Origin of the sequence: Photorhabdus sp. RW14-46, from assembly GCF_963887965.1 — a bacterium.
Lineage (GTDB): Bacteria > Pseudomonadota > Gammaproteobacteria > Enterobacterales > Enterobacteriaceae > Photorhabdus > Photorhabdus laumondii.
The window spans coordinates 1-57,671 of sequence record NZ_CAWPHH010000014.1 but is presented as its reverse complement, the minus strand read 5'-3'; the positions used below and the strand labels follow the sequence as shown (position 1 = coordinate 57,671).

The 57,671-nt window shown below is 41.8% G+C and carries 54 protein-coding genes and 2 pseudogenes (1 of these 56 running past the window's edge); 16 read left to right on the top strand and 40 right to left on the bottom strand.

The window, feature by feature from the left end; translation table 11 throughout:
* From nlpI to AACQ38_RS13260, 3 genes are all read left to right on the top strand, one after another.
* A protein-coding gene (gene nlpI / locus AACQ38_RS13265) for a lipoprotein NlpI (protein WP_011148600.1) crosses the window boundary here: on the top strand, positions 1-5 show its 3' portion. The gene continues 880 nt to the left of window position 1, outside the view; only the last 5 of its 885 coding nucleotides appear in the window; the start codon falls outside the window, past its left edge; its stop codon occupies positions 3-5.
* Positions 6-106: 101 nt separating this feature from the next.
* A complete protein-coding gene (gene yrbN, locus AACQ38_RS24105; protein WP_105394837.1) occupies positions 107-187 on the top strand; it encodes a protein YrbN in 81 nt (26 codons plus the stop codon).
* A complete protein-coding gene (locus tag AACQ38_RS13260) occupies positions 177-2,102 on the top strand; it encodes a DEAD/DEAH family ATP-dependent RNA helicase (protein WP_165578326.1) in 1,926 nt (641 codons plus the stop codon). The genes yrbN and AACQ38_RS13260 overlap by 11 nt, the downstream gene beginning before the upstream one ends.
* A gap of 138 nt (positions 2,103-2,240) precedes the next feature.
* On the opposite strand, the gene AACQ38_RS13255 is transcribed toward AACQ38_RS13260, so the two are convergent.
* The 3 genes from AACQ38_RS13255 to AACQ38_RS13245 form a co-directional block, all read right to left on the bottom strand.
* Positions 2,241-4,043, bottom strand: coding sequence for a carbon starvation CstA family protein (locus AACQ38_RS13255; protein ID WP_165578325.1), 1,803 nt, complete (start codon positions 4,041-4,043; stop codon positions 2,241-2,243).
* Positions 4,044-4,213: 170 nt separating this feature from the next.
* Complete coding sequence (gene btsR / locus AACQ38_RS13250) at positions 4,214-4,930, bottom strand: two-component system response regulator BtsR (protein WP_165578324.1); 717 nt, start codon at positions 4,928-4,930, stop codon at positions 4,214-4,216.
* Positions 4,931-4,932: 2 nt separating this feature from the next.
* Positions 4,933-6,630, bottom strand: a complete 1,698-nt coding sequence (locus tag AACQ38_RS13245) for a sensor histidine kinase (protein WP_165578323.1) — start codon at positions 6,628-6,630, stop codon at positions 4,933-4,935.
* Positions 6,631-6,867: 237 nt separating this feature from the next.
* Between AACQ38_RS13245 and AACQ38_RS13240 the strand changes: the two genes are divergently transcribed.
* The 5 genes from AACQ38_RS13240 to AACQ38_RS13220 all read left to right on the top strand — a co-directional run bounded on the left by AACQ38_RS13240 (position 6,868) and on the right by AACQ38_RS13220 (position 11,183).
* On the top strand, positions 6,868-7,839 hold the full coding sequence (locus AACQ38_RS13240; protein ID WP_011148596.1) for an HlyD family secretion protein: 972 nt from the start codon (positions 6,868-6,870) through the stop codon (positions 7,837-7,839).
* Between the two features lie 7 nt (positions 7,840-7,846).
* A complete protein-coding gene (locus AACQ38_RS13235; protein WP_011148595.1) occupies positions 7,847-8,992 on the top strand; it encodes an ABC transporter permease in 1,146 nt (381 codons plus the stop codon).
* Positions 8,992-10,137, top strand: a complete 1,146-nt coding sequence (locus tag AACQ38_RS13230) for an ABC transporter permease (RefSeq protein WP_165578322.1) — start codon at positions 8,992-8,994, stop codon at positions 10,135-10,137. The genes AACQ38_RS13235 and AACQ38_RS13230 overlap by 1 nt, the downstream gene beginning before the upstream one ends.
* Before the next feature lie 448 nt (positions 10,138-10,585).
* On the top strand, positions 10,586-10,903 hold the full coding sequence (locus AACQ38_RS13225) for a type II toxin-antitoxin system RelE/ParE family toxin (RefSeq protein WP_113024729.1): 318 nt from the start codon (positions 10,586-10,588) through the stop codon (positions 10,901-10,903).
* Positions 10,896-11,183, top strand: a complete 288-nt coding sequence (locus AACQ38_RS13220) for a helix-turn-helix domain-containing protein (protein ID WP_011148593.1) — start codon at positions 10,896-10,898, stop codon at positions 11,181-11,183. Before AACQ38_RS13225 ends, AACQ38_RS13220 begins: the two co-directional genes overlap by 8 nt.
* Before the next feature lie 110 nt (positions 11,184-11,293).
* On the opposite strand, the gene AACQ38_RS13215 is transcribed toward AACQ38_RS13220, so the two are convergent.
* The 7 genes from AACQ38_RS13215 to AACQ38_RS13185 all read right to left on the bottom strand — a co-directional run bounded on the left by AACQ38_RS13215 (position 11,294) and on the right by AACQ38_RS13185 (position 21,453).
* Entirely contained in the window at positions 11,294-11,836 is a 543-nt protein-coding gene (locus AACQ38_RS13215; protein WP_165578321.1) for a CDP-archaeol synthase, read from the bottom strand.
* Entirely contained in the window at positions 11,826-12,449 is a 624-nt protein-coding gene (locus tag AACQ38_RS13210; RefSeq protein WP_165578320.1) for a CDP-alcohol phosphatidyltransferase family protein, read from the bottom strand. The genes AACQ38_RS13215 and AACQ38_RS13210 overlap by 11 nt, the downstream gene beginning before the upstream one ends.
* Positions 12,446-14,032, bottom strand: a complete 1,587-nt coding sequence (locus AACQ38_RS13205) for a fatty acid CoA ligase family protein (protein WP_165578319.1) — start codon at positions 14,030-14,032, stop codon at positions 12,446-12,448. Before AACQ38_RS13205 ends, AACQ38_RS13210 begins: the two co-directional genes overlap by 4 nt.
* Positions 14,029-15,084: a hypothetical protein gene (locus AACQ38_RS13200; RefSeq protein ID WP_165578318.1), complete on the bottom strand. Its 1,056-nt coding sequence runs from the start codon at positions 15,082-15,084 to the stop codon at positions 14,029-14,031. Before AACQ38_RS13200 ends, AACQ38_RS13205 begins: the two co-directional genes overlap by 4 nt.
* Positions 15,077-17,821, bottom strand: coding sequence for a phosphoenolpyruvate synthase (locus tag AACQ38_RS13195; protein WP_242685589.1), 2,745 nt, complete (start codon positions 17,819-17,821; stop codon positions 15,077-15,079). The genes AACQ38_RS13200 and AACQ38_RS13195 overlap by 8 nt, the downstream gene beginning before the upstream one ends.
* 165 nt (positions 17,822-17,986) lie before the next feature.
* The gene (locus tag AACQ38_RS13190; protein ID WP_011148587.1) at positions 17,987-20,488 is read right to left on the bottom strand and encodes a phosphotransferase; all 2,502 of its coding nucleotides are present in this window, start codon (positions 20,486-20,488) and stop codon (positions 17,987-17,989) included.
* A 20-nt stretch (positions 20,489-20,508) separates the two neighbouring features.
* Positions 20,509-21,453, bottom strand: a complete 945-nt coding sequence (locus AACQ38_RS13185) for a prenyltransferase (RefSeq protein WP_109791889.1) — start codon at positions 21,451-21,453, stop codon at positions 20,509-20,511.
* A 620-nt stretch (positions 21,454-22,073) separates the two neighbouring features.
* Between AACQ38_RS13185 and AACQ38_RS13180 the strand changes: the two genes are divergently transcribed.
* Together AACQ38_RS13180 and AACQ38_RS13175 are read left to right on the top strand one after the other, a co-directional pair.
* Positions 22,074-22,370: a hypothetical protein gene (locus AACQ38_RS13180; RefSeq protein ID WP_058589573.1), complete on the top strand. Its 297-nt coding sequence runs from the start codon at positions 22,074-22,076 to the stop codon at positions 22,368-22,370.
* On the top strand, positions 22,364-22,867 hold the full coding sequence (locus AACQ38_RS13175; protein ID WP_011148584.1) for a GNAT family N-acetyltransferase: 504 nt from the start codon (positions 22,364-22,366) through the stop codon (positions 22,865-22,867). The genes AACQ38_RS13180 and AACQ38_RS13175 overlap by 7 nt, the downstream gene beginning before the upstream one ends.
* Here the strand turns inward: AACQ38_RS13175 and AACQ38_RS13170 are convergent.
* The gene (locus tag AACQ38_RS13170; protein ID WP_011148583.1) at positions 22,836-23,150 is read right to left on the bottom strand and encodes a GIY-YIG nuclease family protein; all 315 of its coding nucleotides are present in this window, start codon (positions 23,148-23,150) and stop codon (positions 22,836-22,838) included. The two genes, AACQ38_RS13175 and AACQ38_RS13170, sit on opposite strands and share 32 nt — an antisense overlap.
* A gap of 274 nt (positions 23,151-23,424) precedes the next feature.
* On the opposite strand from AACQ38_RS13170, the gene bhsA reads away from it, so the two are divergent.
* Together bhsA and AACQ38_RS13160 are read left to right on the top strand one after the other, a co-directional pair.
* Positions 23,425-23,676: a multiple stress resistance protein BhsA gene (gene bhsA, locus AACQ38_RS13165; RefSeq protein WP_011148582.1), complete on the top strand. Its 252-nt coding sequence runs from the start codon at positions 23,425-23,427 to the stop codon at positions 23,674-23,676.
* A 123-nt stretch (positions 23,677-23,799) separates the two neighbouring features.
* Complete coding sequence (locus tag AACQ38_RS13160; protein WP_165578316.1) at positions 23,800-24,231, top strand: YhbP family protein; 432 nt, start codon at positions 23,800-23,802, stop codon at positions 24,229-24,231.
* A gap of 2 nt (positions 24,232-24,233) precedes the next feature.
* Here the strand turns inward: AACQ38_RS13160 and nrdG are convergent, their stop codons facing one another.
* The 4 genes from nrdG to pyrI form a co-directional block, all read right to left on the bottom strand.
* Positions 24,234-24,698, bottom strand: coding sequence for an anaerobic ribonucleoside-triphosphate reductase-activating protein (nrdG, locus tag AACQ38_RS13155; protein WP_113024720.1), 465 nt, complete (start codon positions 24,696-24,698; stop codon positions 24,234-24,236).
* 19 nt (positions 24,699-24,717) lie between these two features.
* The gene (gene nrdD, locus AACQ38_RS13150; protein ID WP_165578315.1) at positions 24,718-26,856 is read right to left on the bottom strand and encodes an anaerobic ribonucleoside-triphosphate reductase; all 2,139 of its coding nucleotides are present in this window, start codon (positions 26,854-26,856) and stop codon (positions 24,718-24,720) included.
* 250 nt (positions 26,857-27,106) lie between these two features.
* On the bottom strand, positions 27,107-27,493 hold the full coding sequence (gene ridA / locus AACQ38_RS13145) for a 2-iminobutanoate/2-iminopropanoate deaminase (RefSeq protein ID WP_011148578.1): 387 nt from the start codon (positions 27,491-27,493) through the stop codon (positions 27,107-27,109).
* Positions 27,494-27,710: 217 nt separating this feature from the next.
* The gene (gene pyrI, locus AACQ38_RS13140; RefSeq protein ID WP_011148577.1) at positions 27,711-28,175 is read right to left on the bottom strand and encodes an aspartate carbamoyltransferase regulatory subunit; all 465 of its coding nucleotides are present in this window, start codon (positions 28,173-28,175) and stop codon (positions 27,711-27,713) included.
* Between the two features lie 481 nt (positions 28,176-28,656).
* Between pyrI and AACQ38_RS13135 the strand changes: the two genes are divergently transcribed.
* On the top strand, positions 28,657-29,625 hold the full coding sequence (locus tag AACQ38_RS13135) for an IS30 family transposase (RefSeq protein ID WP_165578314.1): 969 nt from the start codon (positions 28,657-28,659) through the stop codon (positions 29,623-29,625).
* Between the two features lie 97 nt (positions 29,626-29,722).
* On the opposite strand, the gene AACQ38_RS13130 is transcribed toward AACQ38_RS13135, so the two are convergent.
* The 13 genes from AACQ38_RS13130 to AACQ38_RS13070 all read right to left on the bottom strand — a co-directional run bounded on the left by AACQ38_RS13130 (position 29,723) and on the right by AACQ38_RS13070 (position 46,554).
* A complete protein-coding gene (locus tag AACQ38_RS13130) occupies positions 29,723-30,175 on the bottom strand; it encodes a GNAT family N-acetyltransferase (protein ID WP_165578313.1) in 453 nt (150 codons plus the stop codon).
* 7 nt (positions 30,176-30,182) lie between these two features.
* Positions 30,183-31,073, bottom strand: a complete 891-nt coding sequence (rarD, locus tag AACQ38_RS13125) for an EamA family transporter RarD (RefSeq protein WP_011148703.1) — start codon at positions 31,071-31,073, stop codon at positions 30,183-30,185.
* A gap of 111 nt (positions 31,074-31,184) precedes the next feature.
* On the bottom strand, positions 31,185-31,655 hold the full coding sequence (locus AACQ38_RS13120; RefSeq protein ID WP_058588500.1) for a thioesterase family protein: 471 nt from the start codon (positions 31,653-31,655) through the stop codon (positions 31,185-31,187).
* 295 nt (positions 31,656-31,950) lie between these two features.
* A complete protein-coding gene (locus AACQ38_RS13115; RefSeq protein WP_165578312.1) occupies positions 31,951-34,368 on the bottom strand; it encodes a GNAT family N-acetyltransferase in 2,418 nt (805 codons plus the stop codon).
* The gene (locus AACQ38_RS13110; RefSeq protein ID WP_058588498.1) at positions 34,368-35,669 is read right to left on the bottom strand and encodes a lysine N(6)-hydroxylase/L-ornithine N(5)-oxygenase family protein; all 1,302 of its coding nucleotides are present in this window, start codon (positions 35,667-35,669) and stop codon (positions 34,368-34,370) included. The genes AACQ38_RS13115 and AACQ38_RS13110 overlap by 1 nt, the downstream gene beginning before the upstream one ends.
* 30 nt (positions 35,670-35,699) lie before the next feature.
* Entirely contained in the window at positions 35,700-37,244 is a 1,545-nt protein-coding gene (locus AACQ38_RS13105; protein ID WP_165578311.1) for a pyridoxal phosphate-dependent decarboxylase family protein, read from the bottom strand.
* A gap of 176 nt (positions 37,245-37,420) precedes the next feature.
* Positions 37,421-38,197, bottom strand: coding sequence for a siderophore-iron reductase FhuF (gene fhuF, locus AACQ38_RS13100; protein ID WP_394341394.1), 777 nt, complete (start codon positions 38,195-38,197; stop codon positions 37,421-37,423).
* Positions 38,198-38,374: 177 nt separating this feature from the next.
* Positions 38,375-39,187 carry an ABC transporter ATP-binding protein gene (locus AACQ38_RS13095; RefSeq protein WP_113024787.1) on the bottom strand — a complete coding sequence of 271 codons (813 nt, stop codon included), beginning with the start codon at positions 39,185-39,187 and terminating at the stop codon, positions 38,375-38,377.
* A complete protein-coding gene (locus tag AACQ38_RS13090; RefSeq protein WP_011148696.1) occupies positions 39,172-40,230 on the bottom strand; it encodes a FecCD family ABC transporter permease in 1,059 nt (352 codons plus the stop codon). Before AACQ38_RS13090 ends, AACQ38_RS13095 begins: the two co-directional genes overlap by 16 nt.
* A complete protein-coding gene (locus tag AACQ38_RS13085; RefSeq protein ID WP_011148695.1) occupies positions 40,217-41,230 on the bottom strand; it encodes a FecCD family ABC transporter permease in 1,014 nt (337 codons plus the stop codon). The genes AACQ38_RS13090 and AACQ38_RS13085 overlap by 14 nt, the downstream gene beginning before the upstream one ends.
* The gene (locus AACQ38_RS13080) at positions 41,227-42,243 is read right to left on the bottom strand and encodes an iron-siderophore ABC transporter substrate-binding protein (RefSeq protein ID WP_165578310.1); all 1,017 of its coding nucleotides are present in this window, start codon (positions 42,241-42,243) and stop codon (positions 41,227-41,229) included. The genes AACQ38_RS13085 and AACQ38_RS13080 overlap by 4 nt, the downstream gene beginning before the upstream one ends.
* A 68-nt stretch (positions 42,244-42,311) precedes the next feature.
* Positions 42,312-44,555 (bottom strand): TonB-dependent siderophore receptor, encoded by a 2,244-nt coding sequence (locus AACQ38_RS13075; RefSeq protein ID WP_445260626.1) that lies wholly within the window; start codon positions 44,553-44,555, stop codon positions 42,312-42,314.
* A 175-nt stretch (positions 44,556-44,730) separates the two neighbouring features.
* On the bottom strand, positions 44,731-46,554 hold the full coding sequence (locus AACQ38_RS13070) for an IucA/IucC family protein (protein WP_165578309.1): 1,824 nt from the start codon (positions 46,552-46,554) through the stop codon (positions 44,731-44,733).
* Between the two features lie 448 nt (positions 46,555-47,002).
* Here AACQ38_RS13070 and recQ point away from each other — a divergent pair, with 448 nt between their 5' ends.
* The 3 genes from recQ to yigL are packed head-to-tail and all read left to right on the top strand — an operon-like array spanning position 47,003 to position 50,665.
* Entirely contained in the window at positions 47,003-48,829 is a 1,827-nt protein-coding gene (gene recQ / locus AACQ38_RS13065; RefSeq protein ID WP_011148691.1) for an ATP-dependent DNA helicase RecQ, read from the top strand.
* Positions 48,830-48,843: 14 nt separating this feature from the next.
* Positions 48,844-49,842, top strand: a complete 999-nt coding sequence (gene pldB / locus AACQ38_RS13060; protein ID WP_165578308.1) for a lysophospholipase L2 — start codon at positions 48,844-48,846, stop codon at positions 49,840-49,842.
* Between the two features lie 22 nt (positions 49,843-49,864).
* Positions 49,865-50,665: a sugar/pyridoxal phosphate phosphatase YigL gene (gene yigL / locus AACQ38_RS13055; protein WP_165578307.1), complete on the top strand. Its 801-nt coding sequence runs from the start codon at positions 49,865-49,867 to the stop codon at positions 50,663-50,665.
* A gap of 66 nt (positions 50,666-50,731) precedes the next feature.
* On the opposite strand, the gene AACQ38_RS13050 is transcribed toward yigL, so the two are convergent.
* The 12 genes and pseudogenes from AACQ38_RS13050 to AACQ38_RS12995 all read right to left on the bottom strand — a co-directional run.
* The gene (locus AACQ38_RS13050) at positions 50,732-51,457 is read right to left on the bottom strand and encodes an immunity 52 family protein (protein WP_165578306.1); all 726 of its coding nucleotides are present in this window, start codon (positions 51,455-51,457) and stop codon (positions 50,732-50,734) included.
* 125 nt (positions 51,458-51,582) lie between these two features.
* Complete coding sequence (locus AACQ38_RS13045) at positions 51,583-52,317, bottom strand: immunity 52 family protein (RefSeq protein WP_165578305.1); 735 nt, start codon at positions 52,315-52,317, stop codon at positions 51,583-51,585.
* 143 nt (positions 52,318-52,460) lie between these two features.
* The gene (locus tag AACQ38_RS13040; protein WP_165578304.1) at positions 52,461-53,189 is read right to left on the bottom strand and encodes an immunity 52 family protein; all 729 of its coding nucleotides are present in this window, start codon (positions 53,187-53,189) and stop codon (positions 52,461-52,463) included.
* 35 nt (positions 53,190-53,224) lie between these two features.
* Complete coding sequence (locus AACQ38_RS13035) at positions 53,225-53,392, bottom strand: hypothetical protein (protein ID WP_241509810.1); 168 nt, start codon at positions 53,390-53,392, stop codon at positions 53,225-53,227.
* A 2-nt stretch (positions 53,393-53,394) separates the two neighbouring features.
* Positions 53,395-53,574, bottom strand: a pseudogene (locus AACQ38_RS13030) (hypothetical protein); the annotation flags it as partial.
* A gap of 56 nt (positions 53,575-53,630) precedes the next feature.
* A complete protein-coding gene (locus tag AACQ38_RS13025) occupies positions 53,631-54,386 on the bottom strand; it encodes an immunity 52 family protein (protein ID WP_165578301.1) in 756 nt (251 codons plus the stop codon).
* Between the two features lie 31 nt (positions 54,387-54,417).
* Positions 54,418-54,957, bottom strand: a complete 540-nt coding sequence (locus AACQ38_RS13020; protein WP_165578300.1) for a restriction endonuclease fold toxin 5 domain-containing protein — start codon at positions 54,955-54,957, stop codon at positions 54,418-54,420.
* A gap of 99 nt (positions 54,958-55,056) precedes the next feature.
* On the bottom strand, positions 55,057-55,791 hold the full coding sequence (locus AACQ38_RS13015; RefSeq protein ID WP_165578299.1) for an immunity 52 family protein: 735 nt from the start codon (positions 55,789-55,791) through the stop codon (positions 55,057-55,059).
* 48 nt (positions 55,792-55,839) lie between these two features.
* Positions 55,840-56,472 carry a restriction endonuclease fold toxin 5 domain-containing protein gene (locus tag AACQ38_RS13010; protein WP_165578297.1) on the bottom strand — a complete coding sequence of 211 codons (633 nt, stop codon included), beginning with the start codon at positions 56,470-56,472 and terminating at the stop codon, positions 55,840-55,842.
* A 166-nt stretch (positions 56,473-56,638) separates the two neighbouring features.
* Entirely contained in the window at positions 56,639-56,902 is a 264-nt protein-coding gene (locus tag AACQ38_RS13005; RefSeq protein WP_011148679.1) for a PAAR domain-containing protein, read from the bottom strand.
* Between the two features lie 2 nt (positions 56,903-56,904).
* Positions 56,905-57,555 (bottom strand): immunity 52 family protein, encoded by a 651-nt coding sequence (locus tag AACQ38_RS13000; protein ID WP_242685586.1) that lies wholly within the window; start codon positions 57,553-57,555, stop codon positions 56,905-56,907.
* A 6-nt stretch (positions 57,556-57,561) separates the two neighbouring features.
* Positions 57,562-57,671: pseudogene (locus AACQ38_RS12995) on the bottom strand (IS630 family transposase); the annotation flags it as partial.

The window sequence follows — 57,671 nt, the reverse complement described above, 5'->3', positions numbered from 1 at the left end:
AATAGCTGACGAACATTTCGAGATCGATTAACAAAGTCCATCATCTTGATCGATGAGGGCTTATTTGTTCGTTTAATTAAATACTTTGAGCCAGTTCACATTTTAAATGAAAATGACCGAAATTTTTTTCGATGCGTTATGTAGACTGGCCGCCATAACTAATGAGGCACCATTACATGACCACTGAGACTGAAATCTCTTTTGCTGATCTGGGTTTATCAGCACCTATCCTTTCTGCGCTGGAAGATCTTGGCTATGAAAAGCCATCTCCAATTCAGCAACAATGTATTCCCCATTTATTAAATGGCCGTGACGTACTGGGTATGGCACAGACGGGGAGTGGTAAAACAGCGGCATTCAGTCTGCCTTTACTGCATAATATCAATGCTGAGTTGAAAGCTCCGCAGATCCTTGTGTTGGCACCGACCCGTGAACTGGCGGTACAGGTAGCCGAAGCATGCGCAGATTTTTCTAAACATATGCGTAACGTGAATGTTGTTGCACTGTATGGTGGGCAACGTTATGACGTTCAGTTACGCGCTTTACGTCAAGGGCCACAAATTGTTGTGGGTACACCAGGGCGTCTTCTGGATCATCTGAAGCGTGGTACGTTGGATCTGTCTAACCTGAGCGGTTTAGTTTTGGATGAAGCAGACGAAATGCTGCGTATGGGCTTTATCGAAGATGTTGAAAACATCATGAGCCAGATTCCTGCTGAACATCAGACTGCACTGTTCTCTGCAACTATGCCAGAAGCTATCCGTCGCATTACTCGTCGTTTTATGAACGATCCGCAAGAAGTGCGTATCCAAGCGAGTGTAACGACTCGTCCTGACATCAGCCAGAGCTACTGGTCTGTTTACGGTATGCGTAAAAATGAAGCTTTGGTGCGTTTCCTTGAAGCTGAGGATTTTGATGCTGCGATTATTTTTGTGCGTACCAAAAATGCAACGTTGGAAGTAGCAGAAGCACTGGAGCGTAATGGCTACAACAGTGCGGCGCTAAACGGTGATATGAACCAGGCACTGCGTGAGCAGACATTGGAACGTCTGAAAGATGGCCGTTTGGATATTTTGATTGCAACTGATGTTGCAGCGCGTGGCTTGGATGTTGAGCGCATCAGTCTGGTTGTTAACTATGACATTCCAATGGATGCGGAATCTTATGTTCACCGTATTGGCCGTACTGGCCGTGCAGGTCGTGCAGGTCGTGCATTGTTGTTTGTAGAAAACCGTGAACGTCGCTTGTTACGTAACGTTGAACGTACAATGAAGCTGACTATCCCGGAAGTTGAACTGCCAAATGCTGAATTATTGAGTCAGCGTCGTTTGGAAAGATTTGCCGCTAATGTACAGCAGCAATTGGAAAGTAGCGATTTGGATCAGTACCGTACTCTGTTGTCTAAACTGCAACCTGCGGAAGATCTGGATATAGAAACGCTGGCGGCTGCATTATTGAAAATGGCACAGGGTGAGCGCCCGTTGATTCTGCCTCCGGACCCGGTTCGTCGTCCTCGCCGCGAATTCAACGAACGTGATGATCGTCGTCGTAATGGTTTTGATGATCGTGGCGAACGTAGTGATCGTCCTCGTCGTGAACGCCGTGATGTTGGTGAAATGGAGTTGTACCGTATTGAAGTGGGCCGCGATGATGGTGTTGAAGTTCGTCATATCGTTGGTGCGATTGCTAATGAAGGTGATATCAGCAGCCGTTATATTGGCAACATCAAATTGTTTGCAACGCATTCCACGATTGAATTGCCAAAAGGCATGCCAGGTGATTTGTTATCCCACTTTACCCGTACCCGCATTCTGAATAAGCCAATGAATATGCAGTTAATGGGTGATGCACAGCCATTTGAGCGCCGTGAACGTCGTGGTGGTGGGCGTAACGGTAACGGTAATGGTAACGGTAATAGTAGTGGTAGTGGCCCTCGCCGTGATCGTGAGAATTTCAATGGTGGTGGCCGTCGCTTCAATGGTGAACGCCGCGGTGGAGAAGGTCGTGGTGAAGGTCAGAGCCGTAGCAATTTCCGTGGTCGTGGTGATGATCATGGTTCATCTGCTCCACGCCGTCGTTATAACAATAGTAACGCACAGTAATCATCTGAACTGATATTTAAATAATAAAGCGGCTCTTTTTACAGGAGCCGTTTTTGTTATCAGTTAATTGATTTAATATTTTTATAATAAAAAAGCTGTTCTTTATACAAAAGGCAGCTTTTGATATGCAGAAAGAGATCAGTTAGTTAGTACTTCAACTGAATTACTTGTACTGCGGGCACGCCACAGTTTCAGCCATTGAATAATGGAAGAGACCATAATCACAATGCCGAGGATAACCATCACAATGGAGATTGTTCCGTTGAAGATATTGAAACCTTTTGTTGCGGAGTTGAAGTAAACATTCTTCACCATCCAGTAAGCTGCGTAGTTCACAGTAACGTACAGGTAAGCGAGTGGTATCAGGCAGGTCAGCATATACCAGCGTTTTTCAGACAGACGTAGGATAATTGTTGCACCAATCATCAGGCCGATGGAGGCCATCAGTTGATTGGATACCCCGAATAGTGCCCAGACTGAATTGATATCGCCGGAATTCAGTAGGTAGCCCCACAGTAAACAGGCAACGATACTGCAACCAATGGAACCCGGTAACCAGTCGATACGTTTCAAAGGTGCCCATATATCGCCCAGGAAATCTTGCAGTAGGTAGCGGGCAACACGCGTACCGGAATCAACTGCTGTCAGGATAAATACGGCTTCAAACATGACGACGAACTGGAAAAAGTAGGATGCTAGCTGGCTGAACCAAGGGATGCGGGTGAAGATATCTGCCATACCAACCGCCAATGTGACTGCACCACCGGTACGGCCATACAGATCCAAACCAATTTCCTGACTCAGTTTTGGTAGATGGATAACATCCATACCCAATGTAGCAAAGACCTCTGGGGAGGAGTTAATAGCGAAATAGTCAGCAGGATATAGGGAAGTGGCAGCGATCAACGCCATGACACCAACGACACATTCTGCCAGCATTGCACCGAAACCCACTGGCAGAATATCACTCCACTTATCGATCTGTTTTGGTGTTGTGCCAGAGCCGATAAATGCATGAAAACCAGAAATAGCACCACACGCAATGGTGATGGAGATAAAAGGCCACACCGGACCAGCCAGTACAGGGCCATTGCCATGAATAAATTCAGTGACTGCCGGGAACTGGATCTCCGGGTTAATAAAGATGACTCCCACAACTAGCGCGCCGAATACGCCGATTTTCATAAAACTAGAAAGATAACCACGGGGAGTCAGTAGCATCCATACTGGCAGAGCGGTTGCAAAAAATGCGTAGATTGGCAGTGCCAAGCTGACAGTTGATGTACGCAGGCTCAGCCATTCACCGAAGGCGGATGCTTGAATGTAAGGGCCGACAATCACACAAGCCATAATGGTAATAATACCTACCCATGTTGCTCCGCGCATATTACCTGTGAAGCGCTCCCATAGACCGACACCGATTGCGACTGGAATGGTCATAAATACTGCAAATGTCCCCCAAGGGTTACGCTCTAGCGCGTGAACAACCACCATGGACAGACCTGCCATAGTAATAGTAATGATGAACAGCATTGCAAGGCCGGTGCACCAACCAGCAATTGGGCCAAGTTCTGTTTTGGCAACTTCTGACAGGGACTTACCGCTATGTTTCATTGAGGCGAATAAAACAACCGTATCATGCACGGCCCCGCCGATAACACAGCCGATTAATAACCATAACATACTTGGCAAATAACCGTATTGGGCTGCTAACACAGGGCCAACCAGCGGTCCTGCGGCTGCGATTGCGGCGAAGTGGCTACCAAAATTGACCCATTTTTTCGTGGGTACATAATCTTTACCGTCTTCCAATAAATGGGAAGGTGTAACCTCGCTGTCATCTGCTTTCAGTACCTTTTTAACAAAGAATACGCCGTACAAGCGGTAGCAGATAACCAGAATACACAACGTTGCAATGACAAATGTGAGAGCGTGTTGCATTTCTCTTCTCCTGAGAGTTATAAATTTTTACTCGTATCTTGTCATAGGTAAAGGAAGCTATAAGGGAGTGTCTGAGTGAGTGGTTGTATGGCGGGTTAAGTGGTCAGATTCAGCAGGTGAGCGGTGAGTAAGAACTGACTAACCTGCTAAAAAGGTGATGAATATCACGGTTACTTCAATCCTAATGCTTCTTTCAATGGTTTCAAATAACGGCGGCTGACAGGAATAGTTTCACCATTACGTAGGATCAGTTCGGCCTGTCCGTGATCACCAAATAGAATTTCGCGCAGATGGGTCATATTGACCAAATATTGACGATGATTTCTCATCAATGGTGTGCGGGTTTCCAGTGTACGGAGTGTCAGTTCAGTAAATCCTTCCTGCCCATTGGTACACATAACATAAACTCCACTTGGACGGGAGGTGACATAAAGTATTTCATCCAGTTGCACAAGCCAGATTCGGCTGTGGCCGGTGCATGGGATATATTTCAGTGGTTCTTCTGCTTTCAGGATAGAAATATCTTGTTTTTGATGCCCTTGCCGTAATCGTTGTAACGTTTTGGTTAGACGATTTTTTTCCAGTGGTTTTAATAAATAGTCAAATGCGTGTTCTTCAAACGCTTGTATTGCATATTCATCAAATGCGGTCAGAAAAACAATGTAGGGACGATGTTCTGGATCGAGCATACCAACCATTTCTAATCCGGTGATACGTGGCATTTGGATATCCAAAAATACAACATCGGGTTTTAGATGATATATGGCACCAATGGCTTCAACGGCATTGGCGCATTCGCCAATAATTTGAATATCATGTTCTTCTTCTAGCAAACAACGTAGGTTTTCTCGTGCGAGCGGTTCGTCATCAACAATTAATATATTCATATTCACACAGTTTTATTAGCCTCTTTAATGAGTGGCAAGTGTAAAATTACGCGGGTAAATTTTTCTGGCTGGCAATCTATTTGCGCACCATAATTTTCACCATAGCGAAGTCGTAGTCGTTTATCTACCAGACTCATTCCTAATCCATCCCCCATAGAGGCCGATTTATAAAGACCGGCATTATCTTCCACTTCCAGTATTAACAATTGATTCTGCTGATGAGCACGAATAGTAACCCTACCGGTTTCTAATAACTGTGATGTGCCGTGTTTGATCGCATTTTCTACTATTGGCTGGAGAGAAAAAGCGGGTAATTTGGTGTGAAGCAGAGATTCCGGTAGTTCAATGTTTATTTGCAGATGCTCACGGAAACGCGCCTTCTCAATTTGTAAGTAAGCATTCACATGCTCTATTTCATCAGACAGCGTGACAATCTCTTCTGACCGTTTCAAGTTTTTACGGAAAAAGGTTGAGAGATATTGTACTAATTGACTTGCTTGATCGCTGTCCTGTCGGATCACTGCTTGCAGGGTATTTAAGGCATTAAATAAAAAGTGAGGATTCACTTGCGCATGAAGCAGCTTAATCTCTGATTGGAGCAGTGATTGTTTGTTACGTTCATATTGTCCTGTGAGGATTTGGGCAGATAACAGGCTGGCAATACCTTCCCCTAGGGGGCGGTTGATTGAGCTGAACAGACGGTTTTTGGCTTCATAAAGTTTGATTGCGCCAATAACTTGCTGATTTTCTCCCTGTAGCGGAATAACTAAGGTGGAACCCAATTTGCAGGTTGGGTTGATTGAACAACGGTAAGGTATTTCATTGCCATCAGCATAAACCACTTCATTATTTTCAATTGCTCGACGGGATTGTTCCGAAGAAATAGGTGTTCCAGGAAGGTGATGATCTGAACCGATACCAATAAATGCCAAGAGTTTTTCTCTGTCTGTAATAGCAACTGCGCCGATTTCCAGTTGTTGATAAATAACTTTTGCTACTCGCATACTGTTATTTTCATTAAATCCTTTTCGCAGAATACCCTCCGTATAGACAGCGATTTTCAGTGCCTGAGCAGAAAATGCACTAGTATATTTTTCAAATATCGCTCGCCGATCAAGTAGGATACGTATAAACATTGCTGAGCCGATACTATTGGTGACGATCATAGGGGCTGCAATATTTTTGACCAATGCTAATGCTTCACTGTATGGACGGGCGAGCAGTAGTAAAATGCCCATCTGTATTATTTCAGCGCAAAACGTGACGATAGCGGCTGTCCAGGGATTAATCAGTCGGTTTATCTGACCACGTTTTGTCAGATAGCTGTGGATAATGCCACCGATTAAACCTTCAATAATGGTCGATATCATGCAACTAAAAGCGGTCATCCCACCAAGGGAGTAGCGGTGCAGTCCACCGGTTAATCCCACCAGCGCACCGACACCTGGCCCACCTAGAAGGCCGCCAAGGACCGCTCCAATAGCACGAGTATTGGCAATGGAATCACCTACATGCAGACCAAAATAGGTTCCCATAATACAGAAAATGGAAAAAGCGACATAACACAGCAGCTTATGAGGTAAACGCACAGTGACTTGTAACAGCGGAATAAATAGTGGTGTTTTACTTAGTAGCCAGGCGATAACCAAATAAACACACATCTGTTGTAGTAATAACAACACAAGATTAAATTCGTACATAGACTTTCCGGGAGGATTTGTGAATGTTATTAGTTTACAGAAACAGCTAATAATATTATTAAAAGTTTAGTTTAAGTAGGTTAATATTTGACAAGAATCATAAACCACTACACTATTATGAAGCGTTTTCCTTTCTGTCAGTGATTATACGCACAAACATATAAGAAATTTTCCGTAGAACAATGAGAAGCTATAGCGTTAGTTTCGGGTCGGGTAATTTTGGATGTGTAAGACATCATGAAAAAAAGAACACTTTTTACGATTTTACTGGTGATTTTGCTTACAGCAATGGCTGTGTTATTTCGTTCCCATAACCAATATTTGTTGTTGCAAGGTGAAGTTGATGCACCGGAAGTGATTGTGGCATCTAAAGCTAAGGGACGAGTGATCAAACGTCATGTTGAACGGGGAGATGATGTTAAGGCAGGACAGTTGCTGATTACACTCGAAAGCCCGGAATTGCTGGCCCAGGTTGCTTCACTAGAAGCTGCTCGTGATCAAGCCAAAGCGCAGTTGGAGCAATCTCTGCATGGAACACGAGAAGAAAGTATTCGGAATCTGGAAGCGGGTTTGGCACAAGCTCAGGCCGAATATGATAATGCGGTACGTGAATATGATCGTATTCAGAGCGTAGCATCTAAAGGTTATGTTTCACGCAACGATCTAGATAATGCCCATAGAAGTAGGGATGTTGCCTATCAGAAAATGCAGAGTGCAAAAGCGGCATTGGATGAAGGTATGCATGGTGACAGGATTGAGCTGCGCCAGAAATATGCAGCAGCTTTGCGTCAGGCTGAACAGCAACTGATTGAGTTACAAACTCAGAGTCATGATTTGCAGGTCAAAGCACCTGTCGCGGGGGAAGTTGGGCCGATTCCGGCAGAAGTTGGTGAGTTATTTAATGCTAATAGTCCTTTGGTGACATTAATCCGTGTACCAGAAGCTTATTTTATTTATAACCTGCGGGAAGACATTCTGGCAAAGGTGCAAAAAGGGGATAAAGTCAAACTTCGTCTTCCTGCGCTAGGTGACAAAGAGATCGAAGCCGAAATTCGTTATATCTCTCCGATGGGTAATTATGCGACTAAACGTGCAACTCGTGCCACCGGTGATTTCGATTTAAGAACCTTTGAAGTGCGCTTGTATCCTTTACAGGCTATTGAAGGTTTACGTCCTGGTATGAGTGCCTTGTGGCGTTGGGATGAGTAGGTGACTGATGCGGAGCAAGGTTGCATGGCGTGGTTTCGAACGCGCTTTTAGCCAAGAAATCCGGGCTGTGATTCGTAGTCCGGTTTTTCACTGGTTAGGTTGGTTATTTCCTTTGATGCTATTTGTGCTGATCAGCGCTAATTTTTCAGAAGGGACATTACTCAATCTGCCAGTATCGGTGGTTGATAATGATCAGAGCCCGCTGTCACGTCATCTAATACGTAACTTGGACGCGGCTTCTCATGCGCAGATTAAATCTTATGATGGCGGATTGCAGGAATCTCTTGAACGGCTTGGCAGTGCTAAGGATTACTCCTTACTTTATATCCCGCATGATTTTGAAGCTAATGCACTCAAAGGAGACCAGCCAACCGTGCGTATGTATTACAACGCGTTATTTTATGGTGCCGGAAGTTATTCTATTCAAGATCTCAGTGGATTAATGGCAGAGATTAATGCGAAGTACCGTTCTATATTGGCGACAGAAATGGGTCATCAGTTACCTCCATTAGCCAATGTTACGCTCGTTTATGACAGCCTTTTTAATGCCAGCGGTAGTTATATCTATTATCAGCAGTTTGCGGCCACAATCCATTTGTTACAGCTTTTTGTTGTAACCTGCACGATTTATAGCATGGCACGCAGCAAGACACTGATGACAATGAAACCGTTTACTTTCGCTCTGTTGGGAAAATTGGCACCTTATACCCTGTTTTTTACTCTGTTGTTGATTGTCGAATTGGCTGCTCTGATTGGTGTATTTGATGCAAAAGTGAATGGTAACCCAATATATATGGTGATAGTGGGTTTCTTCTACGTCATTGCCGCTCAAAGTATTGGCCTGTTGCTGTTTACTTTCACTAATAGTGCACTGACGGCTTACAGTTTAATCGGAGTGCTAGTCAGTATTGCGACGACTTTTTCAGGTATGTCGGTGCCAGAATTATCAATGATATTGCCAGCGCGGATAATTGCCAATATTGAGCCTTTAACACATGCTTTAAATGCGATGTTTGATATTTTTTTGCGTGAGGTTTCTTTACTGGGTATTTTATCTGTTTGTGCTTTATTACTTATTTATCCAGTCGTTTGCTTTCTGTTAGTACGAAACCGGTTATTTAAACGGCTTGGCTTGCCACAGGGTAATGAATAATGCAGATGTATTGGAAAACTTTTCGCCGGGTATTAATGGGAATGTTGGAAAAGCCCATGTGGATGTTGATGCTGGTTTCCTTGTGTATGATGAGTTTGGTATATGTCCGGCCAACAGTATGGGATCTACCGGTTGCTGTGATCGACCAGGATCACAGCTCTGCTAGTCGCGCTTTGATACGCCAGCTTAATTCTAAGGCTAAAATTGCTGTCCATAGCTATGACAATTTGGCTGATGCTCGTCACGATCTACTGCTACGTGAAATCTTTGCGATTATTATTATCCCTGCGGACTTGGAGAAAAATATCCTTAATGGAAAAAATATCACCTTGCCGATTTATGGCGATGCAACCAGCCGTCTTGCTAATGGACAAATTCAACAAGAATTGACTTCTGCTCACCGGCAATTATTGAGCGAATATAACAGCAAATTATTATTGAAATATGGTTTTAGTCCTGAACAGACAAAATTATTATTAATGCCGATTCGTAGTGAAACTATTGGATTATTTAACCCTGGTGTCAGTTTTGCCGCAATTGTTTTTCCCGGTTTGTTGGTGATGTTATTACAACACTCGTTATTGATATCTTGTGTACGGGTCAGTATTACAATACGTGGTACACCGAAAGGTAAACCCCCATTACCTGTCTATTTGGGAGCGTTGTCTGCGTTATTACCGATTTGGCTTTTTCTCTCCATCATCTTTTTTGTACTTTGGCCGTGGGTATTGGGATACCGGCAGGAGGCGTCTATTCCGTTGTTATTAATGCTGACGTTCCTATTTATGTTGGCAGTACTCGGATTAGGGAAATTGGTAACGGAATGTATGCGCAGTGTAGAAATGATCTATTTAACGATCGCCTTGCTTACCACGCCTGTGTTCTATATTTCCGGCACAGTCTGGCCGATACAGGCAATGCCTGATTGGGTGAGAATAATCTCTTCTGCTTTACCATCGACTTGGGCAACGAAAGCGATTGCCGGTGTTAACCAGATGGGATTGCCAGTACAGAATGTATTGGGAGATATCGCTATGATGCTGGTTCTTGGTGTGATTTATACTCTGCTAGGAATTTTGATAGGTATGGTGCGTAATGGTGAATTCAGGAAAATAACCTATTATTTGCGTAGGGTGTTTAAGTGATGATTTATGTTTCCTAATTCGTGATTTATTCTAGTGCGATAGAAAAATGGCCAGATAGAGTGGTGCATATATGTTCTATTTTTATACTCATTATAATTTTTTATCTATGTAATTCAGTTGGGTAGATAAAGTCATGGTAATCGCATTAATAACTAGTACTTACCATTAAATATCTCTCTATGTATTGTTTTTTCAGAATCATATAACAGAACCAATAATAGTTTTGGTGTGTTGTCAGGAACGGTCAATTTCACCGATATGAGATGGAAAATACTTATGGAAATACTATCCGTGATATACCAAAGTCATTGTTGGTAAAACGGATTGCTTCGGTATTCTTAGCTGATTTCTGTACGAAAATCTGATCTTTTGCCCTATAAATTAATTTATCGTTTGCATGAATTTCACGTATAGGTTAAATTTTAACTCAATTGAGGGAGATCGAAAGATGTTTGAACTTTTGTATCATCCTGAAGCTGCTGAGGAAGTAGAGAACTTACCTGGCGTACTTCGGGGTAAGATGGCAAGATTACTGGATCAGTTAGAGCAACGTGGTAATGGACTACGTTATCCATTGACAAGACTCGTTCGGGATAGTTTATTTGAGTTACGGGCTTCAGGTTCAGACATTGCAAGAACATTATTTGTTTTTCAGAAAGGGAAGCAGGTTTACATTTTACGATGCTTTGTGAAGAAAACAGATAAAACACCACCATCTGAAATAGAGTTAGCACTGAAACGATTGGAGGATATGACATATGGCTAAAGTAACTCCTATCTCACATTCAGAAGTGAGAAAGCGACTTCTTAATACACCGGAAGCTATACAAGCCTATGTTGAGGCTACAGAAGAATATGAGCTGCTGGAACAACTCACTGAGTGGCGGGAAAAGGCGGGTCTAAAGAAAATAGATATAGCTAAACGGATGGGAATTAATCCGTCTGCGGTTACCCGTATTGAGAAGAATGTGACGAAAGCTAGTTGGCACACACTTAAACGTTATGCTGCTGCATGTGGTGTTGAGTTATCTTTAACTGCGAAGTAATACTACAGAATGTGTGTTCTGTTGGTGGTGATACTTAAGATCTACTTGTTCTAAGAGGCTTCCGTTAAAGGAAGCCATTTTCCTGCAATATTTCTATCTGATTTCCTCGCTTAAAATCTCGTTTTTTTCAGCGAAAATAAAAACAATATATTTTTAACAACGAAGGCGCTGATTAAAAAACAGAGGAAAACGAAAAATGCATCGATGTAAGTCAGATTAAGATAAATAAAATAGGCTATTGTGACGCCAATAGCGGAATCAAGTTGATCGAATAAAATAAACAGTCGCTTATTTTGTTCCGGGTGTTGCCCCGGTGGTGCGCCGAGTCTCCTTTTTAGCCAAGAGTTTGGTAATTCGAAAAGGACATAGCCTAAGCCCGCCAGAAAACCGGCAAATAAGCAGGAGGAAATAGTCTGCGGAATAACAGTGTCCTGTGTTCCGGTGCTGAAAGCTAACCACAATAGCGAAAATAGCGCGGTAATAATGGGTACAACAATAAAACCGCGCCAGGTCTTGTTGCGACCAAAATAACGTTGATGTATTGGAATAGCCCAGCGGGAAAAATAGTTTTTCGTCACAATCACCATATGTAAACAACCACCAAGGATGACGGGGATCATTAAAATCCATCCGTGATAAAAACTATTGAGCATAAAGACTCCAGAAATGAAGACCAGTAAATAAGACGAACCCTGCAAGTGTTGTACTGATAATAGTATTGAGACTCTTGAATTTATAAAACGGGCGGTCCCATAGCATGGCGATACTGAATGTAAGGAGCGCTAATGTCAGTAAGAGATGGCTTAACCACGGCTCGGCTACCAAGCTTACCAAAGCGTAACCACTGATAATAAATAAGCTCCAGAATACGGGCATACCAAGATAGGAGAGCTGGTTTTCATTCTGGATATTCCCAACTTCATTAAATACGGATAATCGCAGACAGCCGCTAATGATCATTAAAATGATAAACAGGGAATACCAAGATTGATAACCGGAAAGGTAGAGGATAATGGCCGGAGAGATCAAGTAAATAAGTTGATCCATAAATCCATCAAGATAGCGGCCAAACGGGCGGACAATATTTAAATTTCTGGCTAGAATACCATCAAGTGCGTCGCCAAGCATGGCAAGATACAAAAATGCAATCGCTAAGTAATGCCAATGTTGTAACGCGGCAGCCACGGCAAGAGCGCTAAATACCGCCCCAATGATAGTAATATAGTCTGCTCTGTTTAGATGAATGATGAAATGATTATTATTCATAATTTTTCCTTGTATGGAACGGAGGACAATTGGCCTTTCCTAAGCATATTGATCAGCGCAATGCGGTTTATTTTGCTGTTGTGGCGAATGTCAACAGGGATAGGATTAGCACAATAAATACGAGTAACCAGCGTGAGATCCAGCTCGTCTAAAATAGCGGGTAAATCTGTCGGTAGTGTAGCGCTTTCCAGTATCAGGGCGGCTCCGCCTAAAGGATGTAACACGAATGCGCTTTGAGTGACCCCAGACAGTTCATTGATCCTTTTTTCCAGTACGTAGGGATGGATGATACGACCATCATCTAACACCACTTTGTCTTTTACCCGCCCAAGTAGCCAGAGCTGTCCTGTCGTGTCCAGATAGCCGACGTCACCGGTACAGTGCCAAATACCTCCTTGTTTACGTGGGAGTTTGTTTTCTTTCGTTGCTTGAGGGTTATCAATATAGTCTTTGAGCACATGGGGCCCGGCAACTAAGATTTCACCGACATTACCGGTGGCGAGTGGAGTAATTTGTTGGGGGTTAGCCGTTATTTCCCGGATACATATTTCTGCTTGTGTAACGGGTTTTCCGACTAGATAACCATCATGAGTTGCCCAGTGGTTTAATTGAGTCGTCATTTCAACGGTACTGATCGGTTCAACCTCGGTGGAACCATAGACTACTAAATGCCGAGCATGTGGAAAGACTGTCAGGCAGTTTTCAAGCAGAGCCTTATTGGCAGGCGCACCACCTACGATGACTGTTCGCACGTTAGGGAATGACAATCCTTTGTTCTTAGCATAACCGGTGATTTTGCTCATATAGGCGGGAGCGCCGCTGAGGCATGTAATACCTTCGCCTTGCACTTGCTTGACGATCTGCTGTGGATCGACGGTTGCGGGATGGGAAAAGTCAAAATCAGGCAAAATACTGCTGTTGCCGCAGCATAATGAGTGCAGCACCATAACGGGGAAACTGTGTAGATCTATCTCATTCTTCCCCTCGGCAAAAAGTGCTGTTATGGCATAAAGTTGTGCTAGTAAGCTGTCATGAGTGCGGTTTGCGCCTTTGGGGGTGCCGGTAGAACCCGAGGTAAAGGTAATTAACCCAGTTGTATCCGGCGGTAAATCCCGGCAGATAAAGCCACTCAATGGTAAATGTTGATTGGGTGTTTCCAGTACTTTCATGCCCAAGATACGTTGCCCGATGACAAAACGTCGCAGTCGCCAGAGTTCAGGGAGCAGAAACCAGAATTTTCCTAACGTAGGTTGAGTGATCACCGCCGATAATTGACTGTGGCGCAGTATCTCCCTCAGTTGCTTTTTGGCAAGCCCGCGTTCAAGCATAACGGGAACTAGCCCTAGCCCCAGAATGGCAATAAGCAATGGATAAAGTACTAAGCCTGGTTGGATAATCACTAACAAGCGATCGCCAGCGACGAACCCAGCTTGAGTTAACTGATGCTGGAAATGGGAGGCATGAGAAAAAAACGTCTGAAAGCTTAAACCACTACTATGATCCCGTGAATGTGGCGCTTGCAGGGCTAAATGCTCAGGATATTTTTGGGCTGCATCGACAATTGGCTGACAAATATTTGTCATGCGATCCTCCTGTAATAAAGCGCATATTGATGCTTGGTGGCAGCAGGTGTATTGAAAAGCCGTTTGGCAGTTTTGAGCGATGTATTATCTTCACGCATCATGGCCCCTCCTAGACGAGGGTGAATACGTCTGGCACTCTGTTCAAATGAGTGGTACAGCATGTTGTACAGCCGGCTGCCCCGGTATTGCGGTGCGACTGCCACGGTTTTCAGCAACCCAATGGTGGGCTGACCGTTTTGCAGGACTGACAGACTCAAAATTATCCCGGCAATTTCGCCACTAGGAGTTTTAGCCAGAAATGACGCAGGGTAATGGCAAAAAGGTTTGATAAACTCCTCACCGCAATGCTGCTGAAATGCGGGCCAAGATGGCGTGGCATAAGCGAAATTCTCACCAAACACCGAGTCGATAAAAGAATAGAGTTTAACCTGTTCTTGCATCCATAATTCTGGCGTTAGCGGCAATAATGTCGCTTGAACCTCAGGAAGTCTTTGCGCACGTTGATGAGCCTGCTGAAAGTTGTCTTCTGTTGCTTGGGTATCGTCGAATATTGAGGTATAGCGATAACGGATATCAAATCCTAACTCTTTTAACAAAAGGGGGTAGTAAGGAGGGTTATAAGGCTCATGCTCAAAGGGAGGCACATCAAAATGATCAAGTCGAACGCGGTAGTGTCCGAAAGTTGAAAAATTAATCGGCCCGTAGAGATTGCACGCACCATTTTCCTTGGCCCATTGTTCTAGAGCGCTAAACAACATGGTGTTGCTTGCTATGTCATTATCAGTTTCCCAAAAGCCGAAAAATGCGGCAGATTGGTCATCAACGTTATGAGGTACTAAAAAGCCGACAAGACGGGCTTTCCCTGGAATGCAGCCAATCCAGGCTTTACTGTGATCAAACCAAGAATTCTTCGGGCTAAACTGCTGTTGTACTTTTTCCCGGTTTTCACCAGGCCATAGCGGCCAATCGCGATAAATACTGGGTGGAAGGTCAAGAAAACCTTCAGGTAGTGGATTGGCCGGAGACCATTCTCCCATGAAAATATTAGACATGTTCACTCCTTGATGTCAGCTCTTCTACAGTGGTGTCGTGCAAGCGGACAACAGTCCCAGTTGCTCCATCCATGCGTACCCGATCGCCATCTTTTAAAATTTGTGTGACGGCGGGAATGCCGACAATGGCGGGGATCCCCAGTTCACGAGCAACAACGGCGGAATGTGAAAGTGTGGAACCGCGCTCAATGAGTAATCCGCCTGCTGTAGGGAATAACGGTGCCCAACCGGGATCGGTACGTACGGTACACAGGATCTGCCCTGCTAGTGACATTTCATCTTGTGGGTTTTTAATTAATCGGATAGTTGTTTCAACTTGCCCTGGGTAGCAACCTATACCCTGTAGCATTCTGCTATCGGTTGGGGCTTGTTGTTCCTGATAGGGATAACTGTAATCTTGCTGTTGATACAGTGAGCCTCTAATGAAAAAGTGATGAGCTGGTTCATCCTCTGTTTCGTAGTTGGCATATTCTTGCTTGCGCATAGCAACTAAAGGCTCAAGTTGGGTCTGTATTGCTGTTCCTTCGTAGCCGCTGTAGATCTCCTCTAACGTGAGATAAAAAATATCGCGGGGTTCAGCGAGTATTCCTTCTAATGCATATGCCTGACCAAGTTGTAGGAAGATATCTCGATACAGCCCAAACATACGAGTTCGGGTAAAACGCATATTTTCCCGGTGACGTATCGCTTGGCGTAATTTCTGCAAATTCTTTTTAAAGGTGTTCATCCGCTTGGAGCCAAGTCGCTGCTGTATTTGCTGAAATGCGGTATTTTCAGCCTGAGTACGCAACTTTCTTTCCCGGCTGGATAACGTCTCTGGTGTGAGGGTATCGATAGCAAGGTAGTTTTTTAGTATCAGAAATAAAAAACTGGGATCTTGTTTTAGTGTGATGGTTTCCAGCTTCAATTCACCCATCGTGCGATCGCCATATTTTTTAATATAATCAATGCACTGCTGGTGGAATGATTCATCGAGTGGGCGTACTTGGGTCAGCAGGGTACGCGCATCACCGAGGGTCAACAGGTTGCACAACTCAGGGTGCTGGCGTGCATATTGGCACATCTTTAACAGCACTTTGGTCGGTTGGGTACTTTCAATATCTTCATCTCCGGAGAGAAGATCGCCTAATAGTGCAGATGAATTCTCAATACCGGCAGCAACCAGCCCTCGATGTACCCGGCCATTAAACATCATCACGTAAAAGTCGTTCAGGATCGGCGTCGTCCAGCGTCGTAGCAGATGTTCATCCAGATATTTTAATTTTTCGATCAGTTGGCCACTGTTGCAAGTATGCAACTCTGATTGTTTTATGGCGGCGGCATGCCATTTAAACTGCTCTAAGAATAGTTCTACCCGTTGATCCATAGTCCTAAAGGCATATAGCAAGCGCAGGAGTGCCCACCCCATTTTTGGCAGTTTCTTTATTTTATCGCCCAGTGAAAGTGTTTTATCCTCAATAAAATCAACCGGATCTTCCAGCCCCATCATTCTTTCCATATCTTTTTTATTGGTTTGGAAAGAGGGAAGTAATAGTAGTCCTTTGTACCAATTGTTGATGTTGTAATAGATCCTACCTTTAACTAAGCCGAGCATATTTTCCAGCATGGAACGATGCTGATTAACTTGTTTATCTGAGCAACCTAAAGCACGTATTGTCTGTTCATAAACGGTGGCATAACCTGCCCGGGCAAAAGAGAAAGTCAGTGGTGTTGTTATTCCACAATAAGATTCCTGAATATTGGAATTATCGAAAATAATATGATGTTCGCTTTTATCATCCAGACGTGGCAATCGGGTTATTGGCCGGGTCTGTAGAATAAAGATTTGGTGGTTTTGAATCGTCCATTCGATATCTTGTGGACACCCCCGTGCTGCCGCAATTTCTTTGCCAATATCTCGTAATGCATAGATTTTATTATCGAGTAAGGTCGGTTCCGACTGTTTTTCTTTCGCGACGGGTATGGTTACTGTACCGCTGCCGTTGGTAGTATTGAAAACAGTTGCTGTCTCTTTTTGTGTGATATGACGTTCGATCTCAGGTGAGGTGAGATGAACTGAAAATTCATCGGTATCGCATTCGCCGGAAACTACACCTTCTCCGGTGCCCCAGGCGGATGAGATTAGGCAATGTTGCCTGCTACCCGTAACAGGGTGTGCAGTAAACATGACACCAGAAACTTCACCGGCAACCATGTTCTGAATGATGACAGCACTACTGATATTGCCCATCGGTAGCCGTTTGTGTAGGCGATATTGTAATGCACGCGTGTTAAAAGCTGAGGCCATCACGGCACGTAAGCTATTGGCAAGCGCTGATTTACCCCGCTGAAATAGGTAGCTGTCCATCTGCCCGGCGAAAGAAGCATTGGCGGCATCTTCACCAATGGCTGATGAGCGAACAGCGAAAAATTCATCTGGGTGATTCTCTGACAAGAGAGCTAATTCTTCTTCTAATTTAGCAGGCAATGGAATCGACTGTAGCCACTGACGCAATGGCGCAGCAATAGCATCGAGTTTTTCCTGGCTAATATCATGTGGTACGGTAGCCAACTGCTCTATGATGTTGCTTGCAAACGTATCGTTGATGAGTAGGTTATTAAGCACCTCGCTGCTGATGACCCAATAATTAGGTACAGGAAAACCGTTTTGCGTAAGCCATAATAAATTAGCCGCTTTTCCACCTAAGGAATGTTCCGCCAATTCAATAGCGTTATCTTGCGTGTAGAGATATTTCATATTGTTCCACCAATGCAGCAATAGTATATCTTGCTTACATCATTCTCTTATTTGCACGTAATATTTTTGGCGTGAATAGATCAATAAGATATGAATATATTACAAGCTATTGCTGCACCCTTATTTTAGAGGAAGAGTCAATTAAATAGTTTATTTGGTTGATTATTAATTCCGTGTTAATGAAATAAGCCAGCGGAGCGTTTTCATTGTGCGCTCCATAAATGGGTAGCCAACAACATTATGTGCCATCATATAAAACGGAATTCTTCTCATCCATAAATCATGCAGCGCTAATTCATAGCCACGACGCCAAATTATGGGATCGAGGGAGAGCCCCGATTTTTGCTCAAGTTCAACCCGGTGTAGTTCAATATAATAAGCCACCTTATCTGCATCACTTTGTGGGTCTAAGCTAAAGGCCAGAAGTTCTGCCAGGTCGCGCTGGGGGAGATGCAAAGTAGACAATTCCCAATCCCAAGCACATAAATGCAAGCCGGTTTCCTGTTGCCGGAAGGCAATATTGCGTGGGTTGAAATCACCGTGGATCAATGTCCTGGGCATCTGTTCGATCTCTTTCCACCAAGTGGCGGCATTATCTACCCAGTGCTGGAAATCTTCATGTTGTTCGGCAGTGAACAACTCAGGAAACGTTTGGTGGATAAAATTGCCCAGTTTTTGCCACAGGGGATTCATCTGTGAAACTGTATCGGCATTCGGAATTTGCAGTTGCGAGAATTTCCACGTGAGCTCTTCTTCCCGTCCCAACCAGATAGAGTGAATATCGGCTACTCCCCGGATGGCGGCTTCAAGGTGGTGCTGCTCCCAAGGTGTTTCCAGGTTAATATTGTTCATTAACACCATATCGTGGAGCAATTCTTCAATCAGGGCATAAGTTCCAGTTGCTTCGTTTTCAATCACACCATAGATAACGGGAATATAGCGCATCAACCGTGGATCTTGCTGATTCATAATAGCCAGCTCACGGCTATGGCTTTGGTTAAATTCAAGCTGATGTTCAAAATCCTGGAAAACGGCAAACAACTCAGAAGAGCAGTGTTTAGCGATATCCAGTACCATATTCACGACCTCACTTCCCAGAGGCTTCAATTTCAGCATCACGGATAAATTGTTCTGTGCGGATGTCGTCATAGAAAAAGGAAATAAGCCAATTAAACGTTCCGCATAATTTGAACTTAGATGTGTCAGCATGCTGTACCCATCATCACCCGAAAATTTAGGTTTGATTGTCGTTAAATGGGCCCCTTGTAACACAGGGTTAAAATTTGCTTGCTGGAAGAAGGGCAAATCAAGCTCTTGTGGGGTGTGCGCAGTGATATTGTTAGTGGTGACAGGGCGATAGCGGCCAAGTTTTTCATGTGATTGCGCAAATTCATCCGCAGCAACCGCTGACAGTGTTGAAATATCAAGAGCCAGGCAATAACTAGCGATGATTTCGGCCAGACGAGCGGTGCCGTTTTCATCAGTGCAGCCCAACATGTTCAGGCATTCACGTTGGTGTGGTAAATTGGTTCCGCCACCAATGGTACCGACAATTAGAGAGGGCAGTGTGATACTGCAATAGACACGGTTATCGGCAGTCAATGTCATGTGTAAATGCGCGACGGAAGATTCATGTACACAGGCGATGTCCTGCCCTAAGGCGGTAAACATCCCGGCGATAACATTCGCGGCATTAATATTTATGCCGACCATCCCTGAGGCGATAGCGCCCTCGCAGACATGGTGATAAGCCGTGACGAGTTGCTGTGGAGTGACCCGTAATATTTGCTGACAGGATTCAGCTTCTAGATAAACTTCAGCTACTACACGTGTTCCACGTCCTTCGATGAAAGATTGATAAGAGACTTTTTTATCGCCCGAAGTATTACCATCGATTATAAAGTGACGCAGTGGTATAAACGCCATTTTGGCTAACTGTTGTTGGATCCACTGACATGCATACCAGGTGCAGATGGTGGTCATATTTTGACCTGCCGCTGCGGCTGTATTATAGATGAATTGCAGATGGACGCTGCGCCCGATGATTTGTGGCTTTACTTCCACCAATTGTGCATGCTTAGAATGGCGCCCAATTTCATACCGTAGTTCGCTGATATGTTCGTTGATCCAATCACTGAACATAATGCTGTGCGAAACGCTGCAAAATTCAAAACGAGGGGCACGTATCATTCGTTGTCCAAGTACACGCGCAGTTGTACCCCCTGATTGCATAATGGCTGAGGAGCCACGGGATATTGACGCAATTAAAGCGCCTTCTGTGGTGGCAAGTGGCGCATAATATACCCCTTGAGCATATTGCCCCTTTATCAAGATAGGGCCAGCAATTCCCACAGGGATTTCTATTGAACCGATAAACCCTTCAATGGTTTTTGTTAATTGCGTTGCATCCAGATGGGTATCTGCTACATGTTTCAATGTATGTCCGGTATGTTTTGCTAAATAATCCAGACGTTTTTGCCGGGCTTTCTCTGTATAAGTATAGAGGTGGCGGCGTGGCAGTAATTCTACTTGGGTTGCTTCTTGGTGTTTAAGGCTAAATGTATCGTGTGATAATTCTAGAATAGAACTTCGCGCACAGTTTTCTGTGTGTGCAGTGGTATTATCTGAAACATCACATACATATGATTGGAGATTTTTTTGCAACATAACTGTATTTCCTTTAATGCCTAAGCAAACCCAAGCTTTATTAAGATGCTAGCAGTGCAAACTGAATAACCTAGCACCATGAATATTCCGACGATAGCTTCATCGCGTTTGCGATTTTGGATGGTAGGGTTATGGAGGAATTTGCCTAATTGCCATAGACACAATGCATAACAAACGACCAAGGTAATTAACGCCCATAACGCTATACCATCAGTGGTGATACGGATTAGCCAAATCTGTAATATCAGCATTACAGTGAGCAATGCCGCGATAATAGCGACAGCTCCTTTTCTGCCGAAAATAGATGAATAGGTCGGTATTTCAAGACGTTCTTCATCTGGGCCTTTACACTTGCGTGTAATTTCAAAACTGAATCCAGAGAAAAAGCACAATCCCATCAAAACCCATATTGGGAAATTGAGTGTGAGGTTAGGACTGGCGATATTGCCTAACCACCAGATAATGAGTGGCATTACCAGCATATGGGAAATGGCATACCAAGTAAGGTGTTGATTTAGCCATTCACCAATAAAGAATTCTTTCCCCATAAGACAGGTCCAGATAAAGACCAACAGCCAGGCAAAAGTAACTGAGCCAATTCCCCGATCTAGAAATAGACTTCCACCTAATTGTAATGCGATACAACAGATACCAAGTACCCGTAGATTTTTCAGCGTAATAATACCGCGCTGTAAAATTCGCTGTGGATGATGTTCACAATCCAGTTGGTAATCTTTATGCTCATCGAATATCCGTAATAGTAAAAAATAGGAGAAGGACATCAGGCAACCGAGCAGGATCTCCCATGACAAAATGGGCTTTTCCCCTATTGAATAAAAAGCTACGGAATAGCTAATGATATAAAAGATAAAGAAAAGCGGCGCATTTTGTAGCGGGAAACGCTCATCCATCCATAGCTTTATCCTCTTACCAATGAATTTTGAATAAATATCTTGGCTTTCCATACACTGTTCCTATTTATTGTATAAGGATTAAACTATATACATTTGTGACAATTCAGCCCAAGGATAATCAATAAAGAAGCAAATCTTAATAAATCCTATGCGTACTTTTTCGCATTATCTCTCTCAATAATTTAAGAAATACATATGGACTGATGCCATACATTAAGCCAAAAATTTGCAATCGGCTATAATCAGTATGTGTAAATTTTAATTTCAGCATGCAACTTATGTTTACATTTTTTTCTATAACTGTATGTTTATGAGATGCTTTTGTTTCCATTTGGATTAAAGAATCATGGGCTTTAATATCATATTTCAGACAGATATAGATAAGTTCTTCTTCGTTATCGACGACAACTGTGTCACGTAAATAAATTTTTTGTGGGGCAAAGTTACTCCATATAAAATACCGGAATAAAGTAATAAATGATTAGTAATTGTAATTGAATTAGTGGTGGGATGTTTTGATTTAGCGCAGTTTATAGTCAGATATTACCCTAATAATTAAAAGGTAAAATTTACAGTTAGGTCTGTATTGGATTCTTGATGTAGGATCGGGCGAATGCCGATATATTTTGGCTAAATAGCTACGTTACTTTATCAAGTAAGGAGTCTGAGCTGTGTTAGGAAAAATCCACAATCTTACTCTGCACTGGTTTATTACTGTTCGTGATAGTCATTTAGTTATCAACCAGTATAAGCAGGAAGAGGTTAGTTTCAGCGACGAAGCCAATTATCTGATTCTAATGGTTATTCGTACAGAATTAGGGTTGTGTGTTAAAAATTTGGTAGATACGTTAGCGCTAAAGTTCATGCTTGCTGTTCTTTGTGCGGGTTTGTTCCAATTGGCTGAATGTATAAAAGCGAGTTTGCCGGAGGGCGCGGATCAGCACGATCTTGCGCAATTATCATGTTGATCAGAGTAGAAATTCCAGTAGATGCAGCGGGAATAGATCAATTATTACGGAAATCTTTTGATACCCCGGCAGAAGCGGAATTGGTCCAACAATTGCGGGAAGATGGATTATTGACGTTAGGTGTGGTTGCTACAGATGACGAAGGCCAGGTAATCGGTTATGTGGCTTTTAGTCCGGTGGATATTAATGGTGAAGATCACCAATGGGTTGGTTTGGCACCGTTAGCGGTTGCTGAAGAATATCGTCGGCAGGGGATTGGTGAAAAGCTGGTGTATGAAGGTTTGGATAGCCTGAATGAATTTGGCTATGGCGTCGTCGTTGTTTTGGGTGATCCACACTACTATTGCCGGTTTGGTTTTACGCTTGCCAGTGAGCATCAGTTGCATTGCCAGTGGTCAACGTGTGAATCTTATTTTCAGGTATATGAATTAGCTGATAGTTCTTTGGCTGACCATAAGGGGTTGGTTACTTACTCCTCACACTTTGACCGTTTCTAATTGATGCTAAATATTCTGCTATACAGACGGGCTGGCAAATAACCAGCCTCTCTTTTTGCTGTTTACTTAATTGTTTTACTTGATATTCCAGTTGTGAGGCATTGGAGCGGTCTCCGGCATAACTACTGAAAACTAGCTGTAACGGCCCTTTCCCCCTCAGTGATTTGGCTCCTTTCCCGTTTTCATGTTGTGCAAAACGGCGGTGAATATTTGTTGTTATCCCGGTATAAAGCATGCCTGATTTTGTTTTCAGTAAGTAAAGAACCCATTGATTTTCAGCCATATAATTTTTTTCTGAATTTTCTATTTTTGATATTTATATTTTACTCGAACGTTTTTCTATATCATTTTTCTGAATAATTTAGTTTAAGTTATTACAATATAACAGTTTTATAAAACCTGTTACATATCAATTTGCTATACGTCGCATTATTTATTCAAAAAAATTGAAATAAAATAGCAATAATTGCTAATTTTTATTCCGGCCTTTAGAGCATACTATGATCCACATCACAGAGAGTAACTCATTCCACTAAAAATTGATCAAGGATCATAGTATGAAAAACGTAAAATATATCGCTGTTGCTTTAGCTTTAAGTGCTATCTCTTTTGGTAGTATAGCGGCAACAGAAGTTCAAACTTCTTCTTCCCCTAAAATTGGTGTAGTTTCTGTAACGGGGGCTGATACTTTGGAAACCCTAAGTGCCGAATTATCCAAAAAAGCTGACAAAGCAGGCGCATCTTCTTTCCGTATTATCTCTGCCAGCGGTAAGAATCAATTATCAGGTGTTGCTGAGATCTATAACTAATTTATAGTAGAGCATACTGAACCCTGTCCCTGTCAGGAGATATCAGAACACGCCGTAGGATGATGTTTATCCCGGCGTGGTTCTGGGCTTCGAGGCAGATACAATCCTGCTATTGGAGAGAGAGTGAACGCGACTGAAAACTTTCAGATTATCCACAGATACCTCGCAAGACAGCATGTCCTAACGCTTTGTACAGCAACCGGTGATGATATTTGGTGCGCAAATTGTTTCTATGTTTTCAATGCCGATGAAATAGCCTTTTGGTTTATGACTGAACTTCATACTCGCCACGGTGAAATGATGCAGGTAAATCCACAAATTGCAGGTACCATTGCCGGGCAGATTCGTCATATTGCACAGATAAAAGGTATTCAGTTCAAAGGAGAAGTCATTCGTCTTGAGGGTGAAAAAGATAAAGTGGCCAGAGCACGTTATTGCCGCCGTTTTCCTGTGGCAATTGCTGTTAAAACACCTATTTGGCAACTGAATCTCAATGAAATAAAGATGACTGATAATACGCTTGGATTTGGTAAAAAAATCTGCTGGCAGCGATAAAATTATCTTAATCTATAAATAATCTGGTTGTAGCTACCACGCCATAGTAAACCGGGCTCATAAAGCTCTTGTATAAACTTGCCATCCACTAGCACATTAATATAGCTGACAATTTCCTGTTGAATTTCGCTAAGTTCCTTTAGCCGATAACCTGTCCAAAGCCAAATGTCCTTGTCTGGGCACTCTGCTTTAACCCGTTTTACCAATTGCAGGATTGCGGATGTGTTGTGTGGATGTAGGGGATCTCCGCCAGATAAAGATAGCCCTTGTCGTTTAATACGTTTGTCCTGTAAATCAAAAATTACACGGTCTTCCATTTCCTGCGTAAATGGTTGGCCGGAGTTCACCCGCCAGGTACTTTTGTTATAACAACCGGGGCATTGATGTTCGCACCCCGCGACAAATAGTGTGCAGCGGGTTCCGGGGCCGTTGACCACATCAACAGAGTAGTATTGGTGGTAATTCACGTTATCAGCCTGCCTTAAATTAGCCTAATTGCCCATTTGTCAGATGCTTTACTCTGCGTTTCACCTCTTCTTGTTTACCTGCATTGAATGGGCGGGCATCAGGGCTTCCCAGATAACCACAGACGCGGCGGATGACTGATACTCTGGAAGGTTCATGATTGCCACAGCGTGGGCAGGTAAACCCTTTACTGGTACAGGAGAATTCACCGGTGAATCCACATTCATAGCATTCGTCGATGGGGGTATTGGTACCGTAATAAGGGACACGTGAGTAGCTGTAATCCCAGACATCTTCCAGTGCTTTTAGATTATGTTGCAGATTAGGATATTCGCCGTAACAGATAAAGCCACCATTTGTTAGTGATGGATAAGGGGCTTCAAAATCCAATTTGTCATAAGGATTGACCTTCTTTTCAACGTCAAGATGGAAACTGTTGGTGTAATAACCTTTGTCTGTCACTCCTTCAATCACGCCAAACTCAGCGGTGTCAAGGCGGCAGAAACGGTCACATAGATTTTCACTTGGTGTGCTGTACAAACTGAAACCATAACCTGTCTCTTTTTTCCATTGATCAGTGGCTTTTCGCAGATGATCAACAATTGAGAGTGCTTTTACACGTAATTGTTGATCATCAAATAGATGAACTTGATTGCCATACAATGCATTAATGGTCTCATGAATACCAATATAGCCTAGGGAGATAGAGGCCCGGCCATGCTTAAAGATTTCAGCGATATTATCATCGGCTTTCAAGCGAACCCCGCAGGCACCTTCCATATAAAGGATGGGTGCAACTCGTGCTTTGACACTTTCCAAGCGGGTAATACGGGTCATTAGTGCTTGCTTTGCCAGTGCCAGACGTTTGTTTAGTAATTGCCAGAAATGTTTTTCATCTCCTTTGGCTTCGATAGCTATCCGAGGCAGGTTCAAACTGATAACCCCTAAGTTATTGCGTCCTTCATGAATTTGTTCCCCCTTTTCCTCATAAACACCGAGGAAACTGCGACAACCCATTGGGGTTTTAAAGGAGCCTGTGACCTTAACCACTTGATCATAGTTAAGAATATCTGGGTACATGCGCTTACTGGCACATTTGAGAGCCAGTTGCTTGATATCATAGTTAGGATCACCGAGTTTGTGATTCAGGCCATCACGGATAGCAAATACCAGTTTGGGGAACACCGCTGTTTTGTGGTTCTTACCCAAACCAGCAATGCGGTTACGCAGAATAGATTGTTGGATTAGACGGGATTCTTTTGATGTACCCAGACCAAAGCCAAAAGTGACAAAAGGAGTCTGCCCATTGGCGGTATGCAGTGTATTAACTTCATATTCCAGTGATTGAAAAGCGTCATAACACTCTTTTTCTGCTCGTACTTCGGCATAAGATTTTTTATCAGTGATATCCCACTCTTCGGCAATCGCCAAATGTTTTTCATAGCTGGCTTTAACGAAGGGGGCCAATGCTTCATCTATACGATTGATGGTGGTACCGCCATAAATATGGCTGGCAACCTGAGCGATAATTTGAGCCGTTACCGCCGTTGCGGTTGAAATGGATTTTGGTGGTTCTATTTCAGCATTACCCATTTTGAACCCATGAGTTAGCATACCTTTCAGATCGATCAACATACAATTAAACATTGGGAAAAAGGGGGAATAATCGAGATCATGATAGTGGATTTCGCCTTTTTCGTGGGCTAATACCACATTACGCGGCAGAATATATTGTTTGGCATAATTTTTAGCAACAATCCCGGCCAGCAGATCCCGTTGAGTTGGAATCACTTTGCTGTCTTTATTGGCGTTCTCATTGAGTAGGGAAACGTTACTCTGTTCAACTAAGCCACGGATTTCTTGATTAAGTCGGCTGTGTAATTCTCGGACAGTATCCCTATCGTGACGATATTGAATATAGCGGTGGACAAGGTGATCATGCTTGTTTGCTATCAATTGATGTTCTACTGCGTTCTGAATATCTTGTACATCAACTTGCCTGTAGTCAGCCATTGATTGCGTTACTGCGGATGCAACTTGGATACAATACTCATCATCCGTCATGCCAACGGCAGAAGTGGCCCGTTTTACGGCATCTCTGATACGTGTTTCATCAAATGGTACCTGGCGACCATCCCGTTTTATCACAACAGTTTTCACAATATGACTCCTTGAGAATGTTATCCGAAGGGCAAACTATTCTCGTTTTGATATCCAGTTTGAAGATAGATGTTGCTATATATAGTCTTATTTTTATATTTAAACACAAGATATAGTAATTTTGAGTGGGATAATCACGATCTCATTTGATCTGAAACAAAGAATGGAGACTTAATATTTTAAGGTTCAGTGAAAAGTACAACCCCTTGGTCAGTAACTAACCAAGGGGTTGTAGAAAACAGGGCAGGGATTATTTACGAATCGCGATAGCTTCGATTTCGATTTTAACGTCTTTTGGCAGACGGGCTACTTCAACACAAGAACGGGCTGGGAAAGATGCATTGTGTTCTTTGAAGAATGCTTCATAAGTTGCGTTAACGGTACCGAAGTCATTCAGGTCTTTAACGAAGACAGTTGTTTTAACAATGTCACCTACAGTGAGGCCTGCTCTTTCAACGATAGCTTTAACATTTTCCAGTGATTGACGAGCTTGAGCGGCGATATCTTCTGCGACATCACCTGTTTCTGGATTGACTGGGATCTGGCCGGAAGTGATGACCATATTGCCTAGATCAACCCCCTGAACATATGGACCAATTGCCGCTGGGGCTTTATTGGTATTAATCTCGTATGACATAGGTTCTCCTGTTAATGTGATAACTGAATAAATATTTCATCAAGGGTACTATTATAGTGCCCGCTTCTGCCTCAGCAACTGACATATACCCAATGGATTTCAAGATGCATCGCGACGGCAAGGGAGCGAGTCCCCGGGAGCATAGCGAACTATGTGACCGGGGTGAGCGAGTGCAGCCAACAAAGAGGCAACTTGAAAGATAACGGGTATAGATCGTTCAATCGTTGAGAATCACCACATTGCGGTCAAATTCTTTCTCGCAGTATTTGCAGGTTAGCACCACATCTTCCACTGTCACTTTGACTCGAAAACTGCTTTCTACGGGTTCATTGTGGCTGATGCAGTTGCTGTTAGGGCAGACTAATACGTTATCGATACACTTAGGCAAATTAATGGGAAGTTTCTTCACAACTTCATAGTTTTCAATACAGTTCACCGTAGCATTCGGTGCATACATAGCAAGTTGGTTAGCTTGCTGCTCTGTCAGGAATGTATTTTCGATTTTGATGAGATCTTTTTTACCTAGTCGATTGGAAGGTAAATTCAGGCCGATGGTAATGCGTTGATCGGTTTCAGTTAGCTTAAACAGAGAGAGTAGTTTGAAGCCGACCTGAGCCGGGATATGGTCAATCACCGTACCGCATCTAATAGCTTCGACTTGTAGTTTATGATCTTGGGTCATAGTGTTTTGTATGAATACATTTTAGTGACAACTTTCTGTATTCATCCTCCAGAATATTGTTAAGAATCGACACGTCTTCCATTTTAGGCGGTGGTACCTCGTTTATCCAGATAAAGCGCCAGTGATTCAGTACTACAAATTGTTCCCAATCTCCTCCTGACAGGACAATCTACCAAGGAATATCAGAAAGCCATATCACCGCAGAGAGTGTGAGTTAGCACAGAAATAGTGAAATTTCATTTTGAAGTACAGAAAGGCAGCTGTGTGTCCCATGAAAGCCGGCTAGTTGGTCGAGAAATACTTATTTTAAATTAGGAATTAGGTGCGGAATGACGGTTAATAATTAAAAATATTAATTTTCTGTAAATATATTAAAAGTTAATAATAAATTGGCATGGCGGATTCGACTAATAAGCGCAATTTTTCAGAAGGGTGGTCAGTTGCTATAGTAGGCATCTTTCCCGCCACAGGAGAATGCGCTATGGCCTATACACAACTGACCGAAACAGAAAGATACCCGATTTCCAGTTTAAAAGAAGCCGGTTTTTCACAGCTTTTCATTGCTCAGTCACTTAAGCGAAGCCCGTCGACCATCAGCAGAGAATTGAAGAGAAATCAAGAAGTCCAGATATACTGCCCTGAACAGGCTCATTTGAAGGGATTGGCTCGTCGTCATTTTGCAAAGAAAGCCGTGAAAATAACGCCGGAAGTAAAAAAATGGATAAAACGATTAATTTGGAAAGACTTAAGTCCTGAACAGGTGGCTGATTATCTGAAGCAACATAAAGGGATATTGTTGCATCATGAGACGATTTATAGGTTGATTTATCAAGATAAAATAGAGGGGGGTGATTTATGGCAACATCTGCGAATAGCCAGAAAACCCTATCGCAAACGCTATGGTCGCTATGAAAGAAGAGGCAAAATTAAAAATCGGGTCAGTATTGATGAGCGTCCGGAACTCGTTGATAAAAAAGCCCGTATTGGCGACTGGGAAGGGGATACGATAATTGGGAAAGATAAAAAAAGTGCATTATTAACACTAGTAGACCGCAAAACGCTGTATACAATTATTGTTAAAGTTGATAGTAAACGGGCATCAGAAGTCGCGAAAGCGGCAGTGAAAGTATTATACCCGTTAAAACAAAAGGTTAAGACTATCACATTCGATAACGGCTTGGAGTTCGCAGCTCATGAAATCATCAGTGAAACATTAGAAACCCAAATTTACTTTGCCCACCCTTATTCGCCTTGGGAAAGAGGGATCAACGAGAATATCAATGGGTTAATTAGACAATACTTTCCAAAGGGAACCGATTTTAATAAAATCTCTGAGCAGGAAATAAATTTTGTGTCAAATCGGTCAAATAATCGCCCCCGAAAAACACGAGGTGGGAAAACACCAAATGAATTATTTAAGGGAATACGAACATGTTTACTTCCAGATTAACGATGTTGCACTTATTATGTGAATCCAAGTTTGATTATTAAAGATAAAGTAGATGTAACGAGAAAGGCATTAATATATAAAATAGAATTAGCTTATTTTACAGGATGTACTTAATCATACGAATCGCTGTTCCTAATTGAGTATATTCTTTTCCCAAGTGTTTAAAGCCAAGGGCAATATAAAACCCTTCTGCTTGCGGATTAGCTAGCACCTGTAATGAGACTTTGCCTTTTATATGAAGATCATTCAATGTGATTTGCACCAATTGCTTGCCAATACCTTGATGCCAAAAGCCCGGTTCAATAAATATTCCATCAAGTTCTGCATTTCCATCAGATAGCGGTAATACAACACAAAATCCCAAGATTACATTAGCTTGTTCCGCAATATAAACATATCCTGCTGTAATATATTCTATCGGCAGTTCTATCATATGGGGATTTGCTAGTAGTAATTCCCTATCTTCTTCCCACATAAGAGATGCACGTAATTGGAGAGCTTCAAGGGCGAGCTGTTCGGTTGTACCGGCTAATCTGATGGTTATTTTCATTGTTTTGCTATCTCTGCGATCTACGCTGTGTATACACTGCATCCAATGTAAACAGCACTAATGCAGCCCAGATAAAGCCGAAAGTAATCAGACGGTCAATGCCTATTTGTTCACCATAAACCAAAGTTGCTAGCAGGAACATCAGCGTTGGGCCGACATACTGAAAGAACCCTAGTGTGGATAGGCGCAGGTGAGCAGCGGCTTCTGTGTATAACAGCAATGGTACAGTAGTGATAATACCCGCAGCAATCAGCCATAGATTCAGTGTCATTGGGTTAGCAGTTAAATCACTGGTTGGGCTGTTGGCAAAACCAAATAGGTAAATGGCGGCAACCGGCAGTAACCACAGTGTTTCAATCGTCATGCCTGTTTGAGCATCAACATTCATCTTCTTTCGCAGCAGGGCATACAGGGCGAAAGTAACAGCCAAACTTAATCCAATAACCGGTATAGAACCAAATTGCCATAATTGGATTAACACGCCGGTGAAGGCCAGAATAACCGCCGCCCATTGCATGCGGCGGAAACGCTCACTCAAAAACAGCATACCAAACAAAACATTAACCAGTGGACTAATGAAATAACCCAGGCTGGCTTCCAGCATATGGCCGTGATTTACCGCCCAGATGTAAATCAGCCAGTTACAGGCAACGACAGTGGCCGTCACTGCCAGTAATAGCACTTTTTTAGGTTGATGAAAAACTTTGACTACCTGTGACCAGTGACGAGTCAATGTTAGCAGTAGCAACATAAAGAAAAACGACCAAATAATACGATGGGTCAGGATTTCGTCAGCAGGTACTTGCTGGATATGTTTAAAATAAATTGGTGCGATTCCCCAGATAAAACAGGCACCGAAGGCATACAGTACTCCTTTGGTAGTTTGTGGCTTGTTCATATTGTCCTGATGTTAATAAAGGTGGAAAGAGTGTCATGAGTTTTTAGCCCGTTAACGTGAAAATAATATGTCACCGGGCTGAATATTACGCAAGCGATTAAAATTATATTGTCATCCTACCAGATAGGTCGCCGTTACACTGGCGATATGGGCTCTCTGCTCATTATGTAGTTCTGCTCTGGCGACGGAAACTTTGTTGCCATTGCGGATAATGCTACTGGTGGCGGTGAATAATTCACCACGACCGGGGCGTAGATAATCCACCCGTAAATCAATCGTTCCCATTATGGATAATCGTTTTTCTAATTCTTCTAATGATGCGGGTACCAGACGGGTCAAGGCGTTACCGATACAGACCAATCCACCACATACGTCAAGCACTGAGGCAATTACACCACCATGTAAAATTTTTTGTGCGATATTACCTACTAATTTCCTTTGATTACGGAATTGTATTTCTACGTAATCTTGTTCAAACCGAATCAGTTCAAGTCCTAATAATTGGTTAAAAGGCATATTGTGAACAAAAGCATGACCAATCACTTGCCGGGCTTCTTCCAGGGTTAATAGCGTTGTAGACATTTAATTTTATTCCTAAATCTAAATAAAGGTATGTGTTATCAATATGACTTTATATAGTTAATGACTTGTTAATGTTGTGCTTTTATTGCTAATCTTGCCAGCTTTAAGGAATGCTTGGCAATAATCTGAATAACATCAGTATAGGTAAGTTGAAATGGAAAATAATATTGGTGCTGGAATTTAATCTACTGAAATTATGTGTATATGTAAATAAAGAAGGCAGTACTGTAGCAGCACCGCCTTATATAAAATAGTCACTATATTACTGATGAGGCACCGTTTTCCATGCTCATTGTTACGAATGACCAAATTTGGCAATTGGGTTAATCAGGTTATCAGCAAACTGTAAACTTTGAGCCGGATCAGCTAAATCAAGCATCTGACGGTTATTCGCTATTTGCAGACGATTTAGACAGCAGCGTTTAATCTCCGGTGTAAACAGCTCATAACGTATAAATTGCTCACTCAATTCAGGATGGTTGTGCTGATAGCTTAAAATACACTCTGCTACAGCCTGCCAGAAAAGATCCTGTGAATAGTCACCCTGTTCATCCAGTATTGCAGCCAGATATCGGAATATACCGTCAAATACATCAGATAAGATAGTGAGTGTTTTCATATCTTCTGGCATGTCTACTTTGACTCGACTCGCTTTTTCCGGTAAATCGGCGTCGGGATTCATGACCAGAATCTCTTCCGCTAAATCTTTCATGAAGATGTGCTGTGGAATATGGTTTTCCAATACCAGAATGATGTTTTCGCCGTGTGGCATAAACATTAGATCATAAGCGTACAAACAGTGTAACAGTGGAGCAAGATAACTCTCTAAATAGCGACGTAACCATTCCTGAGTAGGCAGGCCGGATGCGGAAATTAATGCGGGCAATAGGGCATTCCCTTGCTGATCACTGTGCAGTAACGCAGCCATAGTCATCACTTGTTGCCCAGGTTCAATGAGTTGCAGTGGGTTTTCTCGCCATAGTGCCGCCATCATTTTTTTATAAGGCGTATCACTACTGATTGCTTGCTCGTAATAGCTGTTTTTGAAGCCAACACTGGCGACTTCTCGTAAAATTTTAAAACGATAACGTTGCAGGATGGGATCTTGTGTTACCAAATCAAATAACCAGTCGTTAATGCCCGGTGTCGTCGCCATGTAATAAGGTGATAAACCGCGCATGAATCCCATATTGAGAATGGACAACGCCATTTTTACATAATATCGCTGAGGGTGACTGCGATTGAATAGGGTGCGGATTGACTGTTGTGCCTGATAGGTATCAGCACCAATACCAAGGTAGACCAATTTCTGATTAGCAATATCAGGCGCAAACACCGATGCCAGTTTGTTCTGCCATTGCCAAGGGTGAACTGGCATCAGAACATAATCCTCTGGATTAAGGTTAAGCGCGATCAACCGCTGATCAAATTCAGCCATTGTGGTGGTGCCTAGTTCTTGTTCCAGCAACTGTTGATAATTGAGTTGCTCGATGCAAGCAAAGTGTGCCTTGCTCTTATGGGCGGCTAGCCATACTAAATGTATAGCAGAGGCCGCTTCGGGACTAAAGTTCTGGAAATCACCAATATCAAAACCAATCCGGCCATTGTTGGCGACGAAGGAGGGGTGTCCTTCCATCATCTCCCCTTCCAGCGCCTGAAAATCAGTATTCACGAGATCCATTGCACTGATACCGATTCTGTTATGCTTAAAAGCACTGCTATAGAGAGTACTGGTAATTTCTTCCAGATAGGTAGTCATTACGACATCGCTGATGCCAAGTTGTTGTTTGAACTCAATAATGAATAGCAAGGAATCGAGTGCTTTTTCTTCTCCGTTGGCATTTTTCTGTAACGAATCGGCATCAATCAGCCAGTGATCCAGTGCCATACGCCGTGCCCGAAAAGTATAGCTGACCAGATGGTCAGCACTATTCAAACGGTAACTGTCCAAACGGTAATGGTGATATCCATCACTATCTGCTTTTTCAGTTAACTGTTGAGGCACGAGTAAACATTCGTGTGAAAATTCAGCAATAGCTTTACACAAGTGCAGACGATTAACTTTCTGCCAGACCGCTGGTTGCAAGTGCATGGCATTTGTCATCAATGAACCTGAGTGGGTTGGTGTTGTCGCGTGATGTTCCCGCTGTAACGCAATCTGATGCTGTTCTCTGGTGCAAAAGGCTAACTTGGCTGTTTTATTTGGTAATACCAATGCCTTCTGATAAACAAAACCGGCCCGCAGATTAAGTTTGTGAATTTTCTCATTACGTATATCGGGCTCAACCACAATACGAGCCACAGTAGGATCACTAAACAGAAAGGCCATGATGGTTTGGAAAATTCCCCAGGTGAAATGCCTTATTTTTGCTTGCGGTGGTGCAACCAGAATATGCATTCCCATATCATCTGGGTGTGCTGGATAATATTTTCCAATCAGATCATCTTGTGCACGATAACACTCTAATAGAAAAGCAGGTTGCTCCCGATAGATTCCAATAAATACACTGCCCGGGTGGCGGGATTCTAAGTCCTGATAAAATTCCCATACTTGTTGTTCGGTATTATTTATCATTCCCCAATAATGGGCGTAATCCTGGTTAACCCAGTCAGTTAATATGGGAATATCCCGTTCTAGATCCAGTGGACGTAATGTAAAGGTACCTATTTCAGGCAAGGATTTTTCAAACAGCGTAGGATTAAAGACGGACATTAGCATGCTCCTTCGGTGTCAACGCTGAACTGCTGGAAAGCGATACTTTTCTCAATCGGATAATGTTCAATACCGGTAATTTCATAAATCAAACAAGAGTTGCGATAACAGGCCATTCCCAGATCCGGCGTGACGAAACCGTGGGTATGTAATTCTACGTTCTGTATGAAAATGGTATTGTTCTGATCGATACTGTAATTACGCTGTACACCATAACGTCCTTTTTCATCCCAATGGATAAGGTGATGTATGCCTTCAATAAAAGTCGGGATTTGATACTGATAGCCGGTTGCCAGAACGACTCCTTCGGTGTCGAGAGAAAATGATTGCTCCTGCTCGTGTTGGAATAACGCCAATGTTAGGTCGCGGCCATTATTAGCATGGCTAACTTGTCGTAATTCACTATTGGTATATAAGTTGACGTTTAACTTGCCATTTAATCGTTTGGTGTACATTAAATCGAAAATATCGTTGATTAATGAACTATTGATACCTTTATAAAGCTGCTTGTGGGACAAATTTAATGCATCACGCTTGTCGCCCGGGAGACTATAGAAATAATCTATATATTCTGGTGACGTCATTTCTAGTGTCAGCTTGGTATATTCCAGCGGGAAAAAACGTGGCGAACGGGTCAGCCAATTAAGTTGATAATCGAATTTATCAATATCACTGAGCAAATCGTAGAAAATCTCTGCGGCACTTTGTCCACTACCCAGAACAGTAATAGATCGTTTTTGTTGCAAGGTCGCTTTGTTATTTAAATAATCACCAGATGTCACCATCCGTTCAGAGAACGGTTGGCAACACTTTGGAATATAAGGTGCAGGTCCGGTACCCAATACCAATTTTTTACAAACAAATTGGTGTTGCTGCCCAGTTAACGTATCTGAACAATGTAGTGTATATAGCGAAGCGTCTTCATCATAGCTGATACTGTCAACGCGTGTGTTAAAGCGTAAATTAGATAACTGTTCTGCCGCCCACTGACAATATTGGTTATATTCCTTACGCATCAGGAAAAAACTTTCCCGGATATAAAAAGAGTATATTCTCCCTTTCTGCTTGATGTAATTAAGGAAGCTAAGTGGATGAGTGGGAGATGCTAAGGTCACCAGATCTGACATAAAAGGGGTCTGCATGGTGGAATTTTCTAGCATCATTCCCGGATGCCAATCAAAGCCCGGTTTTTGATCAATGAACAGGCTATGAATATCTTCTAGTGGCTGAGTTAAACAAGCCAGTCCGAGATTAAAAGGACCAATTCCAATGGCAATAAAATCATAAGGGCGAGTTGTCATAATTTCTCCTGGTGAATAATATTAATCTCATTAGTTGTTATTATGTGTTGCCAGAAAATCGTTTCCGTGCATTACGATGCTATGCACAATTTCTTGTAGATGTTGTTGGCTTGTTGCCGGGTTGAGGAAAGTGAATTTCAGATATTGTCTGCCATTGACTTTGGTACCCGCAATAACGGTATTACCTTCACGGAATAGTACCTTACGAATGGCCGCATTGATGGCATCAATATCCGCATCAGGTAATTTTTGTTTAGGAATAAAACGGAAAACCAAAGTACTTAATTCTGGATAATGAATAAGTTCAAAATAGGGATTCTGTGCCATTAATCGATAGGCATCCTGAGCAGTATCGACCACTTTATCAAAAGCTTGTCCGAGTCGTTTTGCACCCATAATTCGTAATGTCAGCCACATTTTCAATGCATCAAAACGACGAGTTGTCTGGATACTTTTATTGACCAGATTGGGTGTACCCTCTTGTGAGGCACTGAGTGGATTTAAATATTCGGCATGATAAGTCAAATGGGATAAGTGCTTCTTATTTTTGACGAAGAAAGCACTGCAACTGACTGGCTGGAAAAATGACTTATGGTAATCCACCGTGACAGAATCCGCTAAATTAATGCCTTCCAGTAGATAAGCGCGACGAGGTGAAACCAGTAAACCGCATCCGTATGCCGCATCCACATGTAGCCAGATACTATATTGCTTGGCGATAGCCGCGATAGGATGAAGTGGGTCAATACTGCCGAAATCTGTGGTACCCGTCGTAGCAACAATGGCAAAAGGAATGTTGCCCTGTTCGATGCATTGGTTAATGCTTTGTTCCAATGCTTGAGGGTCCATACGGAACTCACTGTCGTGAGGAACAGATACAACAGCGTTGTACCCCAAACCCAGGATAGCGGCGGCTTTTTGTGTACTGAAATGGCTGACTGTCGAGGTAAAAATACGCAGTTTATGAAAATCTGCTGGCAGACCATGTAGCTGATTTTTATGTTCAGGATTGCGCTGGTGACAAAAATGATCCCGCGCAAGTAGCATTGCCATCAGATTTGATTGGGTGCCGCCACTAGTAAAGATACCATCGGCATTTGTACCTAATGCCATTTTATCTCGTGTCCAGTCGAGAACTTTTTGCTCTATTAGTGTCCCGCCAGCGCTTTGATCCCAAGTATCCAGTGAAGAATTAATCGCTCCAATAATGGTTTCAGCCAGAACGGCGGGTAATACTAATGGACAATTAAGATGCGCCACATACTTTGGATGATGAAAATAAACAGCATCTTTAATATAAAGTTGCTGTAACTCATCTAAAGCTTGGTTTAAAGAGGTGAGTGGAAGATCTAAATTCACTTTAGAAAATAGTGGGGATAACTCATTGGGTAATATCCCACTGAAAGGCTTATCCACCTGCTGTAATATTTTCTTTATTCTGGTAATGACATTATAAGCGTCATCAAGATAGTCTCCAGCACTATGCATATTTAAGAAATATCTGGAAAAATCTTCGTCCGTTATATGACTATCTTTTGTGAGTGAATTGTCTAATAGCAGAGCGTCTCCGTACATTATATGTCCTTGTTATTTCATATATAGGTTGTGATTTGGTTATTGCCCAACATCATTGATTTTATTATGTGTAGTATTTGGTTAGATTAAATAACTGTTGAATAGTAGCGCGATTAAATCATAATAATCTCTTTCTGCCGGAACAGATAAGAATTAAAAAATTATAGAATAGAATGTTAGTGTTTGCTTTCTACCTTAGATTCCAAAGGGCAATCATGGCAATTACCGACGCCAGGTAGTTTATTTCTCTGGCAACAACTGCGACGTTGCATATTGTTATGCCGTAAAATAACAGTACGGTAAAGGGGGTTGTCTCTACCATCAGGTAATTGTGGTTCCATAAAAAGACCATTTATAATTTCTTGATATGACTTGCTATTTATTCTTGTGCTGAACTCAGCAAGATACCAATGCATAATATAACCGATATTATTCCATAGAAGCCGTCCATTTATCCCCTGATATGATTCGATCTTTTCACATACAGGAATAATATGGCGATCCAACAGAGAATAATGACGATGAAGTAGTGATAAAGGTGATTCATTTAGCCAGGTTAAATGATAGTAAACAATATCTGGCCTGCCACTGTCATGGAATTCAAGCCGAAAAAGATTGTAATGAGTATCCACTGCTTGTGGATATTCCAGCAACATTAATATCATCGGGGGAATAACCAAACCAAAATACCATTGAGCCCATAAAGAATACAGCGCTTTTTGGTTAGGTTTTATATCATTGTCACCGTAGTATTCATCCTGATAGCGTTGAATTAATACCGGAAATTCTCTTGTATCTGACCATTGAGGAAAACTCATGCTGGTAGCAGGGATATTGTCTGCATTTACTCTCATGGTGGCAGTAAAATGGCTAAACGTTTGTTCAAATAACTGGATGATATCTTCAATTACCACGGTGGTTAAAGAGGTAACCGAATCGTTTGTATTTGACACCATCAACTCCCTGTTTACATGTTCCTACTACCTGATTGTAGTATCTTACATATGACTAATCATTGTAAATATAATTATGATAATTATTATTATTATCATTGTCATTATCAAGTGGTAAATCTTTTGGGCACCTATAATTGCTTGTCAATACAGCATCATAAGCCGCTCATTCACGATTCAGATGGGATTATATTTTGGAATAATCAATGGCTTACCTGATTCTGGATCGCAAATAATACGGCAAGGGAGACCAAACACATCGGCGATACTCTGTTCGTTGATAATCTCTTCTGGCACACCTTCGGCGTAAATTTTACCATTCTTCATCATAATTAAATGTGAAGCGTAACGTAGTGCCAGGTTAATATCGTGCAGTACCAGCACCAACGTTTTTCCCTGTAAATGTAAACGTTGGCAAAGATCGAGCATTTCAATCTGATGAGTGATGTCCAGATAAGTGGTTGGTTCATCTAACAGTACAATGGGTGTTTGTTGTGCCAATGTCATAGCAAACCAGGCGCGTTGGCGCTGACCACCGGAAAGTTCACTCACTAACTGTTGCGACATCTCCTGGAGTTCGACCGCATGTAACGCGTCGTTAACTGCTCGTTCATCTTCTGCTGACCACTGTCGTAAAAAGGATTGATGAGCGTAACGTCCACGTGAAACCAAATCGTATACGGTCAACGCTTCGGTGATGATTGCCCCTTGTGTTAGCAGAGATAGCTCACGTGCTACCGTTTTCGGTTTGTAATGTTGAATATTGTTCCCATCAAGCAGAATTTCACCGTGCTGTGGCGTTATACCTCGGCTAATGGCGCGTAGTAGTGTCGATTTTCCACAACCATTTGGGCCAATGATGACGCTGAATTCACCATCACGAATAGAAATATCCAGACACTCAACAATCGTTTTCTTGCCGTATGCTAGCGAAAGTGCTTGGGCTGTTAGTCGTGAGGTGGTGGTTGAGGAATTCACATCGGATGACATGACTTTGTTCTCCTTAATTCAGCGTACAGCAAATACATCAAATAGACACCGCCTACCCCTGCGGTGATAACACCTATTGGCAGACGTGCCGAAGTAGGAAGTAGCAAAGTAATTAAATCGGAAGCGAGCAGTAGTAATGCTCCCACCAGTGCTGAGCAGAACAGCGCAGTGCCTTTGGCCCGTACCAAGCGGCGGGCGATTTGTGGAGCAGAAAGTGCGATAAAAGCCACTGGCCCGACAACCAGTACCGCCATTGAGGCCAGTATGACTGCCAGTGACAAACTCATAAGCTGAATGATACGTACTGGTACACCGAGCGTATTAGCAACTTCATAGCCCAGATTGACGTAGTTTAATTGCCGTCCTAACCAGAGTAGAAAGGGGATGAACAGTGACGTTCCATAAATTAACCCAACATCTTGCCAACCTCGGCTGGCGAGGCTACCGTGCAGCAGCGAAGCGAGTTGCTGTGCTTGCTCAAGACGCACATTCGAGATAGCGAAATTAACAAATGCCATACAGAGGGCGGCGATAGCAATCCCGGAGATGACAATTCTGGTTGTCTGCATCTGCCCAGAGCGACTAATGTTTCCGGTGTATACCAACAGCACGGCAAAGCTGGCTCCTAGCAGCGCACCTAAAGGGATCGGCAGTACGCCAGGCCAGATGATCAGTGTGGCGACTATGCCAGCAGCAGCGCCGGCATTAACGCCGATAATATCCGGGCTACCGAGTGCGTTACGGGTTGTCAGTTGAAAAAGTGAACCTGAGAGTGCCAGTGTTGCGCCCGCTCCGATAGCCACTAATGCGCGGGGTAAACGTAGCTGTATGAGAATAAATTCTTGATAAGGAGTTGAGGTTGCTAGCCAGGGATTATCGATACCTTGCTTACCCAGTGCGAGAGAGAGATAAAACAGCACTGAGAGCAGTAACAATATCAATAAGATGGCTCTTTGGGTCCGTTGTGGAGGTACAAGAAAGACAGCAGTTCCCAACATGAAGGTTCGAATTTTTGCCGGTCTGGATAGGTTAATCTGCGACATAATTAACTCCACGATAGGTTTTAATAACCAGATAGAGCAACGGTCCACCGATTCCTGCGGTGATAATCCCCACCATGATCTCCCCGGGGGCTATCACCAACCGTGCCAGTATATCGGAAGTGAGCAACAGGCAAGGCCCGGCGAACAGGCAATAGGGTAGTAGCCAGCGGAAATCGCTGCCAACTAAAGCCCGCATCAAGTGGGGGGCCGCTAAGCCAATAAAGGCAATAGGGCCTGCCATAGCGGTAGCCACTGCCGCCAGCATGGTCGCAGTAATAAGCGACAACACGCGGGTGCGGGCAACATTGGCACCAAGTGAGGTGGCAATGTCTTCACCAAACACCATCACATTCAGGGAGGAGCTGAGTGAAAGGGTCAATATTAAGGCAAATAACAGATAGGGTATCAGCGAACTCGCTTCTGCCAGAGACATTGCGCTAAGCGATCCAATGGTCCAGAAGCGGTAGCTATCCAATACATGGGCATTCATTAATACAATGCCTTGCACAAAAGCAAATAGGCAGGCGTTAATGGCAGCGCCGGTCAATACCATGCGTGCTGGATTGCTATTACGTTGTCCTCCACTGAGCAGGTAGAACAGCAATGTAGCTAGACTTGCGCCAATAAATGCTGTCCAGAAACGTGGAAGTTCATTCAGTATGGGTATGAAAGAGAAACTGACGACCACCGCAGCAGCGCCGGCGTTAACGCCCAGTAAACCCGGTTCGGCTAATGGATTACGTAGCAATCCCTGAGTTACAGCACCGGAAAGCGCGAGTGCTGCGCCGGCCATGATGCCAATTAACGTACGTGGTTTGCGGGCATTGATGACCAGATCGCTATAGCTACCACTGTCACCTAACCAATAGTGATGCCATATAGTTGATAATGGTAACATTTTTGCGCCCAGACTCAGGCTGGCAATAATACAAATGAAGGTCAGCAGTATCATGAGACCTAAGCCAAGTAGCAGTACAAACCGCCGTTTAGGATTTGTCATGATGATTTAATTGCCTCTGCCAGCACGGGCATAAATTGTGATAAACCCCAGCGTAAGCTGAGCGGTGTACCGTAAGACATGGCAACGACCAATGATTGGTCAGTTAGTGGGATATAACCTCCCAGGTGTACGGCACGGATAGATTGAAACAGTGGTTGTGCTTCCACTGCCTTACGTTCTTGTTCATTATTGAACCAAGTTACTAAGATATCCGCGCCATTAAGATAATCGGCATTTTCCAGTCCTATATTAGCGGCGAAACTGCCGAAGGGATCGGCTAATGTGCTGACTGATGGCAGTAGCGTCAAACCGAGGTGTATTAAAGTATCGACACGAGGATCACCTCTAACGTATACCGATAGCATGTTACTGCTGATACCCGCTTTGATATAGGCGAAAGTGTAGCCACTGATATGCGGGATGGTATTACCTGATTCGCGCAATATGACATTCAGTTCAGTAGCGAGTTGCTCTCCTTGCGGCTGTTTATCTAGCGCACGAGCAATTAATTCAATCTGCTGTTGTGGTGTCGTGAGCCAAGGGGCAGATGGATAAGCGATCACTGGGGCGAAATATGATAAATGGTCATAAATTTCTTGGGTGAGGCCTGATTGGGTTGCCACAATCAGATCAGGTTTAAGACTAATAACCTTCTCAATGTCTAATTCAGGGTACATCTCTATCACAGTTGGCAAAGTCTCGCCACGCTGTTGTATCGCTTGTTTAAACCACGGTAGATAGCCCTGTTCATCCCCGCCCCAACGGTGGGATTCGATACCGACAGGGACGATGCCAAGATCCAGTACGATATCTTCCGCTCCTGCACCCAATGCGACAACACGTTGGGGTTGATGTGGAATTACCGCGGTACCCAATGCGGTAGTAATTTCTTTAGGATAGCCGGGCTCATCTGACGGTGCATTGTTTGTGCTGGCTGGCTTATCACAGCCAGCCAACAGGCTGACCAACAGCATCAACGGTACGGCAAACCCTTTGCAACGCTTCAATTTCATTGTTTGCTTTCCTTCAAATAAATAGAAACATAAGGTTTGCCGTCCGCAGTGTCATTATGACTTTAAACTCAGAACTTATAACGCAAGATCGCTTCAATGTTGCGAGGTGCGCCATAGTAATACTGAGAATATTGGCCGAACTGGGTGTAGTAGGTCTTATCAAAGACGTTATTCAGGTTAACCGTCAAAGAGAGATCCGGTGTGAATTGATAACGGCTCATCAGGTTCACCACCGCGAAACTATCTTGCTTCGCTTGCATTGATGTTTTTCCAGGCCCATCAACGGTCAACCAGGTTTTATCCTGCCAGTTAACACCGCCACCAATGGTCAGATTGCTCATCGCACCTGGCAAGGTGTAGGTGGTAAACAGCTTAAACAGCCTGTTTGGCGTATTGGCATTGATTCGCACACCATTAGGATCTGTTGCCCGGAATTGCGTGTAACCAGTATAAAGACGCCAGTTATCTGTCAGTTGACCACTGATTTCTGCTTCGAACCCGCGAGTTTTGGTACCATCCACTGTATAACGAGGAATGGAGAGATCCGGTAGTCTCGGTGCATTGTTATCTACTAATGGCAGGTTATCTTGACGGATTTCAAAGACTGCCAGTGAATAATCGAGACTGTTATCGAAGGCAACACCTTTTAGGCCCACTTCATAGTTTTGTCCAGACACTGGGGCAAGTAATTTGTTATTGCGGTCACGTTGGTTTTCTGGGTTGAATATTTCGGTATAACTGGTGTAAACCGACAAGTCTTGAGTAATGTTGTAGATCAGTCCACCGTAAGGAACAAATTCGTCACTGTAGCTGGCATTTTGTGGAGTATTGAAATTATCACCACGTGTTTGCCAACTGGTTACTCGACCACCAAGGATCAAGGTCAATGGATCTGCCAGAGAAATCTGAGTGACTGCATAACCTGCGGTCTGTTCATTACGGCCTTTCGAGCCATAAGTTCGCGTATTACTCCACTCTGGTTCAGGATATTGCCAGCCAGGAGAGGTGAAGTCACCTATTCCTGGACAGCTATTTGGACGTGTAAGCATACAGGTTGCGTTGAAGTAATCGTTTTGGAAATCCTGTTGCTGATGGTTTAAGCCGAAGCTGACATGATGTGTACGGTTAAACAACCGGTAGTCACCGTTCACTTGTAGATCGTAGTTCTTCTGGCGACGGCTGCCATCGATGAGTGTCATGTTACCTGGCACCATACCAATATTGGTGCTACGGTTAGGAAAACTTGTTGCCCACAGGACTTTTTGGTCCAGAGCGCTATTATCATAAGTAAAGGTGCCTTTTACACTCCAGCCGTTGTCAAAGTTATGTTGCAGGCTGGTAAAGGTAGAGAAGGTCCGAACTTTTGAAAAAGCCCAATCAGGTGCATAGCTGTCGCTGCGTTTATAGTCTGTTTTGCTGCCGTCTGCAAAGTAGATCGGCAAACCACCAAACATACCGCCACGGGTGTGATTACGTTGATAATCCACGCCTATAGTCAGCAAGGTATTTTCTGTCAAATCCGCTTCAAGAACGCCATAGAACGGGTATCTTTCGTTGTTATTGCGATCAATAAAAGAGTTAGCCGCTTGATAGGCTGTAACGAAACGTCCACGTAGGTTGCCGCTGTCATTTAATGGGCCAGAGAGATCTAGGCCAGTGCGCCATTTATCCCAAGAACCTGCTCCGGCAGAGAATTCACCACGGAAATCGCGGGTTGGACGTTTACGAATCAGGTTAACGGCTGCCGAAGGATTGCCTGGGCCAACCATCAAACCGGCTGCTCCACGTACCACTTCGATACGATCAAGCAGGTCAGCATCCAAAAGATTGTCACCATAGTTAAAGCGAGTGTCGTAGTAGGTCGCAACCCCATCACGCAGGATGTTATTGATAGACATGCCACGAGAAGTAAACCCGAAACGATCACTATCAAACTGGCGTACGTTCATACCCGTTGTGCTATCGATGACGCGATTAACACTGTCCAGATTTTCGTCAAGCATCCGTTGTTTGGTCACGACACTGACGGTCTGTGGCGTTTCACGCGCCGAGAGGTTTAGACCGGTGGCGGTGACCATCGACGTGGTATTGTACATGCCGGTGTCTTCGGTCACCCCTTCATGTTCTGGTCGTGAAGCGGTGACGAGTATCTTGTCATTTTGGGCAGCGGTTTTATCGCTCTTATTCTGTGCACTTTCCGCGATTGCATAGCTATTTCCCATTAATACTAACTGTATAGTCATTGCAAGAGTTGTTTTTTTAATCATGGAATCCTTTTGCAAAAACGGATACATCACTTTCTTATTATTCATTCCATCCCCAAATTAAATCTTTTGGTATTTATACCCGTCATCTTTCAAGTTGCCTCTTTGTTGGCTGCACTCGCTCACCCCGGTCACATAGTTATCTATGCTCCCGGGGATTCACTCCCTTGCCGTCGCGATCCATCTTGAAATCCATAGGGTATATCTATGTTGATATTTTTATTTATTGCTGTTCGGCTTGATGAAGAATAACCGAGTATTCATGGCGTAAAGCGTACAGCGGGTTAACTAAGGTTCCGGCGAATTTGAGATTCTTTTCGCGATCGTCGAGGTCGATCATCTGTTGATTGTTTGCCATTTGCAGACGGTTCAGACAGGTACGAATAAATTCCCGCTTAAACAGATCGAACTGGCGGAATTTTTCAATCTGATGCAGATGTTGTGATTGGTAATTATGGACACAGCGTGCAACCAGTAGCCAGAAACGCTCTTCGGGTAGATTAAGATCTTTTTGCAACAGCGGAATCAGGTAGCGGAAGAAACAATCGAAAATATCAAGGAAGATGTAGTTAATTTTCATATCGTCTTCGATAGTGACGTGCAGGAAATTAATCTCTTCAGGCAATTGGAGATCACCATTCAAAATAGCGATTTCTTCACCAATATCTTTCATCAACATGTTTGTTGGGCTGTTATTATCCAATACCAACATCAGATTTTCGCCATGTGGCATAAATACCAGATCATAGGTGAAGAAAGAGCGCAGTAATGGCGAGAGGTAAGCATCGAGATAACGTGATATCCACTCTTCTGCATTTAAACCGGAACTCTTTACCAAAGCTGCGACGACGGAATGACCTTGATAATCGACATGCAGCAACGAAGCCATTGTCATCAAGCGTTGGTTATCCTGCAACAGCGTCATTGGGCTTTCGCGCCACAGTGCTGACAACATTTTCTTATGTGGGCTGTCCTTCTTAATGGCTGATTCAAAGTAGTTATTGAAATAACCGAGAGCAGCACGTTCCCGTAATACGGTAAAACCCTTCTGTTGGAAGAAACTGTCATTATGGACTAAGTTGCTGAGCCACTCATTGACTGATGGGGTTGTGACCATGCTGTGTGGATCGAGCCCACGCATAAAGCCCATGTTTAGCACGGATAGGGCGGTCTTAACGTAGTTCTTCTTCGGTTGAGTAATGTTGAAGAAAGTGCGGATAGATTGCTGAGCAAGGTAACGATCATGCCCTTCTCCAAGATAAACAATATGATTATTGGCAATATCTGCTGCAAAGCTGATCGCAATACGGTGCTGCCACTGCCAAGGGTGGAGAGGCATCAGATAATAATCTGACGGGCATAATCCCAACATATTAAGGTGGCGTTCAAATTGGGCTGGCAGATATTTCCCCAATTCTTCTTCTATTAATTGTTGGTATGAAAGATCGGATAGTGCAGAGAAAATAGCTTTATCCTTATGTACCGCAATCCAGATTAAAGTCACGGGGCTAGCGCTTTCAGGTGCATAACGCTGATAATCATCGGCATCAAAACCAATTCGGCCATTATTGGCAATAAAGACTGGATGGCCTTCACTCATTGTCGTTTCAACGACTTGATAATCGGCATAAGCTAAATCTTGGGCTGTAAGTCGGTTGTACTGATATTTAAAAGCGTGACCGTAGAGCGTACTGGATATCTCGTCGAGATAAATCGGCAGCATTTTTTCCGGGATTTCCAACAGCGGATGCAACTCAATAATCAGTTGAATAGCATCAAGTGGCTGAGATTGATTATCCCTGAGTTTGGTTACGGAAGCGGCATCAATATCAATATGATCGAGCTGATAAGTTTCTGCTTGAAAATGGTATTGGTAGTCACCTATTGTCAGAGAATATTGCTGTTGTCCATGATAGGTAGGGTTAATTAATTTTTCGTGACATATCTCACGTAATATTTTTGTCACCAGATGGCGATTGGCATAGAGCCAGTTCTCTGCGTTGAGATGCAGAGTGTGATTATCGGAGTTAATATGCAGTGAACTCATGGTGATAACAATCCCTATTCATAATCAAAAATCACATCCAACATAGTCGTTATACACTGGAAACAAATCGGTACGCTTAATTCTGAAATTTTCGAATATAAGCATCCTTTTCCAGGTATTCATTCCGGTTCTCTTAGACAGGTGACTTTTGGGGTATTCAATTTTGATAACATTAATACAAATTATTATCATTAACAACTGTGTAAGTGTAAGGATTTACTCTAGTTTTGTTTAAATAGCAGGCAAAAATGTGGCATTATGGCGCTGCATTGGGATGAGTAAGATGAATTGGGGAAGAATTTTTGAGCGGCTATAACGTTTAACAAAATCTGCGTTTATACCGAGATGATGTTCAATGACATGCTGTAATTATTTCGAGAGTGAGATAGCATAATGCTTAGGCGTTTTGCATGGCGTCTATGATTTTTTAATATGGTTGAGGAAAAGCGTGTCTACCGCAGAGGTCATTAATACGATATCACTGGCAGAACAGGTATTGCGGAAAACCTTTGGTTACTTGCAATTCCGTTCTGGTCAGCAACAAGTTATCGATACCATTCTTGAAGGGCGTGACTGTCTGGTCATTATGCCGACTGGTGGCGGTAAATCATTATGTTACCAAATTCCGGCACTGGTACAGGAAGGGGTAACTTTGGTTGTTTCCCCGTTGATCTCTTTAATGAAAGATCAGGTGGATCAACTGCGGGCAAATGGCGTTGCGGCAGATTGCTTGAATTCAACTCAGGCCCGTGAACAACAGATTGATGTGATCCGGCGTTGCCGTCAGGGCATGATTAAATTGCTGTATATCGCCCCTGAGCGTTTGATGATGGATAACTTCCTTGAGCAACTTCTGGAATGGCAACCAGCCATGTTGGCTGTGGATGAAGCCCACTGTATTTCACAATGGGGCCATGATTTCCGACCGGAATATCGGGCGTTGGGGCAGCTCAGGCAACGCTTTCCGACATTACCTGTCATTGCGTTGACGGCCACCGCTGATGAAACGACTCGCAATGATATTGTCCGACTACTGAATCTTAATAATCCACTTATCCATATCAGCAGTTTTGACCGTCCCAATATCCGTTATACCTTGATAGAAAAATACAAACCATTAGATCAACTGTGGCTATTTATTCGCGGTCAGAAAGGTAAAAGTGGCATTGTGTACTGCAACAGCCGCAGCAGAGTTGAAGAGATATCAGAGCGTTTACAAAAACGTGGCTTGAGTGTTGCGCCATACCATGCCGGGTTGGATAACAGTCAACGTGCGCGGGTGCAGGATGCATTTCAACGTGATGATTTACAGGTGGTGGTGGCAACCGTGGCATTTGGTATGGGAATTAATAAACCCAATGTTCGGTTTGTGGTTCATTTTAATATTCCTCGTAATATCGAATCCTATTATCAGGAGACCGGGCGTGCCGGGCGTGATGGTCTGCCGGCGGAAGCGGTGCTGTTTTATGATCCCGCGGATATGGTATGGCTTCGCCGTTGTCTGGAAGAGAAAGAGGTGGGCACACAGCAGGATATTGAGCGACATAAGCTCAATGCAATGGGGGCTTTTGCCGAAGCGCAAACTTGCCGCCGTCTGGTGTTATTGAACTATTTTGGTGAAAGCAAACAAACCCCTTGCGGTAACTGTGATATCTGCCTTGATCCACCAAAAAATTATGATGGCTTGGTGGATGCCCAAAAAGCGCTTTCTTCTATTTACCGGGTTGGGCAGCGCTTTGGTATCGGCTATATTGTTGAAGTGCTCAGAGGTGCGAATAATCAGCGTATCCGTGATATGAGACATGATCATTTGCCGGTTTATGGTATTGGTAAAGATCAAAGTCAGGAACACTGGGTGAGTGTATTGCGGCAGCTTATTCATTTAGGCTTTATCAGTCAAAACATTGCCAATTATTCTGCATTACAATTAACAGAAGCGGCACGCCCAATATTGCGTGGTGAAGTTTCGCTAAAACTGGCTGTTCCACGAATACAGAATCTAAAAGGGCGTAGTCAGCAAAGTAAATCGTATAGTGGTAATTATGATCGCAAACTATTTGCCAAGCTACGTAAATTACGGAAATCTATTGCTGACGAAGAAAATATCCCGCCTTTTGTTGTATTTAACGATGTCACGCTGATTGAAATGGCAGAGCAATGCCCGGTTACGGAGGGTGAAATGTTATTAATCAACGGGGTAGGGCAACGGAAACTTGAACGTTTTGGTAATGTCTTTATGGCCTTAATTCGTGAACATCTAGAGGAGTTTGGATAGTCAGAGGGCAACTTATGACGCCAGAAATGTTGAAAGAAAGTTGGTTCAATCGTGAGGTACAGTTCTCTGCTTTTGCCAATGGGCCTCTGTTAGATTTTTGGCAAGCTAGGGAAGAGTGTGAATTTATCGGCGTCGATAATGTACTGATACGTTATGTTCGTTTTTGCACAACAATAAAAAATGATAGAGCGGTTGTTATCTTTCCTGGCCGTAGTGAAAGTTATGTCAAATACTCGGAAGTAGCATTTGATTTTTATCACCTTGGTTACGACATTTTTATTATTGATCATCGTGGGCAGGGGCGATCCAGCAGGATACTTGCAGATCCACAAAAAGGGCATGTAGAAAAATTTGATGATTATATTGATGACGTTGAAATATTAATAGAAAGAGAAATTCTTCCTCGTCATTATTCTCATTGTTATGCGTTAGCTCATTCAATGGGAGCGGCAATATTAGGGGGATTTTTATTACGTCACAGCCAGGTATTTGATGCAGCAGCCCTTTGTGCTCCTATGTTTGGTATTAACTTTCCTATGCCACGTTGGTTGGCAACTTTCCTGGTAAATCGGGCTGAAAAGCGGCCGGATATGCGCAACCATTATGCGGTACTCACTGGGAAATGGCGTCCGTTGCCTTATTTGATAAACCTTCTGACACACAGTTATGAACGTTATAGCCGTTACCTCCGTTATTACGCGGATTATCCGGAATTACATATCGGGGGACCGACATATCGTTGGGTGCGGGAAAGTATCTGGATTAGCGATATGCTGATAGAAAAAGCCGGAGAAATTGAGACGCCATTGATAATTTTAAAAGCCAGTGAAGATAAGGTTGTTAATAATTGCCGATTACAGGCTTTTTGTGAATCACGTAATAAAGTGAGGGCTTTCATCAAAGAACGTTCACCTTTGATTATTCAAGGGGCGCATCATGAGATCCTGTTTGAAAAAGATAAATTACGTAGCCAGGCACTCAACGCCATTTGTGATTTTTTTGACCAGAATTGATTCAATTATAGGAATGATAACTATGTATCACATTGTTGCTTCAGATTTAGATGGCACTTTGCTGTCTCCTGATCACAAATTAACTTCTTACACCAAGGAAACTCTTAATTTACTGACCAATAAAGGCATTCATTTTATTTTTGCTACTGGTCGTCATCATGTAGATGTTGCGCAAATCCGAGATGTTCTTGGTATTGATGCCTACATGATTACTTCCAATGGTGCGCGGGTGCACAATGCTATGGGAGAACTGGTTTTCAGTCACAATGTTGATCCTGAGATTGTGCATGACTTGTGTCTAATGGAGTTTGATAACGTTGATATTCTGACGAATTATTATTGCCATGATCACTGGTATATGAATCGTGAATGCCCTGAGCAGAAAGAGTTTTTTCAGGAATCAGTGTTCCATTATCAACTTTTTGAGCGTGACAACTTTAAAATCAATGACGTATGCAAAGTTTATTTTACCTGCGGCGATCATGATCTATTGGTTACGTTGGAAGAGAAAATCAAAGCGCGTTGGGGTGATAGAGTTAATGTAAGTTTTTCGTTGCGCAATTGCTTGGAGGTTATGGCGGGTGGTGTTTCGAAAGGTCATGCACTTGAGCAGGTAGCTCAAGCTATGGGTTATAAACTGAGTGATTGTATTGCTTTTGGCGATGGCATGAATGACTTTGAAATGCTGGCGGTAGCAGGTAAGGGCTGTATTATGCAAGATGCTCACCAGCGCTTGAAAGATATCTTGCCAGAAATGGAAGTGATTGGCTCAAACGCTGATGATGCGGTTTCCCATTATTTGTGCAAAATGTATCAGGTTTAATTTATTACCCACGGTAATTGCAGCGCTATTAGCGCTGTTTTTTCATTAAGTTACTGTTTGTCATATTTATAACTCTGTCATCAATGGTAATATTTGTAGATCCCGTAAACATATTTCAATATCATTGGCTTTATTGATATGTTCTTGGTTTTCGATGTCAAAAATATCTTTTGTCGTAATAATCAATGAACCTTTTTTGTCATTTTTATCAGAAACAGGTGTTATTTTTTCCGCCATTGGAACTAAAGTCGGATTTATTTCTATTGGTAAATAGAGCATCCAGCCAGCGCTTAAACGATCTGGGAAGACCTGTTTTCTTTTTATTCTATAATTATCAGTTTCTACCATAATATAAGATGAATTATGGCTAAAAACCAGAAACTTGATAAAATCAATCAACTTAAGAAAGTGAAACTCTTTTTCTTTAATGGATATATTAATCTCTATTTTTGTTTGGCCTTGTCTTTCAACATGATAATTAAAGTAACTAACTGAACATGCTTGCCCATCCTCGCCTCCATCCCAGACTCCTGATATAACTGTAGGATCTTCTTCTGTATAATTTTCTTTAAAGTCGCTTATACATTCGTCTGTTATTCCTCTCTCATCAAAAGCTACCCGAGTTAATGCTTCTTCGCGGCTATTTCCGCCTAAGTACCATATCTTAGAGTATCCAAAGAAGATATCTTCTAATTGTTTTACGATTTTATAGGTATCATTAACTGCAATATTTGGAGTTAATGGCTTTTTCCAATCTGTATATATTTCTATATCTAAAGATAAAATAGTCATTCATTTTTCCTATTAGAAATTATTCGGTTAGCAAGGGGTATGGAATACTTTAATATTGGAATAAATAGATGATTTTTCTAAATAGGTTAAGTCGTTTAAACGGATTGCAACTCTGTTTGTCATATTTATAACTCTGTCATCAATGGTAATATTTGTAGGTCCCGCAAGCAGGTTTCAATATCATTGGCTTTATTGATATGTTCTTGGTTTTCGATGTCAAAAATATCTTTTGTCGTAATAATCAATGAACCTTTTTTGTCATTTTTATCAGAAATAGATATTATTTCTTCCGCCATTGGAACTAAAGTCGGATCTATTTCTATTGGTAAATAGAGCATCCAACCGGCATAAACCCTGTCTGGAAAAACTTGTTTTTGTTTTAACGAGTAACCTCTTGTATCTACTAAAATAAATGGAGAGTTTCGAATCGATATTGAATTTTTTAAAAGCTCAATAATATCTTGAAAATTAAATTTATCTTTATCTAAATTGATGCTTATAGATATATTAGTTTTACCTAATCTAACAGGATTAACATGGATTTTATCTTCACCCATATATAGAATACTGTTGTTGTTCTCATCTACTCCATCAGATAATGATTTCACAATAAATCCAGAGTTTTCATCATAAGTTTCTTTAAAATCTTCTATAGCATATTTAGTAGGTCCATTTTCATCAAATGCATTATTTTTTAATCTCTCTTCTTGAGTATAACCAGGCAAATACCAACCACTTTTTCTAGTTGTTAACTTATTTATCTTGCATGTAATTTGATATAAATCAAGTAATGCATTTTCAGAAGTTAAAGCCTCATTTGAATCATAAAATAATTTTATTCTTGAAAAAATCATTGACATTTTTAATTCTCCTTTTGTGAGAATGATTAAAGTTTAGTGTTAAATACCGTAATGTTAGGAAACATAGAAAATGTCGTAAGAAAGGACTTGACCACCATGATCGGTTAGGTCGTTTAATCGGATTACGGCTCTGTTTGTCATATTTATAACTCTGTTATCAATGGTAGTATTTGTAAATCCCGTAAACATATTTCAATATCATTGGCTTTATTGATATGTTCTTGGTTTTCGATGTCAAAAATATCTTTTGTCGTAATAATCAATGAACCTTTTTTGTCATTTTTATCAGAAATAGATATTATTTCCTCTGCCATTGGGACTAAAGTCGGATCTATTTCAATTGGTAAATAGAGCATCCAGCCAGCATAAACCCTATCTGGAAAAACTTGTTTTTGTTTTAGCGAATATCCTCTGGCATCCATCATGATTATTGGAGAGTAATGGTTGCTAACTAAAGAAGCTACGAAATCAATCCACTTAGAATGATTAAATTTTTCTTTTTCAAAACTAAGATCAATGCTTACATCCGTTTTCCCTAGTTTATTACCATAGTCACGGCTTGAATACATGATTCTATTTTTTAACTTTACATCACCTGGAACATCAAATAATGTTTTTATGATAGATTTAAAACTCTCATCATAACTTTCTTTGAATTGATTTTTGGCATATTCAGTAATGCCACTTTCATCAAAAACATTATTTTCTTTTATTTCGTCTAGATCATATCCTGGTAGATACCATCTACTTGAACTATTAGATACCTTATTTATTTGTTGCATGATGCAGTATGTGTCATCTAATGCTAATTCCGGTGTTATCTTTTCTTTTAAATCATAAAACATTTCTATTCTAGCGTGTATTATGTTCATCTTTTTAATCCTAATTTTAAAATAAATATCCACATTTAAGGTGTATTAAATATTTTAATGTTAATAAATTTAGCAAAAGCCTTGGTAAAATATCCGTTAGCAGCAATAGGCACGCCTTGATACACATAATTATCAATGGCGATAATGACTTGACCACCATGATCGGTTATGTCGTTTAATCGGATTACGGCTCTGTTTGTCATATTTATAACTCTGTTATCAATGGTAGTATTTGTAAATCCCGTAAACATATTTCAATATCATTGGCTTTATTGATATGTTCTTGGTTTTCGATGTCAAAAATATCTTTTGTCGTAATAATCAACGAGCCTTTTTTGTCATTTTTATCAGAAATAGATATTATTTCTTCTGCCATTGGAACTAAAGNACCACCATGATCGGTTAGGTCGTTTAATCGGATTACGGCTCTGTTTGTCATATTTATAACTCTGTTATCAATGGTAGTATTTGTAAATCCCGTAAACATATTTCAATATCATTGGCTTTATTGATATGTTCTTGGTTTTCGATGTCAAAAATATCTTTTGTCGTAATAATCAACGAGCCTTTTTTGTCATTTTTATCAGAAATAGATATTATTTCTTCCGCCATTGGAACTAAAGTCGGATCTATTTCTATTGGTAAATAGAGCATCCAGCCAGCACTTAGGCGGTCTGTGAAAACTTGTTTTTGATTTAATCTATAGCCTCTAGTGTCTGTAATAATAAATGGAGAATATCTATGAGAAACCAAATATTTAATAAAGCCGATAAAGTTTTTAAGGTTAAATTTTGCTTTTTCAAGTGCAAGATTAATAGATATATTAGTTTTCCCCAATCTATTAGGGTTTGAATGAATATCATCCTGGCCAATATATGTAATATTATTTTCTAATTTTCCACTTTCATAATTATCAATTATAGGATTATCAAATAGTGACACTATAATAGATCTTCCGTCATCCTCATAAATTCCCTTGAATTCTTTTAAAGCATACTCAGTAATGCCATTTTCATTAAATACGTTATTTTCTCTAATTTCTTCTTCACTATATCCAGGTAAATGCCAACCACTTGAATTATTACTGAGGTTATTGATGTGATTCATTAACTGATACGTATCGGCCAACGCTAATTCCGGTGTGATGGCTTCTCTAAGATCATAAAATAATTTTATTCTTGGGTGTATAATGAACATATTTCAATTCTCCTATAAGTTATTCTGGTTATTAAGACATCATAGTATTAAAAGTTTTAATATTGAGATATGGAGCAAAAGCCTCTGTAAAATATGAATAAGATACAGGTTGTAGAAAATGCCAGTGAGATTTTGGAATGTTATTTAATGCGATACATACTTCGTTTTGTTTTCTGGCTTGCTTCAACATACTATCGTATCCAGATAGTTTTTTCTTACCTAACTTTACCTTACGATAAAAACCATTAGGTTCCCCATTTTTAAAAAATTGATCGTAATTCGCCTTAGCTTCAAGAAATAAGCACTTTTCAGGTTTCCAACCATCGAAATTTGTATTCATGCATAACCAAGTTTCAATTATGTTTAATTCAGGGTTGTATATCGTCCCGGCAATTTTTGTTTGATAAGCAATAGCTTGTGTATCCGCTTTTGCCTTGTCTTGTTCACCTTCTTTATCTTTGGTGCTTTCTATCACACCAACGGCGGCTAATCCCGCTGCACAAGCAGCCAGTGTCCATTCAGCAGCAGCTAAAAGAGCAGGAGCCGCTGGCGCAAGAAGTGGTAATGGCATATTAATTTCTCCTTTTCAATAAATTATCAATGGCGGTAATGACTTTACCACCATGATCGGTTAGGTCGTTTAATCGGATTACGGCTCTGTTTGTCATATTTATAACTCTGTCATCAATGGTAGTATTTGTAAATCCCGTAAACATATTTCAATATCATTGGCTTTATTGATATGATCTTGATTTTCAATATCAAAAATATCTTTTGTCGTAATAATCAATGAGCCTTTTTTGTCATTTTTATCAGAAATAGATATTATTTCTTCTGCCATTGGAACTAAAGTCGGATCTATTTCTATTGGTAAATAGAGCATCCAACCTGCACTTATTCGGTCTGGAAATACTTGCTTTTTTTTCAATCTATATCCTCGTGTTTCAGTCATAACGATTGGAGAATTACGAGTAGATGCTAAAGCTTTAACAAACTCTATAATAGTTTGAATCTTAAATTTTTCTTTCACTAAGTTAAGATCAATAGATATATTTGTTTTCCCTAGTCTATTATTGTAAATTACATCACTGCTTTGATAAAAAATTCTATTTTTAAGTTCAATATCACCTGGGATATCAAATAAAGTAGCTATAAGATATTTTGCATCTTTATCATAATTTTCTGTAAGCTGGCTTATAGCATATTCAGTAAAACCAGTATCAGTAAATACATTATTTTCCTCTATTTCCTCTAAACTATATTCTGGTAAATGCCAATAACTTGGGTTACTACTAATATTATTTATTTTCTGCATTATCTGATATGCATCCCTTAACGCCAATTCAGGTGTTATTGGCTCATTAAGGTCGTGAAACAATTTTATTCTTGGATGTATTAAACTCATAATCATTAATCCTGTTTGAAATTTTCAGCAATAGTTATAGGCTTTTGATCAACTCATTGGCGTATGAAATGTTTTAATGTTAGTAAAAGGAACAAACATTTCAGAAAAATATTCATAAGATATAGGCTGCAAAAAATGCCAATGAGACTTTGGAATATTATTCAATCCTATGCATACCCTATTTTGTCTTTCTGCTTGCCAAATTGTACTTTCTGCCCCTGTTTTGCTGGTAGGTGTTTTTCTAAACTCACCAAAAATCCAATCTGGTTCACCATTCTTAAAAAACTGATCATATTTAGCTTTGGCCTCAAGAAATAAGCATTGTGCAGGTTTCCAACCATCGAAATTTGTATCCATGCATAACCAAGTTTCAATTATGTTTAATTCAGGGTTGTATATCGTCCCGGCAATTTTTGTTTGATAAGCAATGGTTATTTCTGAATACGATGTGGTTTTTTCCCAAACCATCGTAACGTTGCCAATTGCCGGACATTTCTCACATTCGGTACGGGACGAAGCAATAGTTTGTGTATCCGCTTTTGCCTTGTCTTGTTCACCTTCTTTATCTTTGGTGCTTTCCATCACACCAACGGCGGCTAATCCCGCTGCACAAGCAGCCAGTGTCCATTCAGCAGCAGCTAAAAGAGCGGGAGCCGCTGGCGCAAGAAGTGGTAATGGCATATTAATTTTTCCTTTTCAATAAATTATCCATAACCTGCAAATAATCACGGTATTTTTCTCGGCTCTCTATTTTTTTACCGGATTAATGTATTAGCCCGGTACAATGGAGAAGACAAGCGCAGCGCGTCAGTGTTGCCTTAAATAGGCCAAAATGATTGTCGTCTCATTAAGCGAGAAAATCTTTCTGACTGGCAATCAGTTTTGCGCCACAGGCTGTTTGCATACCTTCCAATGCAATAGGTTTTCCCTGATGCTTTAAGTCATTGCTCCCTTCTACAATAGGGAAAACCCCTTTGCACTTAGGGCAGTTTACTAAATCACCTTTAGCGGCAACAGGTACGCCTTGATACACGTAATTATCAATGGCGGTAATGACTTTACCACCATGATCGGTTAGATCGTTTAATCGGATTACGGCTCTGTTTGTCATATTTATAACTCTGTCATCAATGGTAGTATTTGTAAATCCCGTAAACATATTTCAATATCATTGGCTTTATTGATATGCTCCTGGTTTTCAATATCAAAGATATCTTTTGTTGTAATAATTAATGAGCCTTTTTTGTTATTTTTATCAGAAATAGATATTATTTCTTCTGCCATTGGAACTAAAGCCGGGTCTATTTCTATTGGTAAATAGAGCATCCAGCCAGCACTTAAACGATCTGGGAAAACGTGTTTTCTTTTTATTCTATATGTATTGTTTTCTGCCATAATGTAAGGTGCATTATGAGTAGAAATCAGAAAATTAATAAAGTTGATTAATCGTGATAGCTGAAATTCATTTTCTTCAATAGATATATGAAAATCTATTTGGGTTTGTCCTAACCGATCTCGACGATAATTCATATAACAAATTGAACATGAATGGTCATCATCTTCACCATCCCAAATCCCTTTAATAATTATAGGATTTTCTTCTGTATAATCTTCTTCAAACTCTTTTATTGCTTCTTTTGTTGCTCCTTGCTGATCAAAAGCAATATGTTGTAAAGATTCTTGACGAGTATCTCCTGGTAAATACCAAGTTTTATGGCGTCTAAAAAATATATCTACTTGTTGTGTGATTTTATATATACCCAAGAAACTTCAAGATGCAGTTTTTAGCACCTGAAAATGGTCGTTAATTCTAGACATCAGCGAGTCCGCTATATCCGGTAGCGTTGTGGTGAAAAATTTGAAGACGTTGTCTCGAAATT

Bases quoted from the DNA above. Each gene is read 5' to 3' on its own strand.
- AACQ38_RS13120 (WP_058588500.1), bottom strand. From the start codon at position 31,655: ATGTCTACAACGCTATTAACCCTGGAAGAAGCCCGGCAAGTGATTGGT.
- AACQ38_RS13220 (WP_011148593.1), top strand. From the start codon at position 10,896: ATGGCTAAAGTAACTCCTATCTCACATTCAGAAGTGAGAAAGCGACTT.
- AACQ38_RS13195 (WP_242685589.1), bottom strand. From the start codon at position 17,821: ATGAAATATCTCTACACGCAAGATAACGCTATTGAATTGGCGGAACAT.
- AACQ38_RS13095 (WP_113024787.1), bottom strand. From the start codon at position 39,187: ATGTCATCCGATGTGAATTCCTCAACCACCACCTCACGACTAACAGCC.
- yigL (WP_165578307.1), top strand. From the start codon at position 49,865: ATGTATCACATTGTTGCTTCAGATTTAGATGGCACTTTGCTGTCTCCT.
- AACQ38_RS13025 (WP_165578301.1), bottom strand. From the start codon at position 54,386: ATGTTCATTATACACCCAAGAATAAAATTATTTTATGATCTTAGAGAA.
- AACQ38_RS13020 (WP_165578300.1), bottom strand. From the start codon at position 54,957: ATGCCATTACCACTTCTTGCGCCAGCGGCTCCTGCTCTTTTAGCTGCT.
- AACQ38_RS13005 (WP_011148679.1), bottom strand. From the start codon at position 56,902: ATGACAAACAGAGCCGTAATCCGATTAAACGATCTAACCGATCATGGT.
- AACQ38_RS13080 (WP_165578310.1), bottom strand. From the start codon at position 42,243: ATGAAATTGAAGCGTTGCAAAGGGTTTGCCGTACCGTTGATGCTGTTG.
- AACQ38_RS13045 (WP_165578305.1), bottom strand. From the start codon at position 52,317: ATGTCAATGATTTTTTCAAGAATAAAATTATTTTATGATTCAAATGAG.
- pyrI (WP_011148577.1), bottom strand. From the start codon at position 28,175: ATGACCCAAGATCATAAACTACAAGTCGAAGCTATTAGATGCGGTACG.
- AACQ38_RS13190 (WP_011148587.1), bottom strand. From the start codon at position 20,488: ATGTTGCAAAAAAATCTCCAATCATATGTATGTGATGTTTCAGATAAT.
- AACQ38_RS13260 (WP_165578326.1), top strand. From the start codon at position 177: ATGACCACTGAGACTGAAATCTCTTTTGCTGATCTGGGTTTATCAGCA.
- AACQ38_RS13115 (WP_165578312.1), bottom strand. From the start codon at position 34,368: ATGTCCGTCTTTAATCCTACGCTGTTTGAAAAATCCTTGCCTGAAATA.
- AACQ38_RS13245 (WP_165578323.1), bottom strand. From the start codon at position 6,630: ATGTACGAATTTAATCTTGTGTTGTTATTACTACAACAGATGTGTGTT.
- AACQ38_RS13110 (WP_058588498.1), bottom strand. From the start codon at position 35,669: ATGACAACTCGCCCTTATGATTTTATTGCCATTGGAATTGGTCCTTTT.
- AACQ38_RS13015 (WP_165578299.1), bottom strand. From the start codon at position 55,791: ATGAGTTTAATACATCCAAGAATAAAATTGTTTCACGACCTTAATGAG.
- ridA (WP_011148578.1), bottom strand. From the start codon at position 27,493: ATGTCATACGAGATTAATACCAATAAAGCCCCAGCGGCAATTGGTCCA.
- bhsA (WP_011148582.1), top strand. From the start codon at position 23,425: ATGAAAAACGTAAAATATATCGCTGTTGCTTTAGCTTTAAGTGCTATC.
- yrbN (WP_105394837.1), top strand. From the start codon at position 107: ATGAAAATGACCGAAATTTTTTTCGATGCGTTATGTAGACTGGCCGCC.
- AACQ38_RS13085 (WP_011148695.1), bottom strand. From the start codon at position 41,230: ATGACAAATCCTAAACGGCGGTTTGTACTGCTACTTGGCTTAGGTCTC.
- AACQ38_RS13090 (WP_011148696.1), bottom strand. From the start codon at position 40,230: ATGTCGCAGATTAACCTATCCAGACCGGCAAAAATTCGAACCTTCATG.
- pldB (WP_165578308.1), top strand. From the start codon at position 48,844: ATGACGCCAGAAATGTTGAAAGAAAGTTGGTTCAATCGTGAGGTACAG.
- AACQ38_RS13175 (WP_011148584.1), top strand. From the start codon at position 22,364: ATGTTGATCAGAGTAGAAATTCCAGTAGATGCAGCGGGAATAGATCAA.
- AACQ38_RS13185 (WP_109791889.1), bottom strand. From the start codon at position 21,453: ATGGAAAGCCAAGATATTTATTCAAAATTCATTGGTAAGAGGATAAAG.
- AACQ38_RS13255 (WP_165578325.1), bottom strand. From the start codon at position 4,043: ATGCAACACGCTCTCACATTTGTCATTGCAACGTTGTGTATTCTGGTT.
- AACQ38_RS13205 (WP_165578319.1), bottom strand. From the start codon at position 14,032: ATGACAAATATTTGTCAGCCAATTGTCGATGCAGCCCAAAAATATCCT.
- AACQ38_RS13235 (WP_011148595.1), top strand. From the start codon at position 7,847: ATGCGGAGCAAGGTTGCATGGCGTGGTTTCGAACGCGCTTTTAGCCAA.
- rarD (WP_011148703.1), bottom strand. From the start codon at position 31,073: ATGAACAAGCCACAAACTACCAAAGGAGTACTGTATGCCTTCGGTGCC.
- AACQ38_RS13240 (WP_011148596.1), top strand. From the start codon at position 6,868: ATGAAAAAAAGAACACTTTTTACGATTTTACTGGTGATTTTGCTTACA.
- AACQ38_RS13225 (WP_113024729.1), top strand. From the start codon at position 10,586: ATGTTTGAACTTTTGTATCATCCTGAAGCTGCTGAGGAAGTAGAGAAC.
- AACQ38_RS13200 (WP_165578318.1), bottom strand. From the start codon at position 15,084: ATGTCTAATATTTTCATGGGAGAATGGTCTCCGGCCAATCCACTACCT.
- AACQ38_RS13215 (WP_165578321.1), bottom strand. From the start codon at position 11,836: ATGCTCAATAGTTTTTATCACGGATGGATTTTAATGATCCCCGTCATC.
- AACQ38_RS13070 (WP_165578309.1), bottom strand. From the start codon at position 46,554: ATGAGTTCACTGCATATTAACTCCGATAATCACACTCTGCATCTCAAC.
- AACQ38_RS13040 (WP_165578304.1), bottom strand. From the start codon at position 53,189: ATGAACATAATACACGCTAGAATAGAAATGTTTTATGATTTAAAAGAA.
- AACQ38_RS13230 (WP_165578322.1), top strand. From the start codon at position 8,992: ATGCAGATGTATTGGAAAACTTTTCGCCGGGTATTAATGGGAATGTTG.
- AACQ38_RS13130 (WP_165578313.1), bottom strand. From the start codon at position 30,175: ATGAAAATAACCATCAGATTAGCCGGTACAACCGAACAGCTCGCCCTT.
- AACQ38_RS13170 (WP_011148583.1), bottom strand. From the start codon at position 23,150: ATGGCTGAAAATCAATGGGTTCTTTACTTACTGAAAACAAAATCAGGC.
- btsR (WP_165578324.1), bottom strand. From the start codon at position 4,930: ATGAATATATTAATTGTTGATGACGAACCGCTCGCACGAGAAAACCTA.
- AACQ38_RS13105 (WP_165578311.1), bottom strand. From the start codon at position 37,244: ATGTACGGAGACGCTCTGCTATTAGACAATTCACTCACAAAAGATAGT.
- AACQ38_RS13075 (WP_445260626.1), bottom strand. From the start codon at position 44,555: ATGAATAATAAGAAAGTGATGTATCCGTTTTTGCAAAAGGATTCCATG.
- AACQ38_RS13010 (WP_165578297.1), bottom strand. From the start codon at position 56,472: ATGCCATTACCACTTCTTGCGCCAGCGGCTCCCGCTCTTTTAGCTGCT.
- AACQ38_RS13210 (WP_165578320.1), bottom strand. From the start codon at position 12,449: ATGAATAATAATCATTTCATCATTCATCTAAACAGAGCAGACTATATT.
- AACQ38_RS13035 (WP_241509810.1), bottom strand. From the start codon at position 53,392: ATGACAAACAGAGCCGTAATCCGATTAAACGACATAACCGATCATGGT.
- AACQ38_RS13135 (WP_165578314.1), top strand. From the start codon at position 28,657: ATGGCCTATACACAACTGACCGAAACAGAAAGATACCCGATTTCCAGT.
- AACQ38_RS13050 (WP_165578306.1), bottom strand. From the start codon at position 51,457: ATGACTATTTTATCTTTAGATATAGAAATATATACAGATTGGAAAAAG.